53 protein-coding genes (1 of these 53 running past the window's edge) are annotated in these 57,671 nt (G+C 71.3%); 29 read left to right on the top strand and 24 right to left on the bottom strand.

The features are described 5' to 3' along the window. The 3 genes from H7A73_RS03610 to H7A73_RS18020 form a co-directional block, all read left to right on the top strand. Positions 1–1,239: rhamnulokinase (locus tag H7A73_RS03610; protein ID WP_182064718.1), on the top strand; the 1,239-nt coding region annotated here is incomplete at its 5' end. Next, on the top strand, positions 1,236–2,561 hold the full coding sequence (locus H7A73_RS03615; RefSeq protein WP_182064719.1) for an alpha-hydroxy acid oxidase: 1,326 nt from the start codon (positions 1,236–1,238) through the stop codon (positions 2,559–2,561). The genes H7A73_RS03610 and H7A73_RS03615, both read left to right, overlap by 4 nt. A 291-nt stretch (positions 2,562–2,852) precedes the next feature. Further along, positions 2,853–3,839, top strand: a complete 987-nt coding sequence (locus H7A73_RS18020; protein ID WP_259362680.1) for a glycoside hydrolase family 16 protein — start codon at positions 2,853–2,855, stop codon at positions 3,837–3,839. A gap of 109 nt (positions 3,840–3,948) precedes the next feature. Here the strand turns inward: H7A73_RS18020 and H7A73_RS03625 are convergent, their stop codons facing one another. Next, positions 3,949–4,311 (bottom strand): hypothetical protein, encoded by a 363-nt coding sequence (locus H7A73_RS03625; protein WP_182064720.1) that lies wholly within the window; start codon positions 4,309–4,311, stop codon positions 3,949–3,951. Between the two features lie 133 nt (positions 4,312–4,444). Between H7A73_RS03625 and H7A73_RS03630 the strand changes: the two genes are divergently transcribed. From H7A73_RS03630 to H7A73_RS03640, 3 genes are all read left to right on the top strand, one after another. Beyond that, positions 4,445–5,068 (top strand): flavin reductase family protein, encoded by a 624-nt coding sequence (locus H7A73_RS03630; protein ID WP_182064721.1) that lies wholly within the window; start codon positions 4,445–4,447, stop codon positions 5,066–5,068. A gap of 260 nt (positions 5,069–5,328) precedes the next feature. Beyond that, positions 5,329–6,756, top strand: coding sequence for an MFS transporter (locus H7A73_RS03635; RefSeq protein WP_411469193.1), 1,428 nt, complete (start codon positions 5,329–5,331; stop codon positions 6,754–6,756). Then, entirely contained in the window at positions 6,749–7,729 is a 981-nt protein-coding gene (locus tag H7A73_RS03640) for an alpha/beta hydrolase (protein WP_182064722.1), read from the top strand. Before H7A73_RS03635 ends, H7A73_RS03640 begins: the two co-directional genes overlap by 8 nt. 59 nt (positions 7,730–7,788) lie before the next feature. Here H7A73_RS03640 and H7A73_RS03645 read toward each other — a convergent pair whose 3' ends face one another. Beyond that, positions 7,789–8,160 carry a hypothetical protein gene (locus tag H7A73_RS03645; protein WP_182064723.1) on the bottom strand — a complete coding sequence of 124 codons (372 nt, stop codon included), beginning with the start codon at positions 8,158–8,160 and terminating at the stop codon, positions 7,789–7,791. Positions 8,161–8,740: 580 nt separating this feature from the next. Here H7A73_RS03645 and H7A73_RS03650 point away from each other — a divergent pair. From H7A73_RS03650 to H7A73_RS03660, 3 genes are read left to right on the top strand one after another with little or no spacing between them, the layout of a single operon-like run. Then, the gene (locus tag H7A73_RS03650) at positions 8,741–9,346 is read left to right on the top strand and encodes a TetR family transcriptional regulator (protein ID WP_182064724.1); all 606 of its coding nucleotides are present in this window, start codon (positions 8,741–8,743) and stop codon (positions 9,344–9,346) included. Positions 9,347–9,384: 38 nt separating this feature from the next. Then, the gene (locus H7A73_RS03655) at positions 9,385–10,941 is read left to right on the top strand and encodes an FAD-dependent monooxygenase (RefSeq protein ID WP_182064725.1); all 1,557 of its coding nucleotides are present in this window, start codon (positions 9,385–9,387) and stop codon (positions 10,939–10,941) included. 3 nt (positions 10,942–10,944) lie between these two features. Further along, positions 10,945–11,301, top strand: a complete 357-nt coding sequence (locus H7A73_RS03660; RefSeq protein WP_182064726.1) for a hypothetical protein — start codon at positions 10,945–10,947, stop codon at positions 11,299–11,301. Between the two features lie 65 nt (positions 11,302–11,366). Here H7A73_RS03660 and H7A73_RS03665 read toward each other — a convergent pair whose 3' ends face one another. The 3 genes from H7A73_RS03665 to H7A73_RS03675 form a co-directional block, all read right to left on the bottom strand. Continuing rightward, positions 11,367–11,894, bottom strand: a complete 528-nt coding sequence (locus tag H7A73_RS03665; protein ID WP_182064727.1) for a hypothetical protein — start codon at positions 11,892–11,894, stop codon at positions 11,367–11,369. A 26-nt stretch (positions 11,895–11,920) separates the two neighbouring features. After that, on the bottom strand, positions 11,921–12,118 hold the full coding sequence (locus tag H7A73_RS03670) for a hypothetical protein (RefSeq protein ID WP_182064728.1): 198 nt from the start codon (positions 12,116–12,118) through the stop codon (positions 11,921–11,923). A gap of 250 nt (positions 12,119–12,368) precedes the next feature. Beyond that, positions 12,369–13,475, bottom strand: a complete 1,107-nt coding sequence (locus H7A73_RS03675; RefSeq protein WP_182064729.1) for an SGNH/GDSL hydrolase family protein — start codon at positions 13,473–13,475, stop codon at positions 12,369–12,371. Positions 13,476–13,692: 217 nt separating this feature from the next. Between H7A73_RS03675 and H7A73_RS03680 the strand changes: the two genes are divergently transcribed. Genes H7A73_RS03680 through H7A73_RS03690 form a run of 3 tightly spaced genes read left to right on the top strand, consistent with a single transcriptional unit; the run spans position 13,693 to position 15,948 of the window. Beyond that, a complete protein-coding gene (locus H7A73_RS03680) occupies positions 13,693–14,265 on the top strand; it encodes an ArsR/SmtB family transcription factor (protein WP_182064730.1) in 573 nt (190 codons plus the stop codon). Continuing rightward, a complete protein-coding gene (locus H7A73_RS03685; RefSeq protein ID WP_182064731.1) occupies positions 14,250–15,509 on the top strand; it encodes an MFS transporter in 1,260 nt (419 codons plus the stop codon). The genes H7A73_RS03680 and H7A73_RS03685 overlap by 16 nt, the downstream gene beginning before the upstream one ends. A 40-nt stretch (positions 15,510–15,549) precedes the next feature. Further along, the gene (locus H7A73_RS03690; protein WP_182064732.1) at positions 15,550–15,948 is read left to right on the top strand and encodes a hypothetical protein; all 399 of its coding nucleotides are present in this window, start codon (positions 15,550–15,552) and stop codon (positions 15,946–15,948) included. Positions 15,949–16,307: 359 nt separating this feature from the next. Here H7A73_RS03690 and H7A73_RS03695 read toward each other — a convergent pair whose 3' ends face one another. The 4 genes from H7A73_RS03695 to H7A73_RS03710 form a co-directional block, all read right to left on the bottom strand. Further along, positions 16,308–16,613: a hypothetical protein gene (locus H7A73_RS03695; protein ID WP_182064733.1), complete on the bottom strand. Its 306-nt coding sequence runs from the start codon at positions 16,611–16,613 to the stop codon at positions 16,308–16,310. Between the two features lie 63 nt (positions 16,614–16,676). Next, complete coding sequence (locus H7A73_RS03700) at positions 16,677–17,210, bottom strand: hypothetical protein (RefSeq protein ID WP_182064734.1); 534 nt, start codon at positions 17,208–17,210, stop codon at positions 16,677–16,679. Positions 17,211–17,242: 32 nt separating this feature from the next. Beyond that, on the bottom strand, positions 17,243–19,741 hold the full coding sequence (locus tag H7A73_RS03705; RefSeq protein ID WP_182064735.1) for a bifunctional lysylphosphatidylglycerol flippase/synthetase MprF: 2,499 nt from the start codon (positions 19,739–19,741) through the stop codon (positions 17,243–17,245). Between the two features lie 5 nt (positions 19,742–19,746). Continuing rightward, positions 19,747–21,078, bottom strand: a complete 1,332-nt coding sequence (locus H7A73_RS03710) for an alpha/beta hydrolase (protein WP_182064736.1) — start codon at positions 21,076–21,078, stop codon at positions 19,747–19,749. A gap of 181 nt (positions 21,079–21,259) precedes the next feature. On the opposite strand from H7A73_RS03710, the gene H7A73_RS03715 reads away from it, so the two are divergent. Next, positions 21,260–21,952, top strand: coding sequence for an NUDIX hydrolase (locus H7A73_RS03715; protein ID WP_259362682.1), 693 nt, complete (start codon positions 21,260–21,262; stop codon positions 21,950–21,952). A gap of 15 nt (positions 21,953–21,967) precedes the next feature. Here the strand turns inward: H7A73_RS03715 and H7A73_RS03720 are convergent, their stop codons facing one another. Then, a complete protein-coding gene (locus H7A73_RS03720) occupies positions 21,968–22,465 on the bottom strand; it encodes a hypothetical protein (RefSeq protein ID WP_182064737.1) in 498 nt (165 codons plus the stop codon). Positions 22,466–22,533: 68 nt separating this feature from the next. After that, the gene (locus tag H7A73_RS03725) at positions 22,534–23,694 is read right to left on the bottom strand and encodes an ROK family protein (RefSeq protein ID WP_182064738.1); all 1,161 of its coding nucleotides are present in this window, start codon (positions 23,692–23,694) and stop codon (positions 22,534–22,536) included. Between the two features lie 132 nt (positions 23,695–23,826). On the opposite strand from H7A73_RS03725, the gene H7A73_RS03730 reads away from it, so the two are divergent. The 6 genes from H7A73_RS03730 (at position 23,827) to H7A73_RS03755 (ending at position 31,192) form a co-directional block, all read left to right on the top strand. Then, entirely contained in the window at positions 23,827–25,125 is a 1,299-nt protein-coding gene (locus tag H7A73_RS03730; RefSeq protein WP_182064739.1) for an extracellular solute-binding protein, read from the top strand. An 11-nt stretch (positions 25,126–25,136) separates the two neighbouring features. Next, a complete protein-coding gene (locus H7A73_RS03735; protein ID WP_182064740.1) occupies positions 25,137–26,093 on the top strand; it encodes a carbohydrate ABC transporter permease in 957 nt (318 codons plus the stop codon). Then, positions 26,093–27,007 carry a carbohydrate ABC transporter permease gene (locus H7A73_RS03740; protein WP_071405176.1) on the top strand — a complete coding sequence of 305 codons (915 nt, stop codon included), beginning with the start codon at positions 26,093–26,095 and terminating at the stop codon, positions 27,005–27,007. Before H7A73_RS03735 ends, H7A73_RS03740 begins: the two co-directional genes overlap by 1 nt. Before the next feature lie 149 nt (positions 27,008–27,156). Then, on the top strand, positions 27,157–28,815 hold the full coding sequence (locus H7A73_RS03745; RefSeq protein ID WP_182064801.1) for a glycoside hydrolase family 13 protein: 1,659 nt from the start codon (positions 27,157–27,159) through the stop codon (positions 28,813–28,815). Between the two features lie 224 nt (positions 28,816–29,039). Beyond that, positions 29,040–29,975, top strand: coding sequence for an ABC transporter ATP-binding protein (locus H7A73_RS03750; protein ID WP_182064741.1), 936 nt, complete (start codon positions 29,040–29,042; stop codon positions 29,973–29,975). Beyond that, positions 29,972–31,192, top strand: coding sequence for an ABC transporter permease (locus H7A73_RS03755; protein ID WP_182064742.1), 1,221 nt, complete (start codon positions 29,972–29,974; stop codon positions 31,190–31,192). The genes H7A73_RS03750 and H7A73_RS03755 overlap by 4 nt, the downstream gene beginning before the upstream one ends. 25 nt (positions 31,193–31,217) lie before the next feature. Here the strand turns inward: H7A73_RS03755 and H7A73_RS03760 are convergent, their stop codons facing one another. Both H7A73_RS03760 and pnuC read right to left on the bottom strand, forming a co-directional pair. After that, the gene (locus H7A73_RS03760; RefSeq protein WP_182064743.1) at positions 31,218–31,850 is read right to left on the bottom strand and encodes a hypothetical protein; all 633 of its coding nucleotides are present in this window, start codon (positions 31,848–31,850) and stop codon (positions 31,218–31,220) included. A 90-nt stretch (positions 31,851–31,940) separates the two neighbouring features. Beyond that, the gene (gene pnuC / locus H7A73_RS03765; protein WP_182064744.1) at positions 31,941–32,606 is read right to left on the bottom strand and encodes a nicotinamide riboside transporter PnuC; all 666 of its coding nucleotides are present in this window, start codon (positions 32,604–32,606) and stop codon (positions 31,941–31,943) included. Between the two features lie 393 nt (positions 32,607–32,999). On the opposite strand from pnuC, the gene H7A73_RS03770 reads away from it, so the two are divergent. The 6 genes from H7A73_RS03770 to H7A73_RS03795 all read left to right on the top strand — a co-directional run bounded on the left by H7A73_RS03770 (position 33,000) and on the right by H7A73_RS03795 (position 37,847). Beyond that, the gene (locus H7A73_RS03770; RefSeq protein ID WP_110862326.1) at positions 33,000–33,554 is read left to right on the top strand and encodes an alternate-type signal peptide domain-containing protein; all 555 of its coding nucleotides are present in this window, start codon (positions 33,000–33,002) and stop codon (positions 33,552–33,554) included. Positions 33,555–33,599: 45 nt separating this feature from the next. Then, positions 33,600–34,178, top strand: coding sequence for a TasA family protein (locus H7A73_RS03775; RefSeq protein WP_182064745.1), 579 nt, complete (start codon positions 33,600–33,602; stop codon positions 34,176–34,178). After that, the gene (locus tag H7A73_RS03780) at positions 34,175–35,071 is read left to right on the top strand and encodes a hypothetical protein (RefSeq protein ID WP_182064746.1); all 897 of its coding nucleotides are present in this window, start codon (positions 34,175–34,177) and stop codon (positions 35,069–35,071) included. The genes H7A73_RS03775 and H7A73_RS03780 overlap by 4 nt, the downstream gene beginning before the upstream one ends. After that, positions 35,068–35,883 carry a signal peptidase I gene (locus tag H7A73_RS03785; RefSeq protein WP_259362683.1) on the top strand — a complete coding sequence of 272 codons (816 nt, stop codon included), beginning with the start codon at positions 35,068–35,070 and terminating at the stop codon, positions 35,881–35,883. The genes H7A73_RS03780 and H7A73_RS03785 overlap by 4 nt, the downstream gene beginning before the upstream one ends. Then, the gene (locus H7A73_RS03790; RefSeq protein ID WP_182064748.1) at positions 35,849–36,280 is read left to right on the top strand and encodes a hypothetical protein; all 432 of its coding nucleotides are present in this window, start codon (positions 35,849–35,851) and stop codon (positions 36,278–36,280) included. The genes H7A73_RS03785 and H7A73_RS03790 overlap by 35 nt, the downstream gene beginning before the upstream one ends. Before the next feature lie 247 nt (positions 36,281–36,527). Next, complete coding sequence (locus H7A73_RS03795) at positions 36,528–37,847, top strand: GNAT family N-acetyltransferase (RefSeq protein WP_182064749.1); 1,320 nt, start codon at positions 36,528–36,530, stop codon at positions 37,845–37,847. 330 nt (positions 37,848–38,177) lie between these two features. Here H7A73_RS03795 and H7A73_RS03800 read toward each other — a convergent pair whose 3' ends face one another. From H7A73_RS03800 to H7A73_RS03845, 10 genes are all read right to left on the bottom strand, one after another. Beyond that, positions 38,178–39,182, bottom strand: a complete 1,005-nt coding sequence (locus H7A73_RS03800) for an ABC transporter permease (protein ID WP_111047198.1) — start codon at positions 39,180–39,182, stop codon at positions 38,178–38,180. Next, complete coding sequence (locus tag H7A73_RS03805; protein ID WP_182064750.1) at positions 39,179–40,114, bottom strand: ABC transporter permease; 936 nt, start codon at positions 40,112–40,114, stop codon at positions 39,179–39,181. The genes H7A73_RS03800 and H7A73_RS03805 overlap by 4 nt, the downstream gene beginning before the upstream one ends. Then, a complete protein-coding gene (locus H7A73_RS03810) occupies positions 40,111–41,853 on the bottom strand; it encodes a dipeptide ABC transporter ATP-binding protein (RefSeq protein WP_182064751.1) in 1,743 nt (580 codons plus the stop codon). Before H7A73_RS03810 ends, H7A73_RS03805 begins: the two co-directional genes overlap by 4 nt. Beyond that, the gene (locus tag H7A73_RS03815) at positions 41,850–43,517 is read right to left on the bottom strand and encodes an ABC transporter substrate-binding protein (RefSeq protein ID WP_182064752.1); all 1,668 of its coding nucleotides are present in this window, start codon (positions 43,515–43,517) and stop codon (positions 41,850–41,852) included. The genes H7A73_RS03810 and H7A73_RS03815 overlap by 4 nt, the downstream gene beginning before the upstream one ends. Before the next feature lie 204 nt (positions 43,518–43,721). Continuing rightward, entirely contained in the window at positions 43,722–44,726 is a 1,005-nt protein-coding gene (locus H7A73_RS03820) for a hypothetical protein (RefSeq protein WP_259362684.1), read from the bottom strand. Positions 44,727–44,820: 94 nt separating this feature from the next. After that, positions 44,821–46,095, bottom strand: a complete 1,275-nt coding sequence (locus tag H7A73_RS03825) for a D-arabinono-1,4-lactone oxidase (RefSeq protein ID WP_182064753.1) — start codon at positions 46,093–46,095, stop codon at positions 44,821–44,823. 17 nt (positions 46,096–46,112) lie between these two features. After that, the gene (araA, locus tag H7A73_RS03830; RefSeq protein ID WP_182064754.1) at positions 46,113–47,645 is read right to left on the bottom strand and encodes an L-arabinose isomerase; all 1,533 of its coding nucleotides are present in this window, start codon (positions 47,643–47,645) and stop codon (positions 46,113–46,115) included. Continuing rightward, entirely contained in the window at positions 47,642–48,352 is a 711-nt protein-coding gene (locus H7A73_RS03835) for an L-ribulose-5-phosphate 4-epimerase (protein WP_182064755.1), read from the bottom strand. The genes araA and H7A73_RS03835 overlap by 4 nt, the downstream gene beginning before the upstream one ends. Beyond that, positions 48,349–50,052, bottom strand: a complete 1,704-nt coding sequence (locus H7A73_RS03840) for a xylulokinase (protein ID WP_182064756.1) — start codon at positions 50,050–50,052, stop codon at positions 48,349–48,351. Before H7A73_RS03840 ends, H7A73_RS03835 begins: the two co-directional genes overlap by 4 nt. Before the next feature lie 507 nt (positions 50,053–50,559). Next, a complete protein-coding gene (locus H7A73_RS03845) occupies positions 50,560–51,558 on the bottom strand; it encodes a LacI family DNA-binding transcriptional regulator (protein ID WP_182064757.1) in 999 nt (332 codons plus the stop codon). A gap of 164 nt (positions 51,559–51,722) precedes the next feature. Between H7A73_RS03845 and H7A73_RS03850 the strand changes: the two genes are divergently transcribed. The 4 genes from H7A73_RS03850 (at position 51,723) to H7A73_RS03865 (ending at position 57,082) form a co-directional block, all read left to right on the top strand. Continuing rightward, entirely contained in the window at positions 51,723–53,708 is a 1,986-nt protein-coding gene (locus H7A73_RS03850) for a glycoside hydrolase family 127 protein (RefSeq protein WP_182064758.1), read from the top strand. Beyond that, positions 53,705–55,021 (top strand): ABC transporter substrate-binding protein, encoded by a 1,317-nt coding sequence (locus tag H7A73_RS03855; RefSeq protein WP_259362687.1) that lies wholly within the window; start codon positions 53,705–53,707, stop codon positions 55,019–55,021. Before H7A73_RS03850 ends, H7A73_RS03855 begins: the two co-directional genes overlap by 4 nt. A 134-nt stretch (positions 55,022–55,155) precedes the next feature. Continuing rightward, positions 55,156–56,124, top strand: a complete 969-nt coding sequence (locus H7A73_RS03860) for a carbohydrate ABC transporter permease (RefSeq protein WP_071247863.1) — start codon at positions 55,156–55,158, stop codon at positions 56,122–56,124. A 4-nt stretch (positions 56,125–56,128) separates the two neighbouring features. Then, positions 56,129–57,082, top strand: coding sequence for a carbohydrate ABC transporter permease (locus H7A73_RS03865; protein ID WP_027466164.1), 954 nt, complete (start codon positions 56,129–56,131; stop codon positions 57,080–57,082). 62 nt (positions 57,083–57,144) lie between these two features. Here the strand turns inward: H7A73_RS03865 and H7A73_RS03870 are convergent, their stop codons facing one another. Beyond that, positions 57,145–57,671: the 3' portion of a substrate-binding domain-containing protein gene (locus tag H7A73_RS03870; protein WP_182064760.1), read on the bottom strand. Its footprint extends 523 nt past the window's final position; only the last 527 of its 1,050 coding nucleotides appear in the window; its start codon lies beyond the right edge, outside the window; its stop codon occupies positions 57,145–57,147.

A 57,671-nucleotide genomic window follows, 5' to 3' on the forward strand; every position in this document is an offset into this window, starting at 1 on the left:
ATCGGCATCGACTCGTGGGCGGTCGACTACGGCCTGCTCCGCGACGGCCGACTGCTCGGGCTGCCGTCGCACTACCGCGACGACCGGCACCAGGGCGGTGTCGTCCCCGTGCACGACCGGATGGACGCCACCGGGCTGTACGCCCGGAACGGCCTGCAGCACCTGCCGTTCAACACCGTGTTCCAGTGGGCTGCCGACCCGTCGCTGCAGCTCGCGCAGCGTGCGCTGCTGGTCCCCGACCTGCTCGGGTACTGGCTGACGGGGGTCGAGGCGGCCGAGCGCACGAACGCCTCGACGACCGGGGCACTGAACGCGACCACCCGTGGGTGGGACCCGGCGGTGCGGGCTGCTGCGGGCCTCCCGGCCGGGCTGCTGCCCACGCTGCGCGACCCGGGCGACCGACTCGGCCCGCTGCTGCCGTCCGTCGTCGAGCTCGTCGGCGGCCGAGCCGACGTGACGCTGGTCGGCTCGCACGACACGGCGAGCGCCGTCGTCGCGGTCCCCGCGACGGAACCGGACTTCGCCTACATCTCGTCGGGCACGTGGTCGCTCGTCGGCGTCGAGCTCGACGCGCCCGTCCTGTCGGACGCGGCGCGACGCGCGAACTGCACGAACGAGGGCGGTGTCGACGGCCGCGTCCGGTTCCTGAAGAACGTGTCCGGGCTGTGGTTGCTGTCGGAGAGCGTCCGCACCTGGGAGCGCGGTGGCGACCACGTCGACCTGGAGGCCCTGCTCGCCTCCGCCGCGGCCGTCACCGCCCCGGTCCCCGTCTTCGACCCCGCGGACGAGTCGTTCACGGCGCCCGGCGACATGCCGGCGCGGATCGCCGCGTGGTGCGCGGCGCACGGCCTGAGCGCCCCCGCGTCGCGCGCGGAGTTCGTCCGGAGCATCCTCGAGTCGCTCGCGACGGCGTACGCCGAGACCCTGCGCACCATCGCCGACGTGACCGGCAAGGCCATCCGGGTCGTGCACGTCGTGGGCGGCGGCTCGCAGAACCGGCTGCTCTGCCAGCTGACCGCGGACCGGACCGGCCTGCCGGTCGTGGCCGGACCGGTCGAGGCGACCGCACTCGGCAACGTGCTGGTGCAGGCGCGCGCCGCTGGACTCGCTGGCCTCGGAGGGGCTTCACTGGAGGCACTCCGCAGCATCGTCGCACGGAGCGTCGAGCCCGTGCGGTACACCCCGTCGGCGTCGTCGCGCGCCGATCCCGATCGATCCCCCGTCAGGAGCCACGCATGACCACGACCGACGACCAGCACCGGATCGACCCCGCGACCGGGGCACCGGCGCCCGCGACCGGTTCCGCGTCCGACGCTCGCACGCGGGTCAAGCGGCAGCTGCCGACGGTGCGGGACCTCGCGCCGCTCATGCAGTTCAAGAAGCCCTCACTGCCGGGTCGGCGACAGCGGCTCGAGTCGGCACTGACGATCTGGGACCTCCGCGACATCGCCGCCCGCCGCACGCCGAAGGCCGCGTTCGACTACACCGAGGGCGCCGCCGAGGCCGAGATCTCGCTCGCCCGCGCCCGCCAGGCGTTCGAGGACATCGAGTTCACGCCCGCGATCCTGCGCGACGTGTCGTCCGTGGACACCTCGCGCTCGGTGTTGGGTGCGCCGGTCGCGTACCCGTTCGGCATCGCCCCCACCGGGTTCACGCGGATGATGCAGACCGAGGGTGAGCGGGCCGGTGCCCGGGCCGCCGGACGTGCCGGCATCCCGTTCTCGCTCTCCACGATGGGAACCACCGCGATCGAGGACGTCCGCAACGCCAACCCGAACGGCCGTAACTGGTTCCAGCTGTACATGTGGAAGGACCGGGAGAAGTCGATGGCGCTGGTCTCCCGCGCCCAGCAGGCCGGGTTCGACACCCTGCTCGTCACGGTGGACGTCCCCGTCGCGGGTGCGCGGCTGCGGGACAAGCGGAACGGGTTCTCGATCCCGCCGCAGCTGAGTGCCCGGACCGTGGTGAACGCGATCCCGAGGCCGTGGTGGTGGTTCGACTTCCTGACCACCGAACCGTTGGCGTTCGCGTCGCTCGACCGCTGGTCCGGCACCGTCGGCGAGCTGCTCGACCACATGTTCGACCCGACCGTCACCTACGAGGACCTCGCCTGGATCCGTGACCAGTGGCAGGGCAAGGTCGTCGTGAAGGGCGTGCAGTCGCTGGCCGACGCCAAGCGCCTGGCGGACCTGGGGGTCGACGGCATCACGCTGTCGAACCACGGGGGCCGGCAGCTGGACCGCGCCCCGGTGCCCTTCCACCTCCTGCCCGCCGTGGTCAAGGAGGTCGGGAAGGACACCGAGGTGCACCTCGACACGGGCATCATGTCCGGCGCCGACATCGTCGCCGCCGTGGCCCTCGGCGCGAGGTTCACGATGGTCGGCCGTGCCTACCTGTACGGGCTGATGGCCGGTGGCGAGGCCGGGGTGGACCGGATGATCCAGATCCTGTCCGAGCAGATCGAGCGGACCATGCGGCTGCTCGGGGTGGCCTCGCTCGACGAACTCGAGCCGGGGCACGTGACGCAGCTGAAGCGGTTGCAGCCGGTCCCCCGGGTCTGACCCGCCGGGTCACCGCGTGTTGCACGCTGCACGTTCGTCGGTCGGACACCGGGCGTTCGTCGGTCGATTTCCGTGACGCCCCCCGAACGGGTCACAGATGATGCAAGATGTCCGTGGACGCGTCAACGAAACCCTCGGCATCCGGCCGGCTGGTGCGTCCGTCCCTCCCCGCATCCTGCGCCCGAGCATCCACGAGGAGCCCGACATCTCGACCCGAAGCACGTGCACGCCCTCGCGCGGCACGACCCCACGTCACACGTCCACGACCCCGTCCACCCGAGGGGGCGCCCGATGATCCGCCACCGCGCGATCCTGGCGGTCGCGACCGCCGGTGCCCTGGTCCTCGGCGTCCCCACCGCCGCCTCCGCCCGCACCTGGTGGGGCTGGGACGGCGAACGCCGCTGGCACAACGCCCCGGTGAACCCCACCCCGACGCCCGCCCCGGACGAGACGGAGACCCCGGCCCCCACCGACGAGTGGACCCCGGTTGCGGAGCCCACGCAGGACTCCGCGCCGATCGAGGACTCCGCCCCCGTCGCCGAGCCCGCACCCGAGGCCGAGCCCGCACCCGAGGCCGAGCCCGAGCCCGAGCCCGAGGCCGAGGCTGCGCCGGAAGCGGCGCCCGAAGCGGGTGCTTCCCCCGCGGACCTCTCCGCGATCGCACCGGACGCCTCGTTCGTCGAGGACTTCACCGAGGACGCCGTCACCGGGCTAGTCTCGTCGCTCTACCCGCAGTCGTGGCAGGCCTACCCCGACGGCACCTCGGGCATCTACGCGCCGAGCAAGACGGTGTCGGTGCACGACGGCGTGATGGACGTCGCCCTCGGCACCGGTGCCGGAGCGGCCGGCACCTTCGGCTCCTCCGACGGTGCCTGGGACCACGTCGGTGGCTCCTTCGCGGTCCGCGCGAAGGCGACCGGTGGCGACGGCAACGGTGCGGCCTTCATGCTGTGGCCGACGTCGAACGTCTGGGCCGACGGCGAGATCGACTTCCCCGAGGGCAACTTCGAGGACAGCCCCTCGGTGTTCCACCACTCGATGACCCCGGGCAAGGAAGCGGAGCGCGTCCGGCTCGGCACCGGCGTCTCGTGGCGCGACTGGCACACCTACAAGGTCGACTGGGTCCCCGGCGAGTCCGTGACGTACAGCGTCGACGGCAAGGTCCTCGGCACGATCACGCACGACGTGCCGACGACCCCGCACCGCTTCATGTTCCAGGTCGGCAACTGGGGCGAGAAGGGCAACCTGCTCATCGACTGGGTCTCGACGACCGAGTAGCGTCCGCAGGTCCGCACCACGCACGGACGGGAGGCCCGGTGCCAGCTGGCACCGGGCCTCCCGTCCGTCTGCGTGGTGACCTTCCTGGGGGCACCGCGGAGCTTGTGGACTAGCGCTCCTCGTCGACGAGCGCGATGAAACGGCTGCCGATGCCCTCGACCTCGCGACGCGTCAGGCCGGCGGTGGGCTCGGGCGCCTGGTAGGGGGCGTGGTAGTCGCACATCAGGTAGTCCCACTCGGGCCACCACTTCTTCGGGCGTGCTTCTTCGTCGAAGCCGCAGACCACGCACTCCAGGCGCGTCCAGACCTTCTTGGTGCCGGTGCGGTTGGCGCGAGACTGCACGAGCCAGGCGGGCGGGTCCTGCTCGATCGCGTCGAGCTCGGCTTCGCTCAGGCGCGACGGGATGCCGTGGCGGGTCGCCATCTCGAGGGGGATGTCGAGCCGGACGGCGGCTTCGCGGCGGGAGAGCATCCGTCCAGGGTAGGTCCTGCTCACCGCCACCTCGAACTGCGATGGCGGGAAACCGCCAGCGACCGCTCCCGCGCCTGGCGAGACTGGGTCGGAGCTCGCGACTGCCGCGAAGCCAGACCGAGAGCCGAGCGCCGTGCACCACACCCCCATCGACCCCGCGATCCTGTACTTCGGCACGCCCGTGGCGCTGCTGAGCACCGTCGCCGAGGACGGCACCACGAACACCGCCCCCATGTCGTCGATCTTCTGGCTCGGGCAGACGGCCGTCCTCGGGATGGGAAGCCGTTCGCAGACCGCTCGGAACCTGCTCGCCACCGGGGAGTGCGTCATCAACCTCCCGTCCGCCGATCTGGTGACCGCGGTGGACGCACTCGCCCTCACGACCGGACGATCCCCCGTCCCCACGGGCAAGGCGCACGTCCGGTACCGCCACGAGCCGGAGAAGCTCCGCCTCGCCGGGCTCCACGGCCGCCCGGGCGACACCGTCCGTGCGGAACGGATCGACGAGTGCCCAGTCAACCTCGAAGCGCACGTCGTGCACACGCGACCGCTCACATCCGACCACGACACCTTCGTCTTCGAAGCCGCGATCAGCCGCGTCCACGTGCACGACACCATCCGGATGGCGGGCACCGCGAACCGGATCGATCCCGCGCTGTGGCGTCCGCTCATCATGAGCTTCCAGCGGTTCTACGGCCTCGGCGGCGAGCTCCACCCGTCTCGGCTCGCCGGCATCGACGAGGAGTGGTACCGGTAGCGAGCGGCCTCCGACCGCGGACTTTCCTCGAGCGGGCGGTCCGTGTATGGTCTCGATCACTGAGGTAAAAGGCGCCGCGATCTGCGACGCACCCGCACGCGGCATCGAACGAGTCGCCACTTCTTCCCTCGAAGGAGTGCGCCATCGTGTCCCCCAGTCCCGCTCGCACCACCGGGCACGTGCCCGGCGGTGGTTCGTCTCCTCGTCTGCACGACGCCTGGATCGCCCTCGCCGGGCTCTCCGCGGTGTTCCTGTTCGAGATGCTCGACAACTCCGTGCTCAACGTCGCCCTGCCGACGATCGGCCGTGACCTGGGCTCGTCGACGACGGGCCTGCAATGGGTCTCAGGTGCCTACTCGGTCGCCTTCGGAGGGCTCATGCTGCTCTTCGGCGCGGTCGCCGACCGCATCGGCCGCCGCCGGGTGATGCTCGCCGGGCTCGTCCTGCTGGCCCCGGCGAGCCTCGCCACGGCGGTGGTCACGTCGACCGAGCAACTGATCGCCGTGCGGGTCGCGATGGGCGTCGCCGCGGCGATGACGACGCCCGGTTCGATGGCGCTCGCGTTCCGCCTCTTCGACGACGAAGGTCTGCGGGTGCGGGCGCTCACCGTCATCTCGACGGCGGGGCTCGTGGGGCTGGCCGTCGGTCCGACCGTCGGCGGGTTCGTGCTCGCCGTCGCTCCGTGGCAGGTGCTGCTGCTGGCCGACGTGCCGATCGCGGTCCTCGCGCTCGTCGGCATCCGGTTGGGTGTCGCACACGACGAAACGGCGGAGCTCCGTCGCGATCCGGTCGACGTGGTCGGAGCGCTGCTCGGCACCGTGACCACGGCCGGAGCGCTCGTGGCGCCGACGATCCTGGTGGAGTCCGGAGCCGCTGGCTGGTGGGGGTGGGCCGTCCTCGCGCTCGCCGTCAGCTGCGGGGTGGGGTTCGTCGCCCGCGAGCGGACCGCGCGGCACCCGCTGATCGACCTGCACCTGCTCGCCCGACCACTCGTCTCGAGCGGCCTCGCGTTCAAGGCCGCGTCGGGTCTGGCCGTCGCCGGACTGTCGTACCTCGTGACCCTGCAGCTGCAGTTCGCCTGGGGCTGGTCGCCGGCCCTGGCCGCGGTCGGGACGCTGCCGCAGTTGGTCGTGCTGCTCGTCGGCGGCCGCTTCGTCGGGCCGTTCGTGCAGCGGGTCGGCCTGGGCCGCGCCGCCTGGACGAGCGTCCTCTCGGTCGTCTCCGGTCTCGCGGTCTTCGGCGCACTGAGCCGGTACGGGTACCCGTGGGTGCTCGTCGCGCTCGTGCTCGTCGCCGCCGGCATGCGGGTCGTCGGCGTCGTCGCCGGCGCGTCGGTCCTCACGGGGCTGCCCGCGGATCGCACCTCCGTCGGAGCGGCGCTCGTCGACACTTCGAGCGAGCTCGCGGGCGGTGCCGCCGTCGCCGCGGCGGGGACCATCGTCGCCGCCTTCGTCGCCGGGAGCATCACCACGACCACCTGGACGGCCGCCCGGCTCGAGCGCTTCCAGGACGCCCTCACCGTCGCCGGGCTCGGCCTTGCCGCGGTTGCAGCACTGCTCGTCGTGGTCGGCATGCTCCGAGCCCGGCCCGCCGTCGAACCGCGAGGCGCGGCGCCGGCCGAACCCGTCGACACCACCCCTGCACACACCGACCCGATCACCATCACCCAGGAGACCTCCCGTGCCTGACACCATCGCCCTCCCCCGCCCGCCGTTCGACCCCGAGTTCGTGCCCTTCCTCACCGCCATGGACGCGCGCGGCCGCTTCCACCTCACAGCCGAGATGCTCCCGCAGATGCGACAGCTGGACACGACGGAGGCGCAGCTCGACGAAGGACTGCGTGCTCGCGGCCTCGAGCGGAGCAGCATCACGATCCCGGGGTTCGGCGGCGACCCGATCGACCTCGCCGTGATCCAGCGCCTCGGCCGCACCGGCACGGCTGCGCTGGCCTACGCGATCCACGGCGGCGGCATGATGTTCGGTCACCACCTCGGCAACCTCGACTCCTACGACGAGTGGCTCCTGGTGCACGACGTCGTCCTGGTCAGCCCCGACTACCGCCTGGCGCCGGAACACCCGGACCCCTACCCGGTCGAGGACTGCTACGCCGGTCTCGTATGGGCAGCCGAGCACGCCGACGAACTCGGCATCGACCCGGAGCGCATCGTGCTCGTGGGGCAGAGCGCCGGTGCCGGTCTCGCTGCCGGCACGGCCCTCCTCGCCCGCGACCGGCAGGGGCCGAGCGTCATCGGCCAGGTGCTCGTGAGTCCCATGCTCGACGACCGCGACGCGACCCTGTCGGCTCGGCAGTTCGACGGTGTCGGAGTCGCCGACCGGGAGATGACACGGTTCGGCTGGAACGCCTACCTCGGTGACCGGCGGGGTGGCGAGGACGTGTCCGTCTACGCCGCACCCGGCCGCGCGACCGACCTCGCCGGACTCCCGCCCGCCTACATCGACTGCGGCAGCACCGAGGTGTTCCGCGACGAGACCGTCGCCTACGCCAGCGCACTGTGGGCGGCAGGGGTCCAGGCGGAACTGCACGTGTGGCCGGGAGCGTTCCACGGATCGACGAGCATGATGCCCGACGCGACGCTGTCGCAGCGGGCCGTGCGGGCCCTGCGCGAGTTCACCGGTCGCCTCCTCAGGCCGGCCGTGTGACGCCGGCTCCGGCACGAGCGCACCGGGGCGCTCGTGCCGGACCCGGGTCGCAGCATCGGCTAGATCCGGTCCAGGGACGCCATCGCGACGACGATCGGCCACGCCTCGCCGTCGAGCTGCACGTACCGCAGCCCGCGCGGCAGAGCTCGTCCGTCATCGCACGCGACGACGACTCCCTGCAGCCCGACGAGGTGCCCGGACCCCCGGCTGTAGTGGACACGATCACCGACGACGGGCATGACGATGGTGTCCGCCGCCAGCTCCTCTGCAGCGAGTTCGACGACGAGAGGCCACGACTCCGTGAGCACCTCGGCGAGCTGTGCCTCGAACCCGCCGCGTTCGTCGAGCTCTGCGTCGCGTCGCTCGAGATCCGCGATCCCGGCGGCCGGCAGGGATCGCGGGCCGATCGTGCACGTGGATCCGCATTCCATCGGAACACTCCTGCTGGCGAGGAAGAGCCCCACGCGCGCCACACCGAGCTGCAACGGGACTGGCTCAGCACGGACTCGGCGGAGCCCGAGATGCTTCTTGAACGCGAGGGCGCCAGGCCGTCGCTCGTCACCGTTGTCCATCGGGTCGCCTTCGGGTCGGCTTCTCGCAGCCTCGGGTCAGGCTGTTCCCGGACCGTACTGCCGGACCGTCAGCCCACACGACGGTTCCTCACCGATCTTGCGGTATCCAGCAACGCCGATTCGGAGTTCGCGCCGGCGTTGCCGCTGTTGGTTCCGACCTGGGCCTCTTCGGCGGGCGGGCCCCTCTTCGTCCCGGCGAGCTCTTCGCCGCAGCGCCCGACGGACCCCCGTGAGCACGGCGCCGCACACGACCGTGACGACGATGCCGATGGCCGTCCCGCCGGCCGATCCGCTTCCGTGGTTCGACCATGGCAGCCCGAGAGCCCGCTGGAGCGCGGAGCCGGACCTCGCTCGTCGGCCGTGAACCGATGCTCCCGACAGCAATAGTTGCCCATTGAGTAAACTTGCCCATTGGGCAAATATGTCCTAGGTTGGCGTCATGACAGACGAGGTCTCGTTCCGTGAGCAGAAGAAGGCAGCGATCCGTGACGCGTTGAGCGTGACGACAGTGCTGCTCGCCCGGGAGCGGGGGCTCGACAACATCCGTGTCGAGGACATCGTCAGCGAGGTCGGGGTGTCGAGGCGGACGTTCGGGAACTACTTCTCGAGCAAGGAAGACGCGATCGCGGACCGCCACGTGCAACGCGTGCGCACGGCGGCCGTCGATCTGCTGCAGCGGCCACGCGCGGAGCCGCTGTGGACTGCCGTCACGGAGGCGCTGCTCGCTCCGTACGAGGCGGAAGAGACGACGACCCCCTCGCAGGAGGAGCAGAGCGGACTGCTCGCAGTGCTGTCGACTCCAGGCATGCAGTCCGCCGTCGACCGAGGTGCCCGCGCAGCGAACACCGTGTTCACGGCCGCCATCGCGACCCGCAGTGACGCAGCACCGGATGACCCCGTGCCTGGTCTGGTGTCCGCCGCGGCGCTGTCGACCTTGTTGACGACGCTGGAGGCCTGGGCGGCGCGCGCAGAGCCGCAACCACTGCAGCCGTTCCTGCGCGATGCGTTCCGACTCCTCGGCGACGGTTTCGACCAGCTTCGCTGACCACGCACTCCACGAACATCGTCAGGAAGAAGATCGTCATGTACGACGTCGTCATCGTCGGAGGCGGACCCGTGGGCGTCTTCGCCGCCTGCGAGCTGAAGCTCGCGGGTGCGAACCCCCTCGTCGTCGAACGCCTCCCCGAGATCAACCAGTGGGACAAAGCGCACGGCTTGACCGGACAGGTCGTCCGGCTCCTCGACCACCGCGGCTTGTTCGAGCGGTGCACCGGGACGTCCGTCCCGGCGCCTGCGCCGCGCTTCTTCTTCGGAGCACTGCCCCTTCCGCTCCATGTGCTCGGCGACCACAACCCGATGTACCTGCTCCACATCAACCAGCGCGACCTCGAGCGCGTACTCAACGACCGCGCAGCAGAACTCGGTGTCGAGATCCGTCGCGGCGTCGAGATGCGCTCCTTCACCCAACACGACGACTCCGTCACCGTCGACGTCGTCGACGTCGCGACCGGAGCTGCGAGCACCGTGTCGGCGCAGTACCTCGTGGGCAGTGACGGGGCGCGAAGCACTGTTCGGAAGCGCTCCGGTATCGGCTTCCCTGGCAACACCGACCACCACATCGTGGACCGCACAGCCCTGATCGCACCAACTGCGCAGCTGACGCCCGCCGGCCCCGGGAACGTGCACGTCGCGGGTCTGGGAGAGATCGCCGAGAGCTTCCACCGCACTGAGACCGGCGTCGTCACCATCGCCCTCCGTGACCCGGCGCACCCGCTGGTCTACACCGCGGAATGGGAGGACCAGCCTGACCGCAGCTTCCCCGGTGAGGGAGCAGCCATGACATTGACCGAGATGGAGGACAGCCTGGAGCGCGTCCTCGGCGTCCGCCTCGACCTCGACGCGCCGGCCGCCGACGAGCCGACGTTGCTGCGCCGGCTGACTGGTCGGAACACACGCGTCGCTGACCGCTACCGCGACCGGCGGGTCTTCCTCCTCGGCGATGCCGCACACGTGCACTCCGCCGCAGGCGGACCCGGCCTGAACCTCGCACTCCAGGACGCGGCGAACCTCGCCTGGAAACTCGCCGCCGCCCTCCACGGCTGGGCTCCAGCGGGGTTGCTCGACACCTACGAAACCGAGCGCCGCCCGCTCGGACAACGCGTCTTCATGCAGACCCAGGCGCAGACCGCGCTCATGGCGCCCGGCTCGGACGTCACCGCCCTCCGCGACCTCTTCGCCGAGATGCTCGCAGACACGACCACCGTGCAGCGCATCGGAGACCTCCTCGCCGGGTCGGACGTTCGCTACGACATGGGTTGCATGGACCCCGACGGTCCCACCGGACGGTTCGCGCCGTCGACGACGGTCGAGCTCGTCGACGGGGCCGTCCGCAGGATCCCGGAACTGCTCCGCACCGCCCGTCCGATCCTGCTCGACGCGACGGGCGGACACCACGACACCATCGCCCCGTGGGACGACCGCGTCGACCACGTGCCGCTGGCCACGACGCACGAACAGACCTCGATGCTGATCCGTCCCGACGGATTCGTCGCCTGGTCACACACCGACCCCGCCTCCCTCACAGAGGCACTCTCCGCCTGGTTCGGAACACCCGAACACGGCTGTACCGGAAAGGAGTAACGCGTGAACCTCGACGTGATCGGAGCCGCGATCGTCTCGATCAGCGGCGCGCTCTTCGCGACCGCTTCGATCTGGTGCCTGGTCGGTCTGTTCCTCAGAACACGAGCAGTGCCTGAGCTCCCAGCAGCTTCCAGAGCCCACCTGTTCACGTCGGCATCGACGATCTTCGCCGGGCTCGTGGTCCACATCATCGGCTTCTTCCCCGAAGCCTTCGTGCTCATCTACGGAGGCGCGACGTCGATGCTCGTCGCCGCCTTCTTCGCACGTACGACGGAACAGCCCGCTCCCGGCCGGGTCGCGGGACCAGCACTACTCACGGCGGGCGGGATCGTCGCGCTCACCATCGGGCTGCTCATCTGACCGCTGAACAGTCCCATGCGGACGAAAGGACGTGGATCGCCTCCGCCCGAGCGAACTTGCAACGCTCAATCGTCACTGGCGACGAGGAGCGTCAGCACACCGTGCTTCCTGGACACGGCGACGAACTCGATGAATCCCGCCGCTCCGACGACCCCTCCCCACTCGTGGAGAGCACCGGCTCCGAGGTCTGGAAGCTCCCAGACATCCGAGTCCCCGGCCTCGATCGCCCGTGTCTCCGCCCCGATCGCCGAGAGCAGTTCCGGGGGCAGGTCACCCTCTCTCAGGGCCCACGCCCAGATCCGGTCCGCGACTGCTCTGCGCTCGCGACGCCGGAACGCGGGGACCGTGATGTGGGCGAGGAGGTACGGGCCGTGGATCTCTCCTGCTTCCGGCTCCCCCTCGCGCGGTCCCGCGTAGGTGTCCGAGTACCAAGGGTTCCCGATCAGGGCAGCGAGCAGTTCTTCGTCGGAAGCCGTGCGGGCCGCGTCGAATGTGAGGACGTCGATCCAGCGGAAGTCGGCACCGTTCGCCCGGAACGACACGAAGCGCTGCCCGCTGTACCGGAGGGCTGCGCCCTCGGTTGATGCTGTCACCGTCCCCAACCGCCGATCACCGAACGTCAGCGATTCGTTCGTCGAAGCGCCGACCGCCAGAGCCTGAAGCCGGTGGCCAGCAGGAGGGTGCCGAGGACGATGTTGAGGACCACGAGCAACACGTCGAGGTCCGGACGACTCAGACGCACGATGGACGTCGCGATGAAGACCAGTCCGGACACGATGGCGGCGGTGCCCAACACCTTCGCGCTCACGACGTCCACGTGCCGAACCTACTGCTTCCACGCGCCGAGGGATCGACCGCTGCCCCTCGCCGCGGCGCCTCACTCGTCATCGTCGTGTTCCGCGCGAAGGGCCCGCCGGCCCGCGATCCGCCGGACGAGCTTCCGCAGGAAGACGAGCCCGCCCGGAAGTCCAGGAGCGACGGACGGGAGGCCCGGTGCCAGCTGGCACCGGGCCTCCCGTCCGTCTGGTGGTCGCGTCGACGACGCGACCAGATCCGCCGTTGGAGTGTCAGCGCGATCCGACGATCGCGGCCTTGGTCTGGTCACGCAGGTACGCGATGCCGGCCGCGTTCGGGTGGAGTGCACCGAAGAGGATCCGGTACTTCGTCCCGGACAGCGGTGCGCTGTCGGCGGCGGTGCCGTGGTCGGTCAGGGTGAGTCCCGAGATCCATGCGGAACCCGACGCTGCACAGGGCGTGTGCGCGGCGGAACCCCGCAGCGTCGAGACGTAGGTGAAGCCACGAGCCTTCGCCGCAGCCTTGACCGCTCCGTCGAGCGCGTTCTGCGTGCGGTGGAAGTAGGCGGTGTCGGTGGCGGTGAAGGGGAACGCGTTCTGCGGGAACGGCGGTTCGAGTCCGGAATCACCGAGGAGGCTCGAGAAGCATCCCTTCGGGGACCGTGCCGAGCTCGGCGCGATCATCGGGTAGCCGACGACGAACACCTTCGCCCGTGGGGCGCGCTGCGCGATCACGCGGAACGTCGACGCGAGCCGAGGTGCGACGACGGTGCGGATGCGCGCTGCGAGACGATCCCGTTCGACGCCGTGCACGACCGGTGCGTAGTAGTCCTTGCAGTGGTCGTAGGTCTTGCCGTGGATCTCCGAGAACACCGGACCGTCCTTCGTGAGCGCGAGGCAGTTCGCGATGAGGTCGGTGAACCCGAGGTCGTTCCCGCCGATCGACACGGTGACGAGGTCCGTGTCCTTCGACAGCGCATCGGCCTGGACGGGTGCGGTTCCACGTCCGGCACCGGTCGACTGTGGCAACCGGGTGATGTTGTCGGTGGTGGCGCCGGTGCAGGTTCGGTCGTCGAGTCGCAGCCCCAGGGAGGCTGCGACCTGGTGGGGGTAGTCGGTCGTGGACTGGAGACAGCCGACCGCAGGGGTCGCACTGTAGGGGGCCACCCCGAAGCCCGCCGCGTACGAGTCCCCGAGGGCGACGTAGTCCGTCCGGCCGGGCGACGAGGACACTGCGACCGCAGACCCGACGGGCGCTGCACCGTCGGTGGTCGCCGCGGAGACAGGCCCGGCCGCCCCGACAGCGAGCGATGCCGCCGTCAGGACGCCACTGGTGATCAGCAGGGCACCGGTTCGGCGGAGGCGAGGAGCGTGACGCATGGAGCGGTTCCTTCCAGAGAGCCTGTTCGCCAGACGATCGTCTGACAAGTAGACGGTAGGCCGGTGGAGCGCCTCGCACCATGAGAGGGCCACAAGGTGCGGAGGACGCACTCCGGCCACCGCTGTCCGGGGCACGGAGCGTCATCCGATTTGCACGGCCGTCAGGCTCACCTCGAGACCGATTGCACAACATCTCTTGTGCATGTACGGTCGTCCCGTGACCCACGGACGGATCGACGACCCCGCCCAGATGCGCGCCCTCGCCCACCCGACGCGGCTGCGCATCCTCGGCCTGCTGCGCGCGAACGGCGCGCAGACCGCTGCGACCATCGGCGAGGTGATCGATGAGGCTCCGGGCACGATCAGCTACCACTGCACCCGGCTGGCTGCCGCGGGCTTCATCGAACCCGCTCCGGACGCTGGCACGGACCGCCGCGAGCGCTGGTGGCGAGCCGCGCACGACGCCTCCGTCTGGGAGCTCGCCGACGCGTTGGACGACCCGGAGCGGCTGCTCGCCGCGAACGCCCTCGACCACGCCGTCGCCCGCGTGTACGCCGCGAACTACGAAGCCTTCGTCGACCATGCACCGACGTTCGGCCGCGAATGGGTGGCAGCGTCCTCGAGCGCAGACCGCGTGCTCCGGCTCACGGCAGCCGAGCTCCAGGACATGGGTGAGGAACTCCGCGGGGTCGTGGAACGCTGGGCCGACGTGGCCGCCGTCCACCGCACCGGCGACGGGTCCGAGCAGGTCTTCGTGCTGAACCAGGCGTACCGATGGCCGCGCGGTTGAGCCCCCGCGCGCAACTGCGCGCACTGCTCGCGGTGCAGGTGGTGTCGCGCATCGGGAACGTCGTCACCACCATCACCGTGCCGTTCGCCGTCCTCTCGCGTGGCGGGTCCGCGACCGACGTCGGCATCGCCGCGTTCATGGCGACGGTGCCGATCGTGCTCGGTGGCCCGTTCGGTGGAGCTCTCGTGGAGCGGGTGGGCTTCGTCCGCTCCAGCGTCGCATCCGACGTGATCAGCGGGCTCACCCTGCTCGCGATGCCGGTGCTCGCCTGGACCGTCGGTCTGCCGTTCTGGGCACTCCTCGCGCTCGTCTTCGTCAGCGGCCTCTTCGACACCCCCGGCGAGTCCGCGCGACGTGTGCTCCTCCCGGGGCTCGCGACGGCGGCGGATGTCCCGCTCGAACGCGCCGTCGGCCACTTCGAGGCTTCTTCACGGCTGTCGGTGCTGATCGGTGCGCCACTCGGGGGAACCCTGGTCGCCGTCCTCGGTCCGATGCCGGCTCTCGCCTGCGTGGCGATCGCCTTCGGGGCGTCCGCGCTGCTCATGGCACTCACGGTCCGCGGTGCGGCGGCACCGGTCGAGTCCTCCGAACCCGTGGAGTCGCAAGGGTACTGGCGCGACATCGCCGACGGGTTCCGGTTCTGCGTCCGCGACCCACTGTTCCGGCTCGTCGTCGCGCTGGTGCTCGTGACGAACCTGCTCGACGCCGCACGCTCGACGACACTCCTGCCGCTCTACGCCGACGAGCAGCTGGGTGGCGCGCAGGCACTGGGGCTCGTCACCGGCGTCTTCGGGGGCGCAGCGTTCCTCGGCTCCGTCGCCTTCGGGTACGTGGCACACCGCGTGCCGCGGCGGGTGGTCTTCGCCCTGTGCTTCGTGCTCGCCGGCGGGCCGTCCCTCGTGGTCCCGGCGCTCGGGCTCGGCCTGCCGTGGATGCTCGCGTCCGCCGCGCTCTCCGGTCTCGCGGCAGGTTCGATCAACCCGATCCTCGGCGCCGTGGAGCTCGAGCGCATTCCCGAGCACATGCGTGCGCGGGTGTTCGGACTGCTCGGTGCCGGCGCGTGGGCGGGCATCCCCGTCGGCGGCCTGCTCGCCGGGCTCGCCGCCGACGGGGTCGGGGTCCAGGCCACCTTCGCCGGCATCGCGGTCCTCTACACCGTCGTGACGCTCACACCGTTGCTCGGCGGATCGTGGCGGCTCATGGAGCGCCGCCGGGTCGCGGTGTCAGCGGCACCGACGGTTTGACATCCGGTGGTCCGCCCGAGCCGCCGCCTAGGCTGCGGAGGTGACCAGGCACCGGACGAACACCCGACGAGCGATCGTCGTGACCGTTCTGATCCTGGGTGCCGCGGCCGTCCTGTTCATCGGACTGCGCGCCGCACTGCTGTTCGCGGGGGCGACGGAAGGCGACGTGCCGACGTCGTCGTCGATCACCCTGCCTGCCGGGAGCAAGGTGGTCCACGAGGACAAGGAGTGCGCATCCGGTGGATGCTGGTCGGTCGTGTCCGTGCAGCCACCGACGGGGGTGAGCCCGTCCGAACTGTCGACGGCGTTGGGCACCGAGCCGCTCGCGAGACGGCCCGGGACGCTGTGGGATCCCCGCGTCGTCAACCTGACCTCGGAGGTCCAGGGGGAGCTCCTCGTGGTCCGCGCGGACTACTGGTCCCGCGAAGCCCCGCCCTGACTCGCGTCGGGTCAGCCGCGGTCGCGTGCCATTCCTGCTTCGGTGTTGCGAGTGCCGACAGCCACCCCGTGCGGGGAGGCAGCTTCGATGCGTTCGAGGTCGCTCGTGGTGAGCACGCTCCCTGACCGATCGAGCTACGGAACCGGGCGCTGCACGATCGAACTCTGTCTCCTCGGTTGCGTCGGACTTCCGCCAGGGGTCGAAATCGAGGTGTCCGGGCACATCGAGGTCGCCGAGCGTCCTCCGCGCTGCTTCGTCCTGGGGCAGTTCGGGCACGGCCGGGCCGTCGGTCCAGCCGTGGTGCAACAGGCTCGATCAGATGAGCTGCCCATCCGTCCCGAGGTCACATCGACGGCGCGTCAGCCTTCCCAGGGCCAGTACGTCTGGCAGGTCTCGGGGCCACCGTTCGTCGACACGCAGACCTGGGTCGGACCCCAGAGCGAGAAGGCGACGAATGCGACCTGCAGCACCGACAGGCTCAGGCCGACGATGAACAGGGCACGGACGCGGCGACGGTCATTCCGGACGCCGGTCAGCAGCGAGCCGAACGCGGCGAGCAGCCCGCCGGCCGGGACCACGAGTCCGAGGACGACGGTCACGGTCATCAGGAGGGCGAATTCGCCTCGGGTCGCGCCGAAGCGTCGCCCGGCGTGCAGTGCAGTCACGGTGGCGAGCACATTGGCCCGCGGGGCACGCGGATGCTCCCCTCCCGGGCCGACGACCGCGACTCAGCCGTCGCTGCGCTCCCGACGACGCACCTGCAGGGTGCCGATCCCCTGCACGATGCAGAGGACGCCGCTCGCGACGACGACGACCCCGGTCACGACCCGGCCGACGGAGAACCCGCCGAACAGCAGCGGCGCGACCGCGACACCGATGAAGATCGCGCCCATCACGATGACGACGACCGGGTTCTGGGCGACGAAGAACCGGCGGCCACCGTTGGCCTCGGCGATCGCCCGGTCCCGGGCACGAGGGACGGCGTCCGGTGATCGACCCGCGCGGCGATCCGCACGCCGTCGCCGACCGCGCAGGACCAACCACACCGCTGCGCCGATGACGACGGCCGCTCCGATCGCGATCCACTCGACGAGCTGGAAGAACCCGAAGACGATCACCAGGACGAACCCGACCGCGACGCCCACGAACATGTCCGTGGTCATCCGGTCCGTCCGGCCGTCGCCACTCGTGACGTAACCGGGGCGGCGTTCGTACGGGTCGTGCTCGTCCACGGCCGGTTCGTCGGCCCGTTCGGTTCCCATGCTCCGAACCTACCGATAGCGCTGCGGACCCGTCAGCCGACGCGTGCGGCCGGCTGCTCGGCCCGGGCCCCCTGCGCCGGACGCCGCTCGCGCATGATCGCGACCGCCTGGCGGAGCGACAACCCCGGCAGGTAGGTGCGGACGATCGCGACGCCGATCGTGGGCAGCGCGACCGGGTCCGGGTACGCCATCACCAGGGGGTGCAGGTCGGGGCCGAACTTCGCCTTGAAGCGCAGCAGGGAGCGGAACCCGTAGACCGGCTCGAGCGCACCACCGACGACGTCGAGGACCGATTCGACGCCGCTCCGACCGGCACCCTGCGGCTCGGCCGACGACGCGAGCGGGGCGGCGGACAGGCTGAGCCGCTCGGCACCGTCGGCGCGCATCCGGTCGACCGCACTCGCGACCAGGAACTCCATCACACCGTTCGGGGCGTCCGGCGCACGACGCATCACGTCGAGCGTCCACCCGCCCACCTGCCCGGCACGGTACGCGGGCAGCCAGCTGGTGACGGCGAGCACCGTGCCGTCCTCACTCAGGGCGACGAGCGCCCGGACGGCGGGGTCGCGCATCTCGTCGATCCCGCCGAGCGTGAACCCCATCTCGGGCAGTTCGCGCTCGGCGACCCACTCCTCCGAGATCGCCTCGATCTGGCGCGTGACCGAGCCGGGCAGCGAGGCCCAGTCCGACCAGAGTGCGGTGGTGCCGGACCGAGCAGCCTTGTTGACGGCCGTGCGGACGTCCTGCTTGCGCTTGCCCGAGGTCGTCCAGGTGCGCGGGTCGAGGTCGGCGTCCTCGGCAACGGGGAGCGTCGTCCAACCGAGTCGTGTGAGTGCCGTGCCGAGCGTGGCGTCGATGCCGTAGAAGACGGGCGTCCACCCGTGGTCGTCCGCGGCCCGGGCGAAGCCCTCGAGTGCCGCGAGCCGCGCGTCCTCGTGTCCGAAGGGGCCGCCGGTCGTCACCGCGACGCTGCCGGTCCGGTGGTAGGCGACACCGGCGCGGCCGTCCTCGGTGAACCAGTACTCGTTGCCGGGCCAGGTGGTCATCCACCCGAAGGTGTCACCACCGCCCGCGACCAGCAGGGCACGAGCTGCCACCCGGGCGGCGTCCTGCCCGTCGAGGTCGCTGTCCGAGCGTCCAGCCCCGGTCGGCCGGACCGCGGCGATCGCCACGGCGAGCCACAGGAGCGGGCCGGAGGCGCCCACGACGAACCGCAGCGCCGGCTCGGCCTGCGCCAGGTGCGTGGGCAGGGTCACGGGGGCGATCGGACCGAGCACGGCGAGCGCCAGGTGGAGGGGCTCGCGCACGCTGTCGCCCGAAGCCACGGCGACACCGACGACGACGACCGCGAGCACCACGGCCGAGCCTGCGACCGTGATCACGAAGGTCAGCAGACGTCGCCGGTCGGTCCGGACCGGGAAGTCCGCGCGGCGCAGGACGAGCACCACCGCCGTTGCGACCGGCACCAGCACGGACGCGACGATCGAGAGCGAGACCGCGAGGTGGTCCGACGCCAGGCGCTGCACGACGGCGTGGTGGCGTTCGGGCAGCACGCCGTACGAGACGGCGGTCGCGACGCCGGTGACCAGGTCGACGGTCACGACGAGCCACAGTGCGAACCGGCTGCCGCGTCGGAGACCCACGGCACCGACCGCCAGGACCACGAGCGGCATCACGGCCAGCAGCGAGTGGAACAGGCCGTGCGGGTGCACCGCGGCGAGCGCCCGGACGCAACCGGCGGTCACCCCGGTCACCGAGCAGTGCGGCATCCGCCCGGTCGGCCCGGTGTCGAGCACCACGGCGAGCGGGGCGAGCAGCCCGAACTGGGCACCGGTGACGAGCGCGAGGACGGGACCGACGGCCGACACGGTCACCGCGGCCACCAGCAGCACCCGGGTCTCGCGTGAGGAACTCCGGGTCCAGCCGCTCCGCACCGGTGAGCGTCGCAGCACGCGGCCGAGCACCAGGCCGACGAGCAGGGCGAGCGCCGCGTGCAGGTCGGACGCGTGTCCGGCGTAGAGCAGCAGTGCCGCGACGACGGCGATCGACACCACCCGGATGCGGCGTCGCCACAGCGCGCCGGCGAACGCACTCGCGGTGACGACGGTCCCGACGATCCAGGTCCAGGGGCCGACGTGTCCCAGGTGCACGAGGAAGCCACGGTCCGCCGGGGCGCCGTCGAACAGCTGCAGCAGGGCACCGAGCCCGGTGCCCACCACGGTCGTGACGACCATCGCGAGCAGGGTGCGTCGCCAGCCGAGCAGCCGTTCGGACGCCGCGGTGCACACCACGACGGCGACGAAGGTGACGAGGAACCCGACGACGCTGCTCGTCACCGCGACCACGCCGAGCGGACCCATCGTCCCGCCCAGGGTGTCGAGCGTCCGACCGTCCTTCGTGCCGAGGCACCTGAGCACCACTGCGGCGACGCCGGCGACGATCGTCAGGGCCGAGACGACGCTCGTCAGCGGGTACCGACGGGCTGCCGGCACGAGCCGTCTCGGGTGCGCCCACGCGAGGGCCGCGACCACCGCGCTCACCGGAGGCCCAGGTGCGCGATGACGCCGGGCATCCCCACACGCAGGGCGTAGCGGACGGTGTTCCAGTCATGGGCAGAGCCCTCGGACACGAACAGCCGGGTCCGCATGCCGGCCGCGTCCGCAGCCGTGCGGAGCGCCGTGGTCGAGGCGACGTAGGGCTCGTCCTCGCTGCCGTAGGCGAAGACGGTCAGGTGCCGGGGGTACGGCCCGTGCGCCCGCATGATCGCCCGTGGTGCCGCCGCGGCGTACCGGGAGGCCGAGCCACCGAACCCGTACCGGATGCTGTGCTGGGCGGAACCGTTCAGGGGTGCCAGCTCGCTGGAGATCGCGAAGGTCGTGCCGAACACGTCCGGGTATGCGGTGGAGAACTGCATGGCACACGTCGCTCCCTGTGAGAACCCGACGATGCCCCAGGCAGAGGGCGCTGCCCCGACGCGCAGGTGCTGCCGGATCCAGTTCGTGGTGTCGGTCATGATGTACGTCGCGGAACGGCCGAGGGACGAGTCGACGCACATCGGGTTCCGGTCCGGCGCCCCGAGTTGATCCGGCGCGACGACGATCGGGGCGAGTCCGTGGTGGGTTTCGGCGAACGCGTCCATCACCGCGCCGAGTCGGCCCGCCTGGAACATGTCGCTCGGCTGCCCGGGTTGCCCGGCCAGGCTGATCACGACCGGCAGGGTCGGCGGTCGCTCGGTCAGGGCGGCCGGCGGCAGGTACACCACCGCTGACCGTGCGTGGAAGTGGGAGACGGTCGAGGGGATGGTGACCGAGAGCACCTTCCCGCGTCGCGGCATGTCGGCGGGCGCCCGCCAGGTGGCCGGGTCGACCACCGGACTGGAGGCGCGCCCCACCCCCGTCTCGTGTCCCAGCGGACCCGACGGGTACGGATCGGTCGTCACGGCCTGCTCGATCGTGCGGTAGGCACCGAAGTCGACGTTGACGCCGAGGACAGCGGCCAGTGCCACCGCCACCGCCGCGAGCACGCCGAGCACACGACGGAGCCAGCCACCCTGGACGACCGTCACGACGAGGAGTCCGACACCGCCGAAGGCAAGAGCGACCCACATCCGGGTGATCGGGGTGAACGACACCCCGTACAGGTCCTGCACGTCCCCGAACCACCACACCGCGACGAGGCCGATCCCGGCGCCGACGGCCACGGCGCCGAGCCGCCAGCCCAGGCCCCGGACCGGATGGCGGGAGCGAGGACCGAACGCCGGCAGGAGCGCGGCGACGGTGAGGAGCCCGGCGGCGACGTCGACCGGGACGAGCACGGACGGCGCGACGACGGCGACGTGGAACAGGGGTCGGAGCAGATCGTGGAACATGGAGCCTCCCGGCGGACGGTGCAATCGTGGCGGCGGCCCGCTGCGAACGGGGCACCGAGGCGCTTCCGGTTCGCACAGTTCCCACCTGTGGGGCTCTCAGACCCCACTCGACCGACACCCAGCGAAGCCTCCGATGCGTGCCGTCGCGGACCGCTCGGTCGCGCGCACCTAGGGTGAACGGGTGACGCACGACGGATCGGTACGCGCTGCACTCGCGGCGGTCGCAGCGGACGGCTGGGGTGACGGTGGGCCGCTCGTCGAACCCGGCAGCACGGCCTCGCCACGACGGGCCGCGGTCCTGATGCTCTTCGGTGCGCTCGACCACACGCCGAGCGACCGACCGGCGGCGGCACCCGGGGTCCCCCGCGACCTCGACGTCCTGCTCCTCGCGCGGGCCACGACCCTGCGCGCGCACGCCGGCGAGGTCGCGTTCCCCGGTGGACGCATCGACCCCGGTGACGCGGACGCCGTCGCCGCGGCACTCCGCGAGGCACAGGAGGAGACGGGGCTCGACCCCGCGGGCGTCGAGGTGCTCGGCGCCCTGCCCGCCGTGCCCCTGGCGTTCTCGAACCACCTGGTCCGACCCGTCATCGGCTGGTGGCGCGACCCCTCACCGATCCGCGTCGTCGACGAGCACGAGTCGGCGGCGGTGTTCCGGGTGCCCGTGGCCGACCTGCTCCACCCGGCGAACCGCGGTGTGACCGTGATCCGCCGCGGTGGTCAGGAGTGGCGCGGACCGGCGTTCACCGTCGAGGCCGACGGCGACGAGCACCTGGTGTGGGGCTTCACCGCGATGCTGCTGGATGCACTGTTCGACCGACTCGGCTGGACGGAACCGTGGGACCGCGAGCGGGAAATCCCGCTGCCGAGGTGATGCGCTGGATCCGCGTCAGCGTCCGGTCGCCCGGCGACTGAGCTCCTCGCGCACGACCTCGGCCTTCGCGAGCGCGCGGGGCGTCGTGATCACCGAGAACAGCAGGAACCCGACGAAGAACGCCACCCCGAACCACCACCAGGGCGTCGAGGTCAGGGCGAGCCAGAGCGCGAGCACGATCATGACGCCGAAGACGACCGGTCCGAACCACAGGCTCCGCCGCAGCTGTCGGTGGTGCTCGTCGACCGTGGCGGTCCATGTGGCGGGATCGGCGTCCTCGGGCACCTCGCCACGCTTCAGCCCGCGCTGCACGTCCGTCAACTGCGTCGTGCCGCCGGCTCGCCGACGAGCGCGGCTGATCCAGACGCCGAAGAACGCCGTCATCGCGCCGGCGTAGAAGACCGCGCCGATCGCTCGCCCGAGCAGGGACATGTCTCGAGGGGAGACGAACATCCCGATCAGGAACCAGAGTCCGCCCGCGAACAGGAAGAGCACCGGCAACAACACGGGCATCGGGAGGGATCGGAGACGGTGCACCATGAGATCCTGTCAGATCAGAGCGTTCCCGGTGCGCCGTGCCGTCACGACGCGAGCGCGGGCCGGAGCGCGAACGACAACGGGTCGGCCCGCACCGCGTCGACCGCGTGGGCCACGGCCCCGATCACGACGACATCAGCCCCGAGCGAGGACGCGACGAGTTCGGGCACCGGGTCGAAGTGTCCCTTCGCGAGCAGGTCGCGCGCGCGGTCGATGACGGCGACGGCGGGCTGGGCGATCGCGCCGGCGACCACCACGCGGTCGATGTCGAGCAGGCTCGCGAGCAGGATGCAGACGCGGGCCAGGCGATCGCCCAGACGGTCGACGATGGTGCGCGCGACCGGGTCGCCGTTCCGTGCGGCCGCGAACACCAGAGCGGCGTCGGTGGCGAGCGCGGTGTCGGCGGGGATGTGCCCGGCGGCGACGGCGTCGGCCACGAAGGTGCGGGCGACGGCGCCGATGCCGTCGGACGACCCGACACCCTCGACGAGTTCGAGCACCCGCATCTCCCCGGCACCACCGTGGGCACCGCGCAGCAGGACCCCGTCGACGACGAGGCCCGCGCCGAAGCGTTCGCCGGACAGCAGCGCCGCGAACGAGGCGTCACCAGAGGACGGCCGCTCGGCGAGCGCGGCGAGGTTCGCGTCGTTCTCGACCAGCACCCGCCCGTCCGGCACGGCGTCGGCGAACCCCGGGTTCATCCGGACCCAGAAGCCGCCGTCGTCGGGCGAGGCACCGGCGGCGTCGACCGGTGCGGGGATGCCCACGACCGTGACCAGGACCCGTTCGCGGTCGACGCCGGCCGAGGCGAGGGCGGCGGCCACAGTGTCGGCGAGGACTCCCAGCCGAACGGGTACGTCGAGGCCCGATGCACCGAGCGCCCCCTCGGCACGACCGAGCACCGTGCCGCGCAGGTCGGCGACGAAGGCGGTGACCCGGTGCTGGCCGGCGTCCACACCGACGACGACCCCGGCGACCGTGTCGAGCTCGTAGCGGCGTGCCGGGCGTCCCATCCGGTACTCCCCCGCGGCCCGGGCGTCGTCGAGCTCGCGGAGCCAGCCGAGCCGCACGAGTTCCTCGGCCGCACCCAGCACGGTGGACCGGGTCAGCCCGGTGGCGTCGATCGCCTCGGTCGCGGTGAACGCCGACGAGTCGAAGGCGTACGCGAGCAGCGTCTCTGCGCTCGTTCCACGGGGTGGCGGCATGTCGTGACCCTATCGCGCGACGAGTTCCTTGCGGAATTAGATTTTATCGCTACATTTAGTTCCGTGGGCAGCATCGGAGCCGCTCGCGGGACGGAACGGCAGGGACGCCGGGTCCGGACGGACGGAGACGACGTGCAAGCACACGCCACCGCCAGGAGCGCAGCATCGGTCAGCCGACGCGGGTTCCTGCTCGGAGCGGGCGGCATCGGGGCGGGCCTCGCGCTCGCCGGATGCGCCCCGATCGGGTCCTCGAGCGCCAAGCCGGAGACCATCACGTTCTACGTGTCGAAGCCCGAGGTCATCGGCTACTTCGACGACGTCATCGCGCAGTTCCACCAGACCCAGTCGAGGGTCCGGGTCGTCCGCGACTCGACGTCGAGCATGTCCGCGAACTTCGTCCGGAACCGGCCACCGGACCTCGGCTGCTGGAACTACAACTTCTCGGTCGTGCCGTTCGTCGAGCACGGCGCGCTGACCGACCTGTCCGACCTGCCGCAGGCCGACACCATCAACCCCGACCTGTGGCCGCTCATGGAGCAGACCGCCGACTACCCCGGCCGGAAGAGCGCCCTGCCGTACTCGGTGACCGCGGCGTCGGTGATCTACAACAAGGCGCTCTTCGCACAGCAGGGGCTCGAGGTCCCGACGACGTGGAGCGAGTTCGCCGACGTCTGCGAGCGCCTGACCAGGGCCGGCATCGCCCCGATCTACGGCACGTTCAAGGACAACTGGACGATCGCCCAGGGCATGTTCGACTACTCGATCGGCGGCATGATCGACACCCCGGCGACCTTCGAGGCACTCCGGCGCGAGGGCACGAACGTCGGCAAGGGGTCCGCCGTCTCGTTCGAGCGCGACCTGCGGGAGCCGATGGAGCGCATGGTGCAGCTCCGCGCCTGGCACCAGGACGGCGCCGCGAGCCGCGGGTACGGCGACGGCAACCTCGCCTTCGCCCAGGGCAAGGCGGGCATGTACCTGCAGGGACCGTGGGCACTCGGCGAGATCGCCAAGACCACGAAGGACATGGACCTCGGCACCTTCCCGCTGCCCGTCACCGACGACCCGGCCGACCGCAAGGTCCGCGTGAACGTCGACCTGGCGCTCTGGATCCCCGAGGCGTCGCGCAAGCAGGAGGCCGCCCGCGAGTTCCTGTCGTTCCTGATGAGCACGAAGGTCAACGACCGGTACAACGCCGACAACAACGGCTTCGGTGTGCGCAAGGACGCTCCCCCGGCGTCGAACCCCGCCCTCCGCGGCATGCAGTCGTACTACGACGACGCCGCCTTCTACCTCGGCGCATCGCAGCTCATCCCCGCCGAGATCCCGGTCGCGAACTACGCGCAGTCGATCGCCTTCGGCGGCGACCCGCAGCGCCAGCTCCGCACCCTCGACGCCGACTGGGCGCGTCTCGCGCTCCGCACGGCCGCGTAAGGAGACGTCTCATGGCAACCACGACCACCGAAGCCGTCACGACGGCGGCCCGACGCCGACGGGGCGGAGCTGCGCCGCGCCTCCAGTCCGGACGACGGGACGGACGACGCAAGCCCCGCGTCGATCCGCTCTTCCTCGCCTTCCTGCTGCCCACCCTGGTGCTCTTCACGCTCGCCATCACGCTGCCGGCGGTGATGGGCATAGTGCTGAGCTTCACGAACTCCGTCGGCTTCGGCGAGTTCCGGTTCACCGGGCTCACCAACTACATCGCGGTGTTCTCCGACCCCGCGATCCTGCAGGCGTACCTGTTCACGCTGGGGTTCTCGCTCGTCACCGTGATCGTCGTGAACGCGATCGCCTTCCTGCTCGCCATCGCGCTGACGTCGAAGATCCGCGGCAAGATCGCCCTGCGTGCGGTGTTCGTGCTGCCGATGGTGATCTCGGGCATCGTCATCGCGTACGTGTTCTCGTTCCTGTTCGCGAACAGCCTGCCGGCCTTCGCCACCGCGATCGGCTTCGGGCCGCTCGAGCAGAGCATCCTGGCGAACCCCGACCTGGCCTGGCTGGCGATCGTGGTCGTCACCGCCTGGCAGGCGATCCCGTCGACGCTCCTCATCTACATCGCCGGCGTCCTCTCGATCCCCGGCGAGGTGTACGAGGCAGCCGCCCTCGACGGTGCCAGCGCCTGGCGGCAGCTCGTCTCGATCACCGCGCCGCTGACGGCGGGCTACATCCTGATCAACCTGGTCATCGGGTTCAAGAACTTCCTGAACTCGTACGACATCATCGTCGGCCTGACCGACGGCGGCCCCGGCACCTCGACCACCAGTGTCGCGATGTCGATCTTCAAGGGCTTCAACGGCGGCGACTACGCCTACCAGATGGCGAACGCCACGATCTTCTTCGTCATCGCGGTCGTCATCGCCGTGATCCAGCTGCGGGCGACCCGCGGGAAGGCAGCGCTCTGATGTCCCTGCAAGCACCCCTGCGACCGGGGACCACCGCGACCGGCAGCATCCGTTCCGTCGACGCGGACCGGTCCTCCGGCTCGGGCAAGGCCGGCCGCGGTCGTTCCAACTGGCCCGTCACGGTCGTCCTCGTGCTGTGTGCGCTGTCGGTGCTCGTGCCGCTGTACGTCACCCTGACGATGGCGTTCAAGACCACCGGCCAGGCCGTCGACGGCAACGCGTTCTCGCTGCCGGCACCGTTCAGCGTCGACGGCTTCGTGCAGGCGTGGCAGCTGACCGACTTCCCGCGGGCGTTCGGGGTCTCGGTGTTCGTCGCCGCGATCACCGTCGTCGGCACGATCCTGCTCGCCTCGTTCACCGCCTACGCGATCGCCCGGAACTGGGACCGACGGCTGTTCCGCTGGTCGTTCTTCTACCTGCTCGCGGCGATGTTCCTGCCGTTCCCCGTGCTCGCACTGTCGCAGGTGAAGCTCACCGGGCTCGCGCACCTGGACAACCCGCTCGGGGTCGCGATCCTGCACGTCATGTTCCAGCTGTCCTTCAGCGTCCTGCTCTTCACGGCCTTCCTGCGGTCGATCCCGGCCGAGCTGGAGGAGAGTGCACGCATCGACGGTGCGAGCACGGGGCAGGTGTTCTGGCGACTCGTGTTCCCGCTGCTGGCACCGATGAGCGCCACCGTCGGCATCTTCGCGTTCCTCGCGTCGTGGAACGACTTCGTGATGCCGTCGCTGATCACCTCCGACCCGGCGCTGCAGACCCTGCCGGTGCTGCAGCAGATGTTCCAGACGCAGTTCAGCAACAACTACAACGTGTCGTTCGCCTCGTACCTGATGGCGATGGCCCCGGCGATCATCGTCTACCTCGTCACCCAGCGGTGGGTGATGGCCGGCGTGACCCAGGGCGCGATCAAGTGACCGACACCTCCGGTGCAGGCCCGACCGACACCGCCGGTGCGGGCCCGACCGACACCGCCGGTGCGGTCCCGGCCGCGATCGCCGGTGCAGGCCCGACCGACACACACCCCTCGAACCCGACGAACCCCTCGACCCACGAAAGGCCCGACGTGACCGACACCCTCGCCCAGCCCGCCGCCACCTCGCACGACGAGACCTGGTGGCGCCAGGCCAGCGTCTACCAGATCTACCCCCGCTCGTTCGCCGACGCGGACGGCGACGGCATCGGCGACCTGCCCGGCATCACCGAGCGGGTGCCGTACCTGGCCTCGCTCGGCGTCGAGGCCGTCTGGCTCAGCCCCTTCTACCCGTCCGCCCTGGCCGACGGCGGCTACGACGTCGACGACTACCGTGACGTCGACCCGCGCCTCGGCACCCTCGACGACTTCGACCGGATGGTCGAAGCACTGCACGCCGCCGGCATCCGGGTGATCGTCGACGTCGTCCCGAACCACACGAGCGACCGGCACGAGTGGTTCCGCGAGGCCCTCGCAGCACCCAAGGGCTCCCCCGCCCGCGACCGCTACGTGTTCCGCGACGGCACGGGGCCGTCCGGCGAGGAAGCCCCCGCCGACTGGATCTCGATCTTCGGCGGGCCGGCCTGGACCGCCGTCGGCGACGGCCAGTGGTACCTGCACAGCTTCGCGAAGGAGCAGCCCGACCTGAACTGGGCGAACCGTGAGGTCCGTGACGACTTCCTGCACACCCTGCGTTTCTGGTCCGACCGCGGTGTCGACGGGTTCCGCATCGACGTGGCCCACGGGCTGGCGAAGGACCTGGGCGAGACCCTGCCCACCTGGGCCGAGCTCGCCGAGATGCCGAAGGACGGCACGCACCCGCTCTGGGACCGTGACGACGTGCACGACATCTACGCCGAGTGGCGGACGGTCTTCAACGAGTACACGCCAGCCCGCACCGCGGTCGCCGAGGCCTGGGTCCCCGCCCACCGCCGCGCCCGCTACGCCAGCGCCGAGGGACTCGGTCAGGCGTTCAACTTCGACCTGCTCGAGGCCGACTTCGACGCCGGCCAGTTCCGCACGATCATCGAGTTCAACCTCGGCCTCGCCGAGCAGTCCGGCTCGTCGACCACGTGGGTGTTCTCGAACCACGACGTCGTCCGGCACGCCACCCGCTACGCCCTGCCGCCCCGCGCCGGCGGCACCGACAAGCAGGGCAGCGCCTGGCTGCTCGCCGGCGGCTCGCAGGACGCGCTCGACCGGTCGCTCGGCCTCCGTCGCGCACAGGCCGCCACGCTGCTCGAGCTCGCCCTGCCCGGCTCCGCCTACCTGTACCAGGGCGAGGAGCTCGGCCTGCACGAGGTCGGTGACGTCCCGGACGCCGACCGGCAGGACCCGGCGTTCTTCCGCAACCCGGGTGTCGACGTCGGTCGTGACGGCTGCCGCGTGCCGATCCCGTGGACGCGCACCGGCACGTCGTTCGGCTTCGGTCCGGACGGCTCGCACCTGCCGCAGCCAGCGTGGTTCGCCGACTCCAGCGTCGAGGCCGAGGACGCCGACCCCGACTCCACGCTCAACCTGTACCGGAAGGCGCTCGGCCTGCGTGGCCAGCTGCAGTCCGAGGAACAGCTCGAGTGGATCGAGACCGGCCGCGACGACGTGCTCGCGTTCCGTCGGCCGAACGGCTGGACGAGCGTGACGGTCTTCGGCGACGAGCCCTTCGCACTGCCGGCCGGCGAGCTGCTGCTCGCCTCCGCCCCCGTGGTCGACGGCGCCCTGTCGGGCGTGGGGACGGCCTGGTTGCGTTCCTGACGCGACGCTCGCGCCCTGGGCGCGACCGGACGACGGACGGGAGGCGCGGTGCCAGCTGGCACCGCGCCTCCCGTCCGTCGTCCCCGCGTCTCCCCGCGTCTCCCCGCGGAACGCGGCGTCCCTGCCGGAAACGGGCGTCCTGGGCCGGAAGTTCTGACCAGGTACACCCGTTCTCGCATCCCATCGCGGCCGTTCTGGGAAGGAAGTCCCGGTAGGGTCACCGCATGAGCGGGGCGAGCATCAGCGTGCAGGACTTCGTGATGCGGTTCGGCGACCGCAACGTGGTCGACGGGCTGTCGTTCGACGTCGCCCCCGGCGAGACGTTCGGGCTGCTCGGCAGCAACGGCTCCGGCAAGACCACGACGATCCGGGCCCTGCTCGGCATCACCACGCCGACGGCGGGCACGCTGACGATCGACGGCCGTCCTTACCGACCGGCCACCGGCGGCATCGGCTACCTGCCCGAAGAACGCGGGCTGTACCGCAAGGAGTCCGTCATCGACGTGATGTCCTACTTCGGGCGCCTGCGCGGGCTCCGCGGTGCCGAGGCGACCGCGTGGAGCATGGACTACCTGGCGCGGGTGGGGCTCGCCGACCGCGCGAAGCTGCGCGTCGACAAGCTGTCCGGCGGCCAGCAGCAGAAGGTCCAGCTCGGCATCACGATCATGGACCGGCCACGGCTGCTCATCCTCGACGAACCGACCAAGGGCCTCGACCCGGTGAACCGGCGGCTCCTGCTCGACCTGGTCGACGAGCGGAAGGCCGACGGCGCGACCGTGATCCTCGTGACACACCACATGGACGAGGTCGAGCGGCTCTGCGACCGCATCCTGCTCCTCAAGGACGGTCGGGCCGCCGCGTACGGATCCGTGCCCGACGTGCAGGACGCCTTCGGCGGCGCCGTCGCCCGCGTCGGGCTCGACGGCCCCGTGCCGAAGTCGCCGCTGTACCGGCTCGCCCGCCACGAGGGGCACGTCGCCTACCTGGTGCCGACCCAGGCCGCTGCTCCGGACGGTGCGGACGTCCTGGCAGAACTGGTCGCGGCCGGGGTGCACGTCACGGCGTTCGAGATGCGCCGGATCCCGCTCGACGAGATCTTCGTGCAGGTCTACGGGCACGACGCCCTCGCCGCTGCATCGTCGGACGGAGCAGCGGCATGAGCAGCCTCGGCACGGTCGTCCGGTTCGAGTTCGTCCGCGCGGTGAAGAAGCCCGCGTTCTGGATCGGTACCCTCGCGCTGCCGGTCGTCATCGTGGTCGTGTCGTTGCTCGTGGGCATCGGGCAGGCCGCCGGCACGAACTCCGTGGTGTCCGGGTCGTCCGCCACCAAGACCCCGTTCCACTACGTCGACGAGTCCGGCCTGGTGTCGGAGTCCGTGGCCGCGAAGTGGGGTGGGACGCCGTCCACCGACGCCGCCGCCGACCGCGCCGCCGTCCGGTCCGGTGACCTCGACGCCTTCATCGCGTTCCCGTCGTCGCCGTCCACGACGGCCATCCGGGTCGACGCCGCCGACCGCGGGCTCTTCGCCAACGGCGTGTACTCGTCGCTGGCCGAGCGGGTGCTCGAGCAGAGCGTCGCCGCGTCGGTCGACGACCCCGAGACCGTGGAGCTGCTCCGCAGTCCACCCGCCACCGACGTCACCACCTACACCGACGGCCGGGTCGCACCGGGCTGGTTGTCCGTCGTGCCGCCGTTCCTGTTCGTCGCCGCGTTCTTCGGGCTCGTCATCCTGCTCGCCGCACGGATGGTCACCGTCGTGGTCGAGGAGAAGGAGAACCGGATCTCCGAGATGATCCTGACCACGGTGACCGCGGGCGACCTGATCCGCGGCAAGGTCATCGCGATGCTGCTCGTCGGCTTCGTGCAGGTCAGCGTGTTCGTCGTGCCCGGCCTGGTCGGGCTGCTCGTCGCCCTGCCGCTGGTGTCGTCGCAGCTCGGTGGGCTGACGGTCGACCCGTGGCGGATGGTGACCGGAGCGCTGCTGCTCGTCGGCGGGGTGCTGCTGGCGTCCGGGCTGTTCGTCGCCGTCGGGGCCGCCGTGCCGTCGATCAAGGACGCCTCAGCCCTGCAGTCGGCGGCGATCTTCGCGCTGATCATCCCCCTGTACGCGGCGTTCTTCGTGATGACGACGCCGACGTCGCCCGTCGCCCAGTTCTTCACGTACTTCCCGACCTTCACGCCGATCACCGCGATGGTGCGGAACGCCGTCGGGGCCCTCACCGTGACGGAGTCGGTGGTCTGCATCGTCGAGGTGTTCGTCGTCGCCGGTCTGCTGCTGTGGTTCGCGGAGTACCTGTTCCGGCACTCGGTCGCGCAGTACGGCTCGAAGGTGACGGTGCGGCAGGTGCTGTCGTGGCGGCGGGGGCGTCGGGGCTGACCTCGTCGGTCGGTGCCGCACGGCGTCAGACGCGGACGGGTGCCTCGTCGAGGTCCCACGACGGGACGGCGTGCCGCTTCCATCCCTGGCGCAGCGTGTTCACCGCGCGGTCGAACTCCACCAGGACGTCGATGTGCGGGCGGACGAGCATCTGGATCTGCAGCCCCTCGTAGACCGAGAGCAGCTGGGTCGCCGCCTGGTACGCGGGGATGCCGGCCTCTTCCGAGCCGCGGTCGAAGTCGCGCTGCAGCCCGACGGTCAGCTGCTCGGCGTACTCCTCGAACCGCTTGCGGAACAGCTCGGCGAAGCCGGACTCCGAGCTGGCCACGGTGATCAGGCCCGCGAGGACCCGGACGAGTCCGGGATCGGCGACGTCCTCGGCCAGGGTCAGACGGACGTGCTCGATGGTGCACGTCGGCGGGTTCTTCCGCCGGGTCCCCCGCAGCTGCGCCCACCGGTCGTAGGTGACCAGGAGCAGGGCGTGCCAGGTCGGGAACAACCGCTCGACGGTCTCGAGCGGGATGCCGGCCACCTCGGCGACCACCGCCGCGTCGACGGCGTCGAACGGGTGCAGCCGGTAGGCGCGGATGGCCGCGCGCACCGTGCGCTCCGCGAGGGACTCGTCGTCCTCGACCCGTTCGCCGTGCAGGGGTTCCATCCGACCATTGCAGCGCATCGCGAGCCGTTTGTCTCGTCCCAGAGCGGGGGCCGTGCTCCCGGCCGCGTCAGCGAGCCTCGGCCACGGCGGTCAGCCGACGGTTATCGGCGCCGCCGGCGGGCGGACCCGCTGGCGCATCCAGACGAAGAACCCCGTCAACGTGAAGACGCCGTAGAAGACGTACATCAACCCGGAGGCGTAGTACCCGGCGGAGAACAACAGCGGCACGCCGACCAGGTCGACCGCCACCCAGATGAGCCAGAACTCGACCCACCCCTTCGCCATGCCGTAGGTGGCGAGCAGCGAACCGACGAAGATCCACGCGTCGCTCCACACCGGCTCGTACGACCCGAGCGCGCGGAAGACGGGGGTCAGCAGGGCGGTGCCGCCGACCATGCCGACGACGAGCAGCAGACGGGTCCGCCAGGAGGCCCAGCGCGGGTCGATCACGGTGGTCGCGTCCTCGGGCCGGTGCGTCCACCGGTACCAGCCGTAGATGCTCACGATGATGAACATGACCTGACGGCCGGCCTGCCCGAGCAGGTTGACGGGGTTCGGGGTGTCGAAGAGCGCCCCCATGAAGACGGTGAAGAGCAGGGCGTTGCCGACCAGTCCGACCGGCCAGGCCCAGACTTTCCGACGCATGCCACCGAGGGCACTGAGCAGCCCGAAGACGTTGCCGATCACCTCGCGCCAGAGCACCGTCTGGTCGCCGATGACGATCTGCGCGTCGAACAACCAGCGCACGATGTCCATGGGCCCTCCTCGTTTCCGGACGGTGCAACGACGCCGTGCGTACCGGCATTCCTTCTGCGATCACCCTGCGCACATGAAGCGTGTGTTCAGAAATCGGGGTACAAATCATGTCCTCCCTATCGGGGACAAAAATCACCCCCGTTCTGGGGTCCGAGCGAACGCTCGTTCTCGCTTGTCGGCACTTTGGGGGACAGGTAACGTCGACACCAGAGCGAGTCCAGCCCGCCCGAGCAGCAGTACCTGCGCTCCGAGGCCCGGCGACCGCTCTCGGCACCGGTCAGCCGCGACCCCCTCCAACCACTGGGTCGATGACAACCTCCCCACCGGACCCGACGCCCGAATGTCCCCGGTGGGCTTCAGCGTGCCCCGAGCACGCAGGAACGGATCCACCCCATGCACAAGATCGTCACCGGTGCCATCGCCGGCGCAGCAGGCGTCGCACTCCTCCTCGGCGGGGCGGGCACGTTCGCCCTCTGGAACGCCAGCGCCTCGAGCGCCGCGTCCGCCGTGAGCGCCGGCACCCTGACGCTGAGCGCCAACAACGACGGCGCCTGGACCGACATCACGAACGGTCGTTCCACCGCGATCGACCCGACGAAGGCCCTGATGGTCCCGGGCAACACGTTCCAGTTCACGCAGACGCTGAACATCGGCGCGACCGGCCAGGACCTCAAGGCCAACCTGACGTACGCCAACCAGAGCATCACCGGCGACGCCGCGCTGCTCGCCGCCACGACGAAGACGCTGGCCGTCACCTCGACGAGCGCCTCGGTCGTGCAGTCCTCGTCGAACGCGAACACCTTCGTCGTCTCGCCGTCCTCGTCCACGTCGACCGTCAAGGTCGTCTTCACGGTGACGCTCCCCGCGTCGGCGACCACCGGGCAGGGCGGCTCGATCAACCTCAGCGCGCTCGCCTTCACGCTGACCCAGACCGCGATCGGTTCCTGATCCCCCGATCGCACCCCACCGACCACGACGACCAGGAGCACGCACATGACCGCCACACCGCGGACGACGGGACGCCACCGCGCAGCCCGACGGCACCGCTGGGTGTGGCCGGTCGCGATCGCCCTGGTCGTCGCGGTCGGAACGGCGCTCCTCGGCGCCGGCGGCACGTACGCGCTCTGGAACGGGACCGCCAGCACGGCGGCCACCACGGTGCGCTCCGCCACCGCGACCATCAGCGTCAGCGGCACCACGGCGATGAACACCGCGGTCCTCGGGCCGGGCACGAGCACCACCGGCACCTTCACGGTGCGGAACACCGGGTCGATCCCCCTGTCGGTGCGCGTCACGACGACGGCCGCGAAGTCGTCCGTCGCGGCGGCGACCGGTGAACTGACGCTCCACCTCGCGATGGTGTCCTCGGCCGCGAAGTGCGTCCCCGGGCTCACCGGTACGAGCGCGCGGCTCGCCACCTTCGACACCGGCTCCGGGTCCTTCACGCTGCCGGCCGGGGCGAGCGGGATCGCGTGCCTCGAGACGGCTCTCGACGCCGACGCACCGCAGACCGTCGCCGGCGCCACCACCGACTTCACCCTCACCGTCACCGGAACGCAGGTCTCCGCATGAACCGCCGCCTCCGACTCCTCGTCGCCGTGCTCCTCACCGCCGTGTTCGTCGGCGGCGGGTCGAGCGCCGCGTGGGCACTGTGGAGCGCGTCGGGCACCACCGCGGCGAGCACCACGGTCGGCACGGTCGCGGCGTCGATCAGCGGGACGAGCGCCCTCACCACGGCGTTCTCGTCGAGCGTCACCTCGACGACGAAGCCGATCACCCTGACCGACTCGGGAACCCTCGCCGGTACCGCGACCACCACCGTCTCCGTCGTGTCCGGCAGCTCGACCGCACTCGCCAAGGCCGTCTCCGTCGTCGCCTGGCCGGTCGCCTCGACCGCGGGCTGCACCACGAGCACGGCCGTCGGTACCGGGTCCGTCTCCGGCACCTGGGCGTCGCTGCCGAGCATGAGCGCGAAGCTCGCCGCCGGCGCCTCCGCCGTGTGGTGCACGCGCAGCACCCTGCAGTCGTCGGCCCCGGCCGGCTCGACCGCCACGGTGAACGTCAACCTCACCGTCACGAGCGGCACCTGGACGTCGGGGGTCGTCGCCGGCGGCTTCACCCTGACCACCCCGGCAGCGACCGTCGACACCACCCCCTCGCTGGTCTGCACCGACCACGGCGGCTGGTACGTCGAGATCCGGTGGGACGCCGCGAACCGCCCGATGGACACCTGGTACGGGGCCTTCGTCGGTTCGACCCCGGTCGGGCAGAAGGCGCAGGACTACTCCGCGTTCATCACCATCGCGCCGACGGACGTCCCTGCGAGCGCCGGCACCGCTGGCACGCTGACCGTCACCGTCAAGGTGCTCGACAGCGCCGGCAACCCCACGTCGACCGTCGCGGGCACCGGCAAGGTCACGCTCTTCACGCAGGACAACGGGGCGGCGATCCGGTGCGGCGCATGAGCACCCCCACCCCGCGCACCGGATGGCGCGCCGTCGTCCACGCCGTCGTGTTCGGTCTCAGCACCGGACTCCTGCTGCTCGTCGCTGGCCTGGCGGTCGTGCTGATCGTCGTGCCGAAGGCAACGGGATCGATGCCGCTCACCGTCCTGACACAGTCGATGGAGCCGACCCTGCCCCCGGGAACGCTGCTCGTGGTCCGTCCGACCCCGATCGACGACATCCGGGTCGGCGACGTCGTCACCTACCAGATCGTCTCCGGCCAGCCCGCGGTCGTCAGCCACCGCGTGGTCTCGGTGTCGTCGTCGTCGAACGGCGAGCGGACCTTCGTGCTCAAGGGCGACAACAACGCCGAGGCCGACCCGGCACCGGTCACCGCCGTGCAGATCCGCGGCGTGGTCTGGTACTCCGTGCCGGAGATCGGCATCGTCAACCAGGTCGTCAACGGGTCGCGGAGCTGGCTCATCCCCGCGGTCGCCGGCGTGCTCCTGACGTACGGGGCGGTCATGATGACCGCGGGCTTCGTGAGCACCGCACGGCGTCGCCGGACCGGCACCGGCCGCGTCGGCGCCAGCCACGGACGCCGCAGCCACGGACGACGCGGCGCAGCGCACCACGTCGAGCGGACCACCACCGAGAACAGGACCGAGACGACGACCACCACCCGGTCTAGGCTCGGTGGACGTGACGGACGGAGTGCAGCGGGCTCGGGAGCTCCTCGACGCAGCGGCCCGACGGCTCCGCGCCGCGGACGTCCCGGACGAAGCACTCGGCGAGTACGTGCAGCCGAAGGCCGTCCTCGGGATCCGTCGTGACCCGACGATGCGACCACTCGGCCGGGTGTGGCGGGTCGGGGCACTCCTGATCGGGTCGTCCCTCGAGACCGCCGGCCGTGTCTGGGCCACCGGGTCGAGCACCCGCGTCACGGAACCTGGTCGGTCGCAGTACCAGTCCGTCTCCGCCGAGGTCCGTCGCGCCTACCGAGCCGCCGCCGCGAAGGGGCACTTCGCCGCCGGTGACACGGTGAACCACGGCGCCGTCCCGATCCCCGTCGACGACTCCCTGGTCGGCGCCGAGGGCGTGCTCGTCGTCATCGACGACGTTCCGTCGGTCCGGTGGTCCCCGACCGCCGGCACCGCAGTCCCCCTCGCCGACTACCTGGACGACCGCGTCGGGCTGCTCGTCGATCCCCCTCGGGGCGCGACCGACTGACCCGGCACCGGGATCGCACGGTGCGGGGTTCGTCGTGCAGTGCCGGTTCCTCGTGAACGCGCACCGTGCAGTGCCGGAGACTCCGTGCGCGTTCCCGCTCCCGGTGCGAGCGCTCCACGGTTGCAGGGGCCCTGAACCGGCCGCCCACACACCGCACACGGTCCGCCGGACGCGATCCGGGCCTCCAGGCCGACCGGACCGACCGCCCGCCTGTCGCGACGTCACCCGGTCCCGATAGTGTCGGAACGTGAGCAACGAGGCATTCGACGACCGCTACGAGCTGCGCGAGTTCGCGCCCGGGACGGACGACAAGGGGGCACCGAACGCCGAGACGGCAGCGTGGATGCAGGCCGTCGGGATGGGCTTCCACGAAGCCGACCCCGATGCCGAGGGCGCAGCCCGCATGGCGTCGCACTTCATCGCCGACGAAGAGACGTTCCTCGGGGTCTACGTGCGCGAGCCGTTCCCGGGGTCCGTCGACGAGACGTGGCCGGCCGGCACCTTCACGTGGTTCCGCAAGGCGCTGAGCTGGGGCGACGGGTCCTCCGTCGACACGCAGGCGATCTCCGCGGTCACCGTCCGCCCGACCGAGCGTCGCCGCGGCATCCTGCGACGGATGATGACGCACGCGCTCGAGCGCGGCGTCGCCGAGGGCTACGCCGTCGCGTCGCTGACCGCGTCCGAGGGCACCATCTACCGCCGCTTCGGCTTCGGCTGCGCCATCCGCGAGCGCGCCGTGCACGTGCGGCGCGAGCGCGCGCTGCCCCTGCTCGCACCGACCTCCGGCACGGTGTCGGTCGTGACCCCGCAGTGGCTGGCCGACGGCCCGGGCAAGGCGGTCTTCGACCGGTTCCACGTCCGCACCCCGGGCTCGATGGTGCGCAACACCGGTACCTGGCCGATCACGTTCGGCCTGCGCGGGCCCGACGGCCAGAAGGCCAAGGACGTCCGCGCCGCCGTGCACCGCCGGGACGGCTCCGACGAGGTCGACGGCTACGTCACCTGGCGCGTCAAGGAGGACCGCGGCTCCGACACCGCGCTCGAGATCGTCGACCTGGTGTACGCGGACGACCAGGCCTACACCGCCCTGTGGGAGTTCCTGCTCTCGGTCGACCTCAACGACGTCGTGAAGTACAACCGCTCCCGTCTCGACGACCCGATCGTCGCGGCGCTCGGCGACAACCGTGCGTACGACGTCGACCACGAGGAGGACCACGTCTGGCTGCGCGTCCTCGACGTGCCGGCGGTGCTGGCCTCGCGACCGTTCGCCGTCGACGGGTCGCTGACGCTCGGGGTCACCGACGCGCTCGGCTTCACCACCGGCACGTACCGCCTCGACGTCCAGGAGGCCCGTGGCACCGTCACACGCATCGCCGACGACGTCGACGTGGCCGGGTCTGACCTCCAGCTCGACGTCGCGGAGCTCGGCGCGCTGCTGATCGGCTCGGTCTCCCCCGTCACCCTGGCCGCCGCGGGGCTCGTCCGCGCCGCGGACTCGGCGTCGGTGGCGCTGCTCCGGGCGATGTTGCTGCCGCCGCGGACGCCGCACGGCATCACGTACTTCTGATGGACGTCGCCCGCGTGGTGGGGCGCGCACGTCAGGTCGTCTCCGTCCTGGCGTCCCCCACCCTGCGAGCGGGGGTGGTTCGAGGTCGACGTCCCGGCGGGCGAACGCTCGAAGTGGCTCACACTGATGGGGACGCGGGTCCTGCGGTGGTGGGACGGCGCGGCAACGGCCGGCTGACCTCGCGCGGTGCGAGGGGCGAGCGCTCTGGTGCGAGGTTCCCGATTCCGTGGCAGGCGGACGCGCTCGCACGGAGTACGGAACCTCGCACCACAACAGCGGCGGGGGCACCGGACCTCGCACGGTGCGAGGCTCGGCACGAGCGGGGCGGCCCTACGCCCGGCGCCGCACCCGCGGGTCGACGAACGCGTAGACCACGTCGACGATCACGTTCGCCGTGACGATCAGCAGCGCCGAGAACAGCGTGAACCCGACGACCACCTGCAGGTCGAGCGTGTGCACCGCGTCGATGAGCAGTGCGCCGAGGCCCTGCATCGAGAACACCTTCTCGGTGATGACCGCACCGCCGAGCAGCGACCCGAGGTCGAGCCCGAACAGCGTCACCACGGGCAGGATCGCCGTCCGGAGCCCGTGCCGCACGACGACCTGGCGCTCCCGTAGCCCCTTTGCCCGGGCGGTCCGGACGAAGTCCTGCGACATCGACTCGAGCATCTCGCCACGGGTCAACCGGGCGTAGATCGCGGCGCTGATGAAGGCGAGCACGCACCACGGCAGGATCAGGTGCGTGAACCAGCCGACGGGGTCGTCGCTGAAGGCCACGTACCCGCTCGTCGGCAGGATCCCGAGCACGAACCCGAACAGCAGGATGCCGAGCAGCCCGACCAGGTACGCCGGTGACGAGACACCGGCGACCGCGACCGTCATCACGGCGCGGTCGACGAAGGTGCCGCGACGCAACGCCGAGACGGTGCCGCCGAACACGCCGGCGACGAGCCACAGCACGGCGGCCCCCACTGCGATCGACGCGGTGACGGGCAGGCGCGCGAGGATCAGCTCGGTGACGCTCTCGTGCAGCTGGAACGAGTACCCGAAGCACGGTGCCGCGCACTCGATCACGCTGTTGCCGCTGCCGAAGGTCCGGCCCGTGAAGATGCCGGCCAGGTAGGCGCCGAACTGTGCGAGCCAGGGCTTGTCGGTGCCGAGGAACGCCTGGACCTCTCGCAGCCGGTCCGGCGTGCAGGGCTTGTCGCAGATCGCCCGTGCCGGGTTGGTCGGCAGGAGCATGAACAGCGCGTACGTGATGGCCGCGACGACGAGCAGCACGACGGCGGCGCCGAGCACGCGGATCGCCAGGAAGCGCAGGGTGGCGGCGTTCACGCGGTACCCCCTCGCGGGTCGAGGGCGTCGCGCAGGGCGTCACCGAGCACGTTGAAGGCGAGGGTGATGAGGAACAGTGCGGCTCCGGGGAACACGAGGTACATGGGATCGGTCTGCACCCAGCCGATGGCGTCGCCGATGCTGCGACCCCACGACGGCGTCGGCGGGTTGACGCCGACGGCGAGGAACGAGAGCGCGGCCTCGGCACCGATCATCGACGGGATCGAGATGGTGGCGTAGACGGTGATCGTCGCGGCGAGGTTCGGCAGCAGCTGCGTACGGATGACGTGCCACCGTCCTGCGCCCATCGCGGTGGAGGCGACGACGTAGTTGCGGCTGACGAGCGACAGCGTCTGCCCGCGCACGACACGGGCCACGGCCGGCCAGCCGAAGAACCCGATGACGAGCACGACGAGCACGGGCTTCGGGAACGACGACGGCACGATCGCGGTGAGGGCGATCATGAACACGAGCGACGGGAACCCGAAGATCACGTCGACGACCCGCGAGAGCACGCGGTCGTACCAGCCGCCGAAGAACCCGGTCGTGACGCCGACGAGCACGCCGATGACGATCGACACCAGGGTGGCCGCGAGTCCGATGCCGAGCGACGTCCGTGCACCGTACGTCACGATCGAGAACAGGTCGCGCCCGGTCAGGGGCTCGACACCGAACCAGTGCTCGCCGCTGATCCCGCCGCCCGGACCGCGCGGAGCGCCGAAGTCGTTCAGCGCGTCGATGTCGTACGAGTACGGGTCCTGCCCGGACGCCTTCGCGATGAGCGGGGCCGCCACGGCGACCACCAGGAACACCGCGATGACGACGGCCGAAGCCACCGCCCAGCGGTCCTGCCGGACGCGTCGCACCACGGCGCGGAAGCCGGTGGTCCGGCCGGACGGTGCGACCGGGCGGTCGACGACGTTGGCCGTCACGAGGCCACTCCTTCCCACGCGCGCCACGCCTCGCGGCGAGCGGCCTGACGCACGGGGTCGGCGACGGGCGCTGCGGCGAGGAGCATGCGCGTGTAGTCCTGGTGCGGGTCGTCGAGCACGGCGTCGGTGGTCCCCCGCTCGACGACCCGGCCGTCGCGCAGCACGATCACCTGGTCGGCGAGCTGGCGGACGACGGCGAGGTCGTGGCTGATGAGCAGCATGCCGAAGCCGAACTCCCGCTGCAGCCCGGCCAGCAGGTCGAGCACGGCGGCCTGCACCGTGACGTCGAGGGCCGACGTCGGTTCGTCGGCGATGACGAGTGCCGGCCGCAGCGCGAGCGCACGCGCGACGGCGACGCGCTGCCGCTGGCCGCCGGACAGCTGGTGCGGGAACCGCTCGGCCCACGTCGGGTCGAGCTGCACGGCGGTCATCAGCTCGCGGACCCGCTCGGCGCGGTCCGCAGCGGAGTCGGTGCCGTGCACGAGCAGCGGTTCCGCGATGCTCCAGCCGATGGTCTGCCGCGGGTTGAGCGACGACGCCGGGTCCTGGAACACGATGCCGACACGACTGCGCAGCTCGCGCAGTCGTCGTCCGCGAGCCGTCCGCAGGTCGCTACCGTCCACCTCGACCGACCCGGCGACGACGGGCACCAGGCCCGCGAGCGCGCGCCCGATCGTGGACTTGCCGGAACCGGATTCGCCCACCAGGCCGACGGTCTCGCCCGCGTGCAGGTCGAGGTCGATGCCGGACACGGTCGGTCCGCCCCGGCGCGAGTACCGAACGGCGACGTCGCGCAGGCGCGCGACGAGCGGCCTGGAGGCGCGACTCGCGTCGTCGACGTCGGCCGGGGCCGAGACGGTGCTCGCGTCTGCGGACAGATCGCGGCTTGCCGGAGCCGAGTCCGGTCCGGCAGGCCGAGTCTCGGTCGACGCGAGCGGCTCGTCGGACGCGGGGCGCGCCTCCAGGCTGGGGACGGCCGCGAGGAGCTCCCGCGTGTAGTCGGCGGTCGGGTGGGCGAAGACCTCGGCGACGGTGCCGTGCTCGACCGGGTCGCCGCGGCGCAGCACCAGCAGGTCATCCGCGACGTCCGCGACCACGCCCATGTCGTGGGTGATGAGCAGCACGGCGAGGGACCGCTCGCGGCCGAGGCGCCGGAGCAGGTCGAGGATGCCGGCCTGCACGGTGACGTCGAGCGCGGTCGTGGGCTCGTCGGCGAAGAGTGCGACCGGGTCGCCGGCCAGGGCCATCGCGATCATCGCGCGCTGGAGCTGGCCGCCGGACAGCTCGTGCGGGTAGGCCTTGCGGATGCGCTCCGGGTCGGTGAGGCCGGCGGCACGGAGCAGTTCGTCGACGCGCGCCCGGACCCCGGCGCGGTCGAGCCCGGTCGGGTGCGCCCGGACGGCCTCGGCGATCTGCGTGCCGATCGACAGGACCGGCGTGAACGAGTTCATCGGTTCCTGGAACACCACGCCGATGCCCGCACCCCGGACGGCGCGGATCGTCTCGACGGGGGCGCCGATGAGTTCCTCGCCGCGGAACCGGGCGCTGCCCGACACCGAGGCCTGTGGCGGCAGCAGCCCGAGCACGCTCATGGCGCTGACGGACTTGCCCGAGCCGGACTCGCCCACCAGGGCGAGGACCCGGCCGGGCGTCAGGTCGAAGGAGACGTCACGGACGACGGGCTCCGCGTCGCCGAACGCGACGCGGAGCCCCTCGACCTGCAGGATCGGTTCGGTCACTGCTGGAGCGAGACCTTGAGGTAGTTCGGGTACGCGGGGAAGTCAGCGATCTGGAAGTTCTGCACGTTCGAACCGGCGAGGAAGGACTGCTTCGCGTAGATGAGCGGCACGACCGGGGCGTCGGCCATGATCTTCTGGTCCGCCTGGGCCCAGAGCTTCTGCGCGTCGTCCTGGTCGACCGTGGAGCTGGCCTTCGCGATCAGGGCGTCCACCTCGGGGTTGCTGTACTTCGAGACGTTGTAGCCGCCGCCACCGATCTGCGACGAGTCGTACAGGGGCTGCAGGTTGGCGTTCGCGCTCGGGAAGTCCGGCTGCCAGCTCGACAGCGACAGGTCGAAGTCGGTGCCGTTGGTGGTCGCCTGCGTGAAGGAGTCGTAGTCGAGCGGCTTGAGCGTCACGGCGATGCCCGCACGCTTCAGGCCGGACTGCAGCGCCTGGGCCTGGGCGAGGTAGGTCGGGTCGTTCTGGGTGACCAGGGTCAGCTTCAGGTTGCTGACGCCGGCCTCCTCGAGCAGCTGCTTCGCCTTGTCGACGTCGCCGGTGGCCTTGGTCTCGTACAGGTCGTAGTCCTGGCGCCCGGCGATGCCCGGGGTGATGAGCGTCGAGGCGTACGAACCGGCGATCGCCCCACCGGCGGCGATCCGGAAGGACTTGCGGTCGACCGCGTACTGCAGCGCCTGGCGGACCTTGAGGTCCTTGAGCGCACCGCGCTGCGTGTTGATCGCCATGTAGCTGATCGGGCCGGCCTTCGACGTGGCGAGGCGGTCCTGGGCTGCCGGGTTGCTGCGGACCTGGTTGAGCTCGGCGGCACCCAGGTAGATGGCGCCGAACGAGTTCTTGGCGTCGCCGTTGTCCGCGATCAGCGTCTGCGTCACCGTGGACTGGTCCTGGCTCTCCTTGAAGACGATCTTCGACGGGCCCGCGGTGCGGACCTCGTCGGTCTTCGCGCTCCAGTTCTCGTTGCGGACGAGCGTGACCTGCGAACCCTGCGTGTTCGACTGCACCTGGTACGGACCGGACGCGACCGGCTTCAGGTCGTAGGCGCCGGTGTCCTTGCCGTCACCCTCGGGCACCGGGGTGAATGCCGGCATCGACGCGAGCCACGGCCAGTCGCCGTACGCGTCGTTCAGCTTGAAGACGATGGTCTTGTCGTTCGGGGTCTCGATGCTGTCGAGCGACTTGCCGTCGAACGGACCCTTGTAGTCGGCACCGCCCACCAGGAGCGACTTGTGGTAGCTCAGGCCACCGCTCAGGGTCGGCGCGAACGATCGCTCGATGCCCCACTTGATGTCCTTCGTGGTGATCGGCGTGCCGTCCTGGAACTCGACGCCGTCCTTCAGCGTGTAGGTCCAGGTCTTGCCGTCGTCGCTCGAGACCCCGGTGTTGGTCGCCAGGTCGGGGACGACCTTCGCCGTCTTGCCCGGCTCGACGTCCCACGTGGTGAGCCGTCGGGCCACGAGGCCCAGCGACGTGATGCCGAGGCTCTGGCTGGTCGCGGGGTCGAGGTGGAACGAGGTCTGCGGCGTCAGGATGTTGAGCGTGCCGCCCTTGGCCGTGCCCTCGGCACCGTCGTCGGACGAACCCCCACCCGAGCAGCCGGTCAGGACCAGGGCTGCTGCTGCGGCGACGGCCGCGGTGATCGTCAGGCGGTTGGGGCGTCTCATGACGGTGCTGCTCCTCGGGGAAGGGGGTCGCGACCGCGGTGGCGGTCGCTGCGACGGCGGAACGGTCCACCTGCCGGGCGGCGTCCATCCTGACACCGCGACGGTGGCCCGTCCGAATCTCGCGTACGTCGGACGACGCACGACGAAACATTGCAAGCGCCTGACGTCGACCCGCTATTCCCGATGCGTTCGCACAGCAGTGCGTCAGCGGTCGAAGAGCCCGCCGAGGAAGTCGTTGCCGAGGTTCGACGCCTGCTCGCCGAGACCGGACGCCTGCTCCCCCAGGCCCGCGGCCTGCTCGCCGAACCCGCCGAGGAGCTGCTCGCCCTCGCCGAGCACTCCCTCGACGCCACCGCCCAGGTCACCGAGCCCGAGGTCGCCGATGCCCGAGGCGATCCCCTCGAAGTCGACGCCGAGGTCGGCGGCCCCTGCCAGCACCGGCCCTGCGGCGGCACTCAGCACCGCTCCCCCAGCCACCGCGGCGGCGAGGCCACCGAACGCCATCGCGCCGGCGCCGACCGCCGCACCACCGGCGAAGGCCCCGGCGCGGCTGCGGCCGTTGCCGTTACCGTTGCCGTTGCGGTTGCGGTTGCGGTTGCCGTTGCCGTTGCCGTTGCCGTTGCCGTTGCCGTTGCCGTTGCCGCCGGAACCGCCGAGGACCCGTCGGACCAGACCCGGTCGCGAAATCTCCCCGCGGGTCATCGCACGGGCCATGCCGCCCGCCGAGTCGTCGCGCAGGTGCTCATGGGGCGGGAGCTCGGAGTTCAGGCGGTCGCGGACCTGCTGGCGCTGCGCGGGGGTGAGCCGCGCGAAGGCGTCGTGGTGGACCTGCTCGAGCTGCTCCGGCGACGAGGTGCGGAGCAGGTAGTCGTACTTCGCCAGGGCGACCTTGTCGGCGTCGGCCCCGTGCTGCGGCGTGCGAGCGTGCTGCTGCGGCTGCTGGCCGTACTGCTGTGGCTGGCCGTACTGCTGTGGCTGGCCGTACTGCTGCGGCTGGCCGTACTGCTGTGGCTGGCCGTACTGCTGCGCCTGCTGCTGGTTCCGGTCGTCGCCGGTCAGCTTGTCCGCAGCGCTGCGCACGATGCCGCGCCAGTCGGTTCCGCCCTGCTGCGGTCCGGCGCCCGGCGCGGTTCCCCCCTGCCCACGCTTCTGGAGCTGCTTGTCGATGACCTTGGAGGCCATGCCGATGATGCGGTTGAGGTTCGCCATGCCCCGACCTTTGCGTCCTCACATGTGAACGCCCGGCGCTGCTCCGGTGCGACACCCGGACAACGCATCCCGATCCCCTGGGAACCGGCGCGGCTCAGGACAGGATGCGCGCGAGGAACGCGTTGCGGAACCGCCCCGTGGGGTCGAGGTCACGGGCGAGTGCGGCGAAGTCGGACAGCCGCGGGTACGCCTCGTGCAACCGCTCGGCACTCGCGGCGGACACCTTGCCCCAGTGCGGCCTCGGGTCGAACGGTGCGAGCACCTCCTCGATCCGCTCGACGGCGGTGGCCACCGCGGCGGCGTCCCGGCGGAACGTGAAGTGCAGGCCGACCGACTGCCGGCCGGCCGAGGGTGCGAGCCAGGCGGTGTCGGCCGCGATGGTGCGGACCTCGGCGGCGATGAGGATCGGGGCGAACAGCGACGCCAGCGGCCGGAGCGCCTCGAGCGCCTCCACCGCCGAGGCTGCGGGGATCAGGTACTCCGCCTGGATCTCGGCCCCGGTCGACGGGGTGAACGAGGACCGGAAGTGCGGCAGCCGCTCGGACCAGGGCCCCGGCACGCCGCCCTGCTCGGTGACTCCGGCCGGGTCGTTGTCGCCCGGGTGCACCGGTCCCGAGGCGACCCGGGCACCGAGGGCGACGAGGTCGACGGTCGGTGCGGCCTCGTCGACGCGGTGCTTGACCCAGACCTGCCGGGCACCGCGGTCGTCGAAGGAGGTGAACATCGACACCGAGTACGCATCGGACATCACCTGGTCGAACTGCGCGGCAACCGCGTCCCACGGCAGGTCGAGGTGCACCGTCGTGGCGACCTGGAACGTCGGCTCGACCGCGAGCTCCACCGCGGTGACGACGCCGAGCGCGCCGATCCCCACCCGGTGGGCGTCGAGCAGCCCGTCGGGCGACGAGGCGTCGACGTGCGCGAGCTCCCCGGAGGCGCGGACGACGTCGAGGCCGACCACCGCCTGCGCGAGCGACGGGTTCCGCACGCCGGAGCCGTGCGTGCCCGTGGCGACGGCCCCGGCCGTGGAGATGTGCGGCAGGGACGCGAGGTTCCCGAGCGCCCAGCCACGGGCCTCCAGACCGGCCGCGACCTGGCTGTGCGTCATGCCGGCGGCGACGCGCACGACGCGACGCGACGTGTCGATGTCGAGCACGGGCGGCAGGTCCGACAGCGACACCTGGACGGCGTCGGTGTCGGCGATGGTGTTGAACGAGTGTCGCGAGCCGAGCGCCGTCAGGCGCGGCGTCGATGCGACGAGCTGCTGGAGCTCGTCCATCGACGTCGGCCGGGCCAGCGCCGAGGCACGGTAGGTGACGTTGCCCGCCCAGTTGGTGCGGGTGCGCTCGGCCGCGATCACGTCGTCCATCGTGGGTCCTGACTCCTCTAGAAGCCGCGGTCGAGACGGTGCCACGTCTGCTGGAGACGCAGCTCGTCGCGGAACCCGCGGGCGGTGGTGTGCTCGTCGATGACCAGGAACTCGGTGCCGACCATGGTCGCGAAGTCCTCGACGACCTGCAGGCCGACCGCCGTCGTCATCACGGTGTGGTGCGCGGCACCGGCGGTGAGCCAGGCCTCGGCGGCGACGGGGAACGACGGCCGGGGCTCCCAGACCGCGCGGCCCACGGGCAGCTTCGGCAGGGCCTCGGTCGGGGGCACGACGTCGACGACGTTCGCGGTGAGGCGGAAGCCGTCGCGGGTGTCGGACAGCGCGACGACGACGGCCTCGCCGGAGTCGGCGGTGAAGACCAGGCGCACCGGGTCGTCCTTGCCACCGATGCCGAGCGGGTGGATCTCGAGCGTCGGCTTCGTGGTGGTGAGCGTCGGCGAGACCTCGAGCATGTGCGCCCCGAGGATCTTCTCGGCGCCCGGGGTGAGGTCGTAGGTGTAGTCCTCCATCAGGGAGGCACCACCGGGCAGGCCGGCACCGGCGACGTTCATCGCGCGGACCAGGACCGCCGTCTTCCAGTCACCCTCGGCACCGAAGCCGTAGCCGTCGGCCATCAGGCGCTGCACCGCCAGGCCCGGCAGCTGCTTGAGCGAGCCGAGGTCCTCGAAGTTCGTGGTGAACGCGGCGCTGCCGTTCTGCGCGAGCAGGGTGCGGAGGCCGATCTCGATGGCGGCACCGTCGCGGAGCGCGGCGTGCCGTTCGCCGGCGCTGCGGAGTGACGGGTCCACGTCGTAGTCGCGTTCGTACGTCGCCACGAGCGCGTCGACCGCTGCCGTGTCCGCTGCTGCGGCGTCCACCGCTGCCGCGAGCTCGTTGACGGCCCACGTGTTGACCTGCACGCCGAGCTCGATCTCGGCCTCGGTCTTGTCGCCCTCGGTGACGGCGACGTAGCGCATGTTGTCGCCGAAGCGGGTCAGCTTCAGCTCGCGGACGGCCGCGGCGCCGGCGGCGGCACGGGTCCAGTTCGCGACGCGCTGCTGGACGCGGGGGTCCGAGACATGGCCGACGGCCGTGGCGTGCCGGACGCCGAGGCGAGCGAGGGCGTAGCCGAACTCCCGGTCGCCGTGCGCGGCCTGGTTGAGGTTCATGAAGTCGAAGTCGATGTCCGCCCAGGGCAGCGTGACGTTCGCCTGCGTGTGCAGGTGCAGCAGCGGCTTGGTCAGCGCCTGCAGGCCGCCGATCCACATCTTGGCCGGGCTGAACGTGTGCATCCACGTCGTGACGCCGATGACCTTGTCGTCGGCGCTCGCCTCGATGAGGGCCCGGCGGATGCCGTCGGCGTCCTTGAGCACGGGCTTCCAGACCAGCTTGACCGGCAGGTACCCCGCGAGTTCCGCGTGGACGGCCTTGCTCTGCTCCTCGACCTGGCGCAGGGTCTCCTCGCCGTACAGACCCTGGGAGCCGGTGAGGAACCAGACCTCGTAGCTGTCGAGCGTGGCCTGGGGGTCGACGGTGGTGTCCTGCGTCATCGCATGGCTCCTTCGGGGTTCTGTCCGTAGACGTTCTGGTAGCGATCGAAGAGTCGATCGATGTTCTCCGGGGCGATCGGGACGAGCTCGCCGCCCTGCTTCGCGATGTGCACCGTGCGGGCGACGTCCTCGCACATCACGGCCGCCTTGACGGCGTCCTTCGCGTCCTTGCCGATCGTGAAGACGCCGTGGTTCTGCATCAGCACGGCACGGCTGCGGTGCCCGCTCAGGGTGTCGACGATGCCGTGGCCGATCGAGTCGTCGCCGATGATCGCGAACGGGCCGACCGGGATGGGTCCGCCGAACTCGTCCGCCATCGCCGTGATCACGCACGGGATCGCCTCGGCCCGGGCGGCCCAGGCCGTCGCGTAGGTCGAGTGGGTGTGCACGACGCCGCCGACCTCGGGCATGTTCCGGTACACGTAGGCGTGCGCGGCGGTGTCGCTGGACGGGCCGTGCTCGTTGCCCCAGCCCTCGGCCGGCACACCGTCGAGGGTGCAGACGACCTGGTTCTCCGGCGTCAGGTCGTCGCTCGACACTCCGCTCGGCTTGATGACGAACAGGTCCGTGCCGGGCACGCGCTCGGAGACGTTGCCGCCGGTCCAGATCACCAGGCCGTAGCGGACGAGTTCGCCGTGCAGGCGGGCGACGCGCTCCCGCGTCGCGGCGACGGCCTGTCGCGTGGTCTCGTCGATCGCGTCCGTCATCGGGTCACTTCCTCTGTCTGGAGGCGCGGGTCGGCGCCGTCGGTCTCTCCGGTCGGTCCTGTGGCCGCGCTGGGGCGGGTCGCCGCCGCGGCGACGTCCTGCACGGGCAGTGCGGACCGGTAGCGGTCCAGGTACGTCTGGAACCCGGCGACGTCCGCCGGCTCGGGTTCGGCCACGTGCACGGCGTCCCCGCCGAACACGGTGTCGGACAGGTAGTCGGCGAGCTGCTGGTCGGTGTGCTCGAGGTAGGCCGCCAGTACCGCGATCCCCCACGCGCCGCCCTCGCCCGCGGTCTCCTCGAGCGCGATCGGTACCCGCAGGGCCGCCGCGAGGAGCCGCTGCGGGGCACCCGGCGTGCGGAAGAGCCCACCGTGCGCGGTCATCCGGTCGACCTGCACCTGTTCGCCGTGCAGGACGTCCATGCCGATGGCCAGGGTCGCGAAGGCCCCGTGCACCTCGGAGCGCACCAGGTTGCCGAGCGTGAAGCGTGCACCGGGGGCGCGGAGCAGCAGCGGCCGGCCGTCCTCGACGTGGGTGACGGGTTCGCCGGCCAGGTAGTTGAAGGAGAGCAGACCGCCGGCGTCCGGGTCGGTGTCGTCGGCGACGGCCTCGGCGAGCAGCGTTGCGTAGACGTCGTCGGTGCCGATCGGGGTCGCACCGGTCCGCTCGCTCGAGGCCTCGGCGAAGCGTCCGAACACCCGGGCCCAGCTCGCGATCTCGCTCGCGCCGTTGTTGCAGTGCACCATCGCCACGGCGTCGCCGGCCGGGGTGGTGACGACGTCGAGTTCCTCGTGCGCGGTGGTCAGCGGCTGCTCGAGCACGACCATCGCGAAGATGCTGGTGCCGACGCTCACGTTGCCGGTGCGCGGGGCGACGGCGTTCGTCGCGACCATGCCGGTGCCGGCGTCGCCCTCGGGCGGGCAGAGCGGTGCACCGGGTTCGAGCGTGCCGGTCGGGTCGAGCCAGGCCGCGCCCTCGGGGGTCAGCTCGCCGGCTTCGGCACCGGCGACGAGGACCTCGGGCAGCAGGGACCGCAGGTCCGGCAGGCCGATCAGGTCCTGGGCGGTGGCGAGCATGGCGTGGTCGAAGTCCTTGGTGCCCGGGTCGCCGGGGCCGCTGTCGACGGGGCCGCCCTCGATCGGGAACATGCCGCTCGCGTCGCCGACGCCCAGCACGTTCCGGCCGGTCAGGCGGCGGTGCACGTAGCCGGCCAGGGTCGTGACGCCGGCGATCGACGGCACGTGCGGCTCGTCGTCGAGGACCGCCTGGTACAGGTGCGCGATCGACCAGCGCAGCGGGATGTTGAACCCGAGGGCCTCGCTGAGCCGTTCGGCCGCGGGGCCGGTGGAGGTGTTGCGCCAGGTGCGGAACGGCACGAGCAGCTCGCCCTCGGCGTCGAACGCCAGGTAGCCGTGCATCATCGCGCTCACGCCGACCGCGCGGTAGCTGCTCGGGGCGACGCCGTACTGCGCCTCGACGTCGGCCACCAGGGCTGCGTACGCGGCGCGCAGTCCGGTCTCGACGGCATCGAGCGAGTAGGTCCAGCGCCCGTCGACGTACTCGTTCTCCCACTCGTGGGAACCCGCCGCGATGGGCACGAGGTCCTCGTCCACCAGGCAGGCCTTGATGCGGGTGGAGCCGAGCTCGATCCCGAGTGTGGTGCGGCCGTCCACGATCCGCTGTCGGCGGTCGTCGCCCATGCGTTCCTCCAGAACCTCGTCGTCCTCAGTGAGCGCTCACATCCTGGCACGTGAGCGCTCACTCGTGCAACGCTGCGGCGCGCCGCCCGTCCTGCCCGCCCGTCCCGCCCGTCCCACTCGTCCGCCCGGCTCCCCCAGCGGTCGGAACACCCCGCTCAGCTGCCCCGACCGGTCACGGACCGTCGTCCGGCGCATCCACAGCCGACCGTTCCTGACCACTCGACGTCGCACGCACGACGGGTCGTGACCGAGTGACGCACGAGGGCGACGACGACGTGCGACCACCGCAGCCTCGCACCCGCGCGAGCCCCGACCACTCGCCACCCCACATCCGCGCGGGTCCTGACCAGCGGCCCGCCGAACCCGCGACACCCCGAGCGGCAGTGCCCGGGAAGGTCACGACACCCCGCTGCCTCCTCACCGCGGGGTCACGAACTGTCGGCTGGAGGCGCGCCGAACGACGACTCGTGACCACTCGACCACGGCGGACGGGGTGTCGTGACCGCCCTACGCGCCGACGGTGCTCTCGCGGATGACGAGCGACGGGGTCACGGCCGCCGACGACGCCGTCCCGCCGTCGATCAGGGCGAGGAGCGCCTGCCCCGCGACGCGTCCGAGCTCCTCGAGCCGCAGGTCCACGGTGGTCAGCGGCGGCCTCGAGGCGAGCGCCATCACGTCCCAGTCGTCGAACCCGGTGACCGCGACGTCGCCGGGCACCGAACGCCCGAGCTCCCGCAGCCGGTCGCACACGCCCCGGGCGATCTGGTCGCTGCCGCAGACGATCGCGTCGACGTCGGGCGACTCCCGAGCCAGCACGTCCACGGCCTGCCGCCCCCAGCGCTCCGACCACTCGCCGTACAGCGGGTCGGTGACCAGGTGCGACCCGAGGACCGACGAGGCACCAGCCACCCGTCGCGCCGCGGACCGGTGTCGGGCCGGCCCCGTCACGATCGCGACCCGCTGCCGCCCGAGCGAGCGCACGTGCGAGGCGACGAGTGCCGACCCGGCGGCGTCGTCGAGGGTGATCGACACATCGGCGTCGTCGGTCGAGGGCGTGAAGGCGTAGACGACGGGGATGGACACGTCGATCGGGGGCCGGGCGTCGGCGGATCGGCCGGTGACGATGATGCCGTCGACGCCGCGGGCCGCCAGGGAGCGCAGGTAGTGGGCCTCGCGCACGTGGTCGTCGCGGGTGTCGCACAGCAGGACGGCCATCCGTCCCGCGGACAGGGCGTCCTCGGCGCCGAGCAGCACCGGGATCGAGAACCGGCCGAACGAGTCGGTGGTGATCATGCCGACGGTGTAGGTCCGGCCCGACGACAGCGCGCGGGCTCGGGCATCGCCGACGAACCCGAGCTTCTCGGCGGCGTCCTTCACGCGCAGCCGGGTGGCGTCCCGCAGCTGCCCGGTGCCGTTCAGCGCCTTCGACGCGGTGCCGATCGACACCCCGGCGAGCGCCGCCACGTCGGTGATCCGGATCGGTTGTCCGGTTCGTTCGAGCGTCACGGCAACCACCTTTCCGATGATCAGTGTGTGCCGATGACCTTACACAAAACCGCGGCGAGGCCCTTGCGCGATGTCCACCCCGTGTCGTAACGTCCCCCGCAGAAACCGTTTTCCGGATGGCCGAACCCATCCGAACGGTGCCAGTCACATCGCAAGGAGGCGACATGACCACCACGCTCGCGACCGATCGCGGCGCGCACACCGCGACCCCGGTCCTCCCGACCGCCGACGCGCACCTCACGCTCCGGCCGCTGCCGACCGGCGACGCCCGGATCACCGGCGGCTTCTGGGCGCTCCGCCAGGAGCGCAACGGCCGCGACGCCGTCCGCAGCGGCTACCAGCAGCTGGAGACGGCCGGCAACTTCCGCAACCTCCGCATCGCCGCCGGACTCGAGGAGGGCGAGGCCGTCGGCCCGATCTTCATGGACTCCGATGTGACGAAGTGGCTCGAAGCCGTGGCGTGGGAGTACGGCCGCGCCCCCGCCGAGGACCTGCTCGACCTGCAGCGCGAGGTCACCGCCCTGTACGCGCAGGCGCAGGCGGACGACGGGTACCTGGACTCCGTGCAGCAGGTCCGCGGCGAGGGCGAGCGGTACACGGACCTCAAGTGGAGCCACGAGATGTACTGCGCCGGGCACCTTTACCAGGCGGCCGTGGCCCAGCACCGTGCGACGGGCGACACCGGGCTGCTCGACGTCGCGATCAAGAACGCCGACCACCTGGTGCGCACGTTCGGCCCGGGCGACGACCACGTCCAGGACGTCGACGGCCACCCCGTCGTCGAGATGGGGCTCGTCGAGCTGTACCGCGAGACCGGCAACCGTGACTACCTCGACCTGGCGCACTGGTTCGTCGACGCCCGCGGGCACGGCATCATCGAACGCGCCGGCGGCGAACCGACGTACTTCTCCGACCGGGTGCCGAGCCGGCAGGCCACGACCGTCGAGGGCCACGCCGTCCGAGCCGTGTACCTGGCCGCGGGTGCCGTGGACGTCGCGATCGAGACCGGTGACGCCGAGCTCCTGGCCGCGAGCGAGACGCAGTTCGCGGACATGATGGCGACGAAGGCCTTCATCACCGGCGGCCTCGGGGCCCGGTGGGACTGGGAGGCGTTCGGCGACCCGTACGAGCTGCCGACCGACCGCGGCTACGCCGAGACCTGTGCGGCCATCGGCGGGGTGCAGTGGGCCTGGCGCCTGCTGCTCGCCACCGGCAAGCCGGTCTACGCCGACGCGATCGAGCGCCTGCTCTACAACGCGTTCCTCGCGGGCGTCAGCCTGGCCGGCACCGAGTACTTCTACGTCAACCCGCTGCAGCAGCGTGACCACGCGCACCAGGACGAGAACCGCTCGCCCGCGCACGGCCGCCGCGGCTGGTTCGACTGCGCCTGCTGCCCGCCGAACATCATGCGGACGTTCGCGAGCCTCGACGGGTACCTGGCCACCGCGACCGACGGCGGGCTGCAGGTCCACCAGTACGCCACCGCCGACCTCGGCCCGGTACGGGTCGAGACCGACTACCCGCACGACGGCCGCGTCCGCGTGACGGTCACCGAGGACGGCCCGCTCGCCCTGGGTCTGCGGATCCCGGCCTGGTCGGACACCACGACCGTCACGGGTCCGGACGGGTCCGCGAACCCTGCGGCGGGCACGCTGCACGTCGTCGACCGCGAGTGGTCGGCGGGCGACACGGTCGAGCTCCTCTTCGACACGACGCCGCACCGCTACGTCGCCGACGCCCGCATCGACGCCGCCCGTGGGCAGGTCGCGATCGAGCGCGGCCCGCTCGTGTACGCGGTCGAGCAGGCGGACCAGCAGGGCTTCACGGTCGACGACCTGACGGTCGACGCGGACGCGCCGATCACCGAGGAGCGCCGCGACGACCTGCTCGACGGCGTCGTCACGCTGCGGATCCCGGGGCACGCCCCGGCCGAGCACGTGCAGCCGGCCTGGCCGTACCGGCGGCTGGACGGTCCGGGAGGCGCGAACACGGCCCGCGACGCGACCAGCGTCGACGACGTGGCTGGTCCGCAGGGCGCCACCACGGGCCTCCAGGCCGGTCGCGACGTCACCGCGACCGCGGTCCCGTACTACGCGTGGGCCAACCGGGGAGCCGCGCCGATGCGCGTCTGGCTCCCGCTGGCGCGGTGACCGGCGTGGACCGCCGTGCGTTCCTCGTCGGCGGCGTCGCCGGCGGAGCCGCCCTCGCCCTGGCCGGGTGCTCCGGCACCCTGCCGAAGGTCGTCGCGAAGCCCGCGAGCTTCGGGAAGGACGCGACCGGCACCGTGCAGGTGTGGTGCCGGTCGGCGACCCAGGCCGGCCTGACGTCCGCTGTCGCCGGGTTCAACAAGGCGAACCCGGAGCTGCAGGTCCAGCTGACGCCCGTGCCGGACGCGCAGTACGTGACCAAGCTGGCGACCGCGATCCGTGGGGGTGAGCCGCCGGACGTCGTCGACATCGACGACATCAACTCGCAGCTGTTCATCTTCCGAGAGGCGTTCGCGGACCTCACCGACGTCGTGCAGGGACTCGACTACTTCGACGCGATCTCACCCGGCCACCTGCGGCTGCTCGAGTACCGCGACCGGTACTACGGCCTGCCCTACCTGGCCGACAACTCGCAGCTGTTCGTGAACACCGAGCTGTTCGAGCGCGCGGGCCTCGACGTCGAGGAGTCGACGAAGGACCTGTCCACGCTGCTCGACGCGGCGAAGGCCATCCGCAAGCTCGACGACGACGTGTACGGCTGGTCGATCTCCGGCAACGCCGCCGGCATCATCGGCTTCGTCACGCAGCCGCACGTCTGGGCGACCGGAGTCGACATGATGACCGGCGAGGTGGGATCCCAGCGGGCGAACATCACCGGCAACGAGGCCCTCGAACGCATGCTCGAGTTCTACCGGCAGCTGTGGAAGGACGGCGTGCTGTCGAAGGCGACGTACTCCGACGCGGGCACCACGTGGGGCGCCGACTTCCGAGCCGGCAAGGTGGGGATCTTCCCGACCTCGTACGGAGCGACCGTGCCCGCGGCCACCAAGGCGATGCGGGCGAAGATGCAGACGGTGCTCATCCCGTCGTGGGACGGCCAGCGGTCGTTCTTCGACGGCGGCGACAACATGTGCATCCCGAACGGAGCAGCGAACCCGTCCGGCGGATGGGCGTTCATGCAGTACGCGAACGGCCTCCAGCAGCAGCAGGCGCTGCCGGACGGCGGGTACTTCCCGACGCGGTCCGACGCCGCCACCCCGGAGTACCGCAAGCGGTTCCCGCTGGCGTACGGGCCCCTCGACGCGATCGAGAAGGGCTACGCACCGCAGACTCTGGCGTACAACCTGCTCAACAACCAGCCGTCGTCGCCGTACTTCACGATGTTCCGCCAGGCCGTGTTCGGGTCGGGGAGCGCTGCCGCCATGCGGACGGCGCAGTCCGACTACCAGCGGATCCTCGACCAGGTGCAGGCCTGAGCCGGCCTGCTCCGCTCGTCTGTCGCCCGTCTCGGGCTCTGACTCGTCCCGCTCGTCTCGCTCGTCTCGCTCGTCTCGCTCGTCTCGCTCGTCTCGCTCGTCTCGCTCTTGTTGATGCACAGAGAGGTGCACGCATGTCGACCATCTCCACCCGGCGCCCCGCCGGTCGGACCGGCCCGGGCCGCCCCACCGTGGGCCGCGGCCCGGGGCGCGGCGGTTCCGTCCGGACCCGCAACTCGCTCACCCACCCGCCGCGCACCGGCGCCGTCCTCGTCGCCCCGGCGATCCTGTTCGTCGCCGTCTTCGTGCTCGTCCCGCTCGTGTTCGCGCTCTACATCTCGTTCACGAACTGGCCCCTGATCGGCCCGTACCGGTTCATCGGGCTGCAGAACTACCTGACGCTGTTCCAGGACCCGACGTTCGTGCACGCGATCGGCTACACGCTGCTGTACACGGCGATCGTGACCCTGCCGATCCTGGCGCTCGGGTACTTCCTCGCGGTGCTCGTCCGCGCACGCCGCCGTGGCAGCACGATCCTGCGGACGGTGTTCTTCCTGCCGTACGTGGTCGGCCTGACGACGCTCTCGTTCATGCTCGTGCTCGAGGCGCAGCCGAACTCCGGCGCCGTCAACATGGTGCTCCGCTGGCTCGGGATCACCGACGGCAGCACCGCGTGGCTCGTGAACGGTCCGTTGGCGACGCTGCTCATCTGCGTGCTCGTGGTCTGGGCGGTGTCCGGGCTGACCATGGTGCTGCTCATGTCGGCGATGCAGGGCGTCCCCGACGAGGTCTACGAGTCGGCGCAGCTCGAGGGGGCGTCCTGGTGGCAGACCGAGCGCCTCATCACGTTCCCGATGATCCGTTCGACCGTCGCGCTGAGCGTCATCATCTCGGTGATCGGGTCGCTCCTGGCGTTCAACCAGTTCTACATCCTGACCCAGGGCGGCCCGGGCACCGAGACCACCACGATCGTGAACGCGATCTACAACCGCGGGTTCGTGAACCTGCAGCTCGGGGCGGCGACCGCCCAGTCGATCGCCCTCGTCGTGGTGATCGCCGCCGTGACGGTGTTCCAGTTCTGGGCACTGCGAGAGAAGGACTGACGCCATGAGCACCACGACCTCCCGTGCGGCCCTCGCGGCGCCGGACCTGTCCACCAGGACGCTGACCACGACGGGCGACGGCCGACGTCGGCGCCACCAGCAGGGCAGCGTCCAGCACCCGCGCGACACCACCGTCAAGCGCACCCTGTACGCGATCGCCGGCATCGGTTCGGCCCTCGTGTTCGGCGTCCCGCTCATCTGGTCGATCCTGCGGGCGTTCCAGTCCGAGGCCGTCATCACGCAGGCCCCGGACCCGGCGACGTTCTTCCAGCTCGGGTGGCAGAACTTCGCCGCCGTCTTCGCCTCGTCGTCGCACCTGCTCACCGGCGTCGTGAACTCGCTCATCGTGTCGATCGCCACGGCGGTGCTGACCGCGGTGATCGCGACGATGGCGGGCTACGGGTTCGCACGCTTCCGGTTCCGGGGCGCCGGACTCGTGTTCGGCCTGGTGCTGCTGACGATGATGGTGCCGTTCCAGGCCATCCTCACGCCGCTGTACCTCGAGATGAACGCCATGGGGCTGACGAACTCGCTGCTCGGGCTCGTGCTGTTCTACACGACCGTGAACCTGCCGTTCGGGGTGTTCGTGATGCGCAACGCGTTCGAGTCGATCCCCACCGAGCTCGAGGACTCGGCCTTCGTCGACGGAGCCTCGCGCTTCCGGGTCGTCGTGTCGGTGCTCCGCCCGCTGCTCCTGCCCGGGGCGGCGACCGCGGCGCTCTACGCGTTCCTGGCGTCGTGGACGGAGTTCCTCGGAGCCCTGACGTTCCTGACGAAGGACTCGCTGTACACGCTGCCGGTCGCGCTGCTCAACCTGCAGACCGGGGCGTACGGGCAGGTGTCCTACGGCAACCTCGTCGCCGGGTCGGTGGTGGCGATGATCCCGTGCATCGCGCTCTACGTCGGGTTGCAGCGGTTCTACGTCGCCGGGCTGTCGTCCGGGGCGTTGAAGGGCTGACGGTCGGGTCAGCTCGCCGTCGGCGCCCCTCGCACCGTGCGAGGGGCGCCGACCGGTGCGGCCTACGTGCTGCGCCGCACCACCAGCTCGGGTGCGAGCAGCGTCTCGTCGCGGGGCTCCCCCTCGACCAGTGCCCGCACGGTGTCGAGCACCCGCTCCCCCATCGCCCGGAAGTCCTGCCGCACGGTGGTCAGCGGCGGCGTGAAGTGCGCGGCCTCGGGGACGTCGTCGAACCCCACCACGGCGATGTCGTCGGGCACCCGCAGCCCCTCGTCGGCGAAGGCGTGCAGCACCCCGAGCGCCATCTGGTCGTTGCCGGCGAAGACCGCGTCGACCGTCGTCACGTCGATGTGCCGGGCGGCCGCGAAACCGCTCGCGGGGGTCCAGTCGCCCTCGAGCACGACCGGTTCGAGCCCGGCGTCCTGCATGATCCGCAGGTAGGTGGCCCGGCGCACCTCGGACTCCTGCGACACGTGCGGCCCGGCGATGTGCACGATCCGGCGGTGTCCGCGGTCGAACAGGTGCTGCATGACGAGCGCGGTGCCGGCCGCCTGGTCGATGGCGACGGCGGCGACGCTCGGCGCGACCG

The organism is Curtobacterium sp. ME12 (genome assembly GCF_903970855.1).
GTDB lineage: Bacteria > Actinomycetota > Actinomycetes > Actinomycetales > Microbacteriaceae > Curtobacterium > Curtobacterium poinsettiae_A.

Bases quoted from the DNA above. Each gene is read 5' to 3' on its own strand.
- H7A73_RS18020 (WP_259362680.1), top strand. From the start codon at position 2,853: ATGATCCGCCACCGCGCGATCCTGGCGGTCGCGACCGCCGGTGCCCTG.
- H7A73_RS03840 (WP_182064756.1), bottom strand. From the start codon at position 50,052: ATGGGCGACGACCGCCGACAGCGGATCGTGGACGGCCGCACCACACTC.
- H7A73_RS03625 (WP_182064720.1), bottom strand. From the start codon at position 4,311: ATGCTCTCCCGCCGCGAAGCCGCCGTCCGGCTCGACATCCCCCTCGAG.
- H7A73_RS03835 (WP_182064755.1), bottom strand. From the start codon at position 48,352: ATGACGGACGCGATCGACGAGACCACGCGACAGGCCGTCGCCGCGACG.
- araA (WP_182064754.1), bottom strand. From the start codon at position 47,645: ATGACGCAGGACACCACCGTCGACCCCCAGGCCACGCTCGACAGCTAC.
- H7A73_RS03815 (WP_182064752.1), bottom strand. From the start codon at position 43,517: ATGAGACGCCCCAACCGCCTGACGATCACCGCGGCCGTCGCCGCAGCA.
- H7A73_RS03650 (WP_182064724.1), top strand. From the start codon at position 8,741: ATGACAGACGAGGTCTCGTTCCGTGAGCAGAAGAAGGCAGCGATCCGT.
- H7A73_RS03770 (WP_110862326.1), top strand. From the start codon at position 33,000: ATGCACAAGATCGTCACCGGTGCCATCGCCGGCGCAGCAGGCGTCGCA.
- H7A73_RS03720 (WP_182064737.1), bottom strand. From the start codon at position 22,465: ATGCCCGTGTTGTTGCCGGTGCTCTTCCTGTTCGCGGGCGGACTCTGG.
- H7A73_RS03735 (WP_182064740.1), top strand. From the start codon at position 25,137: ATGGCAACCACGACCACCGAAGCCGTCACGACGGCGGCCCGACGCCGA.
- H7A73_RS03740 (WP_071405176.1), top strand. From the start codon at position 26,093: ATGTCCCTGCAAGCACCCCTGCGACCGGGGACCACCGCGACCGGCAGC.
- H7A73_RS03615 (WP_182064719.1), top strand. From the start codon at position 1,236: ATGACCACGACCGACGACCAGCACCGGATCGACCCCGCGACCGGGGCA.
- H7A73_RS03700 (WP_182064734.1), bottom strand. From the start codon at position 17,210: ATGGGAACCGAACGGGCCGACGAACCGGCCGTGGACGAGCACGACCCG.
- H7A73_RS03755 (WP_182064742.1), top strand. From the start codon at position 29,972: ATGAGCAGCCTCGGCACGGTCGTCCGGTTCGAGTTCGTCCGCGCGGTG.
- H7A73_RS03675 (WP_182064729.1), bottom strand. From the start codon at position 13,475: ATGCGTCACGCTCCTCGCCTCCGCCGAACCGGTGCCCTGCTGATCACC.
- H7A73_RS03655 (WP_182064725.1), top strand. From the start codon at position 9,385: ATGTACGACGTCGTCATCGTCGGAGGCGGACCCGTGGGCGTCTTCGCC.
- H7A73_RS03780 (WP_182064746.1), top strand. From the start codon at position 34,175: ATGAACCGCCGCCTCCGACTCCTCGTCGCCGTGCTCCTCACCGCCGTG.
- H7A73_RS03725 (WP_182064738.1), bottom strand. From the start codon at position 23,694: ATGCCGCCACCCCGTGGAACGAGCGCAGAGACGCTGCTCGCGTACGCC.
- H7A73_RS03750 (WP_182064741.1), top strand. From the start codon at position 29,040: ATGAGCGGGGCGAGCATCAGCGTGCAGGACTTCGTGATGCGGTTCGGC.
- H7A73_RS03860 (WP_071247863.1), top strand. From the start codon at position 55,156: ATGTCGACCATCTCCACCCGGCGCCCCGCCGGTCGGACCGGCCCGGGC.
- H7A73_RS03775 (WP_182064745.1), top strand. From the start codon at position 33,600: ATGACCGCCACACCGCGGACGACGGGACGCCACCGCGCAGCCCGACGG.
- H7A73_RS03760 (WP_182064743.1), bottom strand. From the start codon at position 31,850: ATGGAACCCCTGCACGGCGAACGGGTCGAGGACGACGAGTCCCTCGCG.
- H7A73_RS03850 (WP_182064758.1), top strand. From the start codon at position 51,723: ATGACCACCACGCTCGCGACCGATCGCGGCGCGCACACCGCGACCCCG.
- H7A73_RS03825 (WP_182064753.1), bottom strand. From the start codon at position 46,095: ATGGACGACGTGATCGCGGCCGAGCGCACCCGCACCAACTGGGCGGGC.
- H7A73_RS03645 (WP_182064723.1), bottom strand. From the start codon at position 8,160: ATGGAATGCGGATCCACGTGCACGATCGGCCCGCGATCCCTGCCGGCC.
- H7A73_RS03820 (WP_259362684.1), bottom strand. From the start codon at position 44,726: ATGGCGAACCTCAACCGCATCATCGGCATGGCCTCCAAGGTCATCGAC.
- H7A73_RS03785 (WP_259362683.1), top strand. From the start codon at position 35,068: ATGAGCACCCCCACCCCGCGCACCGGATGGCGCGCCGTCGTCCACGCC.
- H7A73_RS03685 (WP_182064731.1), top strand. From the start codon at position 14,250: ATGGCCGCGCGGTTGAGCCCCCGCGCGCAACTGCGCGCACTGCTCGCG.
- H7A73_RS03710 (WP_182064736.1), bottom strand. From the start codon at position 21,078: ATGTTCCACGATCTGCTCCGACCCCTGTTCCACGTCGCCGTCGTCGCG.
- H7A73_RS03865 (WP_027466164.1), top strand. From the start codon at position 56,129: ATGAGCACCACGACCTCCCGTGCGGCCCTCGCGGCGCCGGACCTGTCC.
- pnuC (WP_182064744.1), bottom strand. From the start codon at position 32,606: ATGGACATCGTGCGCTGGTTGTTCGACGCGCAGATCGTCATCGGCGAC.
- H7A73_RS03635 (WP_411469193.1), top strand. From the start codon at position 5,329: ATGCTCGACAACTCCGTGCTCAACGTCGCCCTGCCGACGATCGGCCGT.